The sequence below is a fragment of the Sphingorhabdus wooponensis genome, from assembly GCF_003933235.1.
Classification (GTDB): Bacteria; Pseudomonadota; Alphaproteobacteria; order Sphingomonadales; family Sphingomonadaceae; genus Sphingorhabdus_B; species Sphingorhabdus_B wooponensis.
Genome location: NZ_RWJI01000001.1, coordinates 702,101 through 758,933 on the forward strand (window position 1 = coordinate 702,101; position 56,833 = coordinate 758,933).

Here is a 56,833-nt window from a genome sequence, read left to right on the forward strand (position 1 = left end):
GGCCACATGGACCGCCTTTTTTATAATCTGTTTGAGAAGATTAACGCGAATAGAATTCGACGACCAGATTTGGTTCCATCTTCACAGGATAAGGTACTTCATCAAGCGTCGGTACGCGTGCGAAGGTTACCTTGTCATTGCCATCAACGGCAACATATTCAGGAATGTCACGCTCGGCGAGGCCTTGAGCTTCGATAACCAGAGCCATTTCCTTAGCTTTCGGTCCAAGGCTGATGACGTCACCAACGGCAACCTGACGGCTGGCGATATTGCACTTCACGCCGTTAACGCGAATGTGGCCATGGCTAACAATCTGACGTGCAGCAAAAATGGTTGGTGCGAACTTGGCGCGATACACAACCATGTCCAAACGACGCTCCAACAGACCGATAAGGTTCTGCGACGTATCGCCCTTCATGTTGCTCGCTTCTTGATAGGCGCGCTTGAACTGCTTTTCAGTCACGTCGCCATAATAGCCCTTAAGCTTCTGCTTTGCGCGCAGCTGAATGCCGTAATCGGACAGCTTACCTTTGCGGCGCTGACCATGTTGGCCTGGACCATATTCGCGTTTATTTACAGGGGATTTTGGGCGACCCCAGATGTTTTCACCCATCCGGCGGTCAAGTTTATACTTCGAGCTTTTGCGCATCGACATATTCAGTCTCCAATTGCTAACAACATTGTTTCCGGTACCGCGCGATACATCTGGGATGTACCGGACACCTGCTTCACCGGAATGCAGGGTCGATTGCGAAGCGGCGCCTATGGCCGTTGATAGGCCTTATGTCAACATCTGGCTCGACTTTACGGGTGCGGAAACGTAAAGGCGCGGCCATGAACAGCATCCCAAGCCCAGTCGAACCCGCCAATTGCAATGATATGACCGAAGTGCGCGCGGGCGTTGATGCGGTGGATACGCAATTGGTGGAGCTATTGGCCGTTCGCTTCGCTTATATGGATGCCGCCGCACGGATTAAATCAGAACGCAGCTCCGTTCGCGACGAAGCGCGCAAGCAGCAGGTGCTCAAAAACGTGCATGATTCGGCAACTGGCTTGGGCATTCCCGTTGAAGTGGTTGCGGATTTGTGGGAGCGTTTGGTTGAAGCTTCTATCGCTTACGAACTCGATAAATGGGATGCCAATCGCGCCTGATTGCTTTACCAAGGGCAGCGCTAAGGACCTCACATTTAATCTTCGGGTGGTCGCCGTCTATTCAATGTTGTCAGCACACCACGTAATGTCCTGACTTCAAGCGCATTCCATGCTGGCTTGGTCAGTAAATTGCGTAATGTGCGGCGCGTGACGGGCGCGCGATCGACGGGCGTGAAATAATTCAGCGGCTCCAGCATGCCATCCAATTGCGCAATCAGGCCGTCCAGTTCGAACTGCGTGGCGGGTGGTTCCAAATCTGTTTTGGGTGGGCTCGCCAATGTTTGCGTCTTCGACCATTCATATGCGCATAGGATGACCGCCTGCGCCAAGTTCAGCGAACCAAATTCAGGATTTATCGGCACCGTGATAATTGCGCGGGCAACATTGACTTCGTCGCTTTCAAGGCCGGAACGTTCGGCTCCGAATAAGATCGCGCTTCGTCCTGTATTGCCGAATATCTCCCCAGCGGCCACTTCGGGCGTTATTACCGGCTTGGTAACGCCACGCTTGCGCACCGTTGTCGCATAGACATGGGCAATGTCCGCGGTTGCCTCCGCAAGCGTTGGAAAAACTTGGGCGTTCACCAACACAATGTCCGCCCCCGATGCTGCGGGACCTGCATTGGGGTTGGGCCATCCATCGCGCGGCGCGACTAAACGCATTTCGGTTAGGCCAAAATTGAGCATGGCACGCGCGGCCTTACCAATATTTTCGCCCAATTGCGGACGGCACAAAATGATGATGGGCGACGCGCTCATTTCAGCGCCGCTTCGACCACACTTCCGGCGAAATCTTCAAAATCCTTGGCTTCGCTAAAGTCCTTATACACTGACGCGAAGCGGATATAGGCAACGCTATCCAGCGCTTTCAGGCCATCCATGACGAATTCGCCAATACGTTTGGTTTCGATTTCGCTTTCACCAAGGGTTTCAAGCTGCCGCTGGATTGCGGACGCGAGCTTTTCGATATGCGTATTGTCAACTGGCCGCTTTCGGCACGCGACGGATAGCGAGCGCTCTAACTTTTCCCTATCGAACGGTTCACGCTTGCCCTCACTTTTGATCACCACCAACTCACGCAGTTGAATGCGCTCAAAGGTTGTGAAGCGCCCACCGCAACCCTCGCACTGCCGCCGACGTCGGATCGCGCTATTGTCTTCAGTCGGACGGCTGTCTTTTACCTGGCTATCTTCATGTCCGCAAAATGGGCAGCGCAATTATTTTTCCTGATTCTTTTTCTTGTTCACATGCCGATAAGCGACAATGCCTGCACCAATCAATGCGCCGGTTGCAAGCCCGATTGGGGCGATAATGCCAGCTGCTGCGCCAATCGCGGCACCGCCAGCAACTTTCTTCACGGTATCTTGATCAGCGAGATGCTTGCCGGTGTGAAAAGCATCCTTGGTCGCGCCCCACAACTCGCCTGCTGCCTCACCCATGTAATGCCGTGCCTGATTGGGTATGCTTTCTGCGGCCCGTTGTTCCGGTGTTTTCGCACCGCAATTGGGGCAGAACTTCGCGCCATCCCCATATGCCGCATTACATTCGTTACAAAATCCCATGGTCATTTCCCTTCTGTGTATTAGATGGGTAAGTCACCTATATAATTCAAGATGGGTAAATTGGGAAGCGGCTGCACAATTCGCGCACCCGAACGCGAACTTCGGCCTCGACAGCAGCGTCACCATGCTCACCCTTTTGACGCAAGCCTTCCAGCACGTCAGAGATCATGTGACCAATCTCCTGGAATTCGGTAACGCCAAAGCCGCGTGTCGTTCCGGCTGGCGAGCCTACCCGAATGCCGCTGGTTTTCATCGGCGGCAGGGGATCATTCGGAATGCCGTTTTTATTGCAGGTGATTGACGCGCGCTCCAACGCTTCGTCAGCATCACGCCCGGTAATGCCGAGCGGGGTCAGATCGACCAAGGCCAAATGGGTATCCGTACCGCCGGAAACCAAATTAGCGCCGCGTTCATGCAATGTTGCGGCCAGAGCCTTCGCATTGGTAATCGTCGCTGCAGCATAAGTTTTGAAATCCGGGCGCAGCGCCTCACCAAAAGCGACAGCCTTAGCAGCGATGACGTGCATCAATGGACCGCCCTGGAGCCCTGGGAAGACCGCCGAGTTGATCTTCTTGGCGATGGCTTCATCATTCGTCATGATCATGCCGCCACGAGGTCCACGCAGCGTTTTATGCGTGGTGTTGGTTACAACATGGGCATGCTCAAGCGGGTTAGGATGAACGCCGCCAGCAACCAAGCCCGCAAAGTGGGCCATATCCACATGAAAGATTGCGCCGACTTCGTCGGCAATAGCGCGGAAGCGCGCAAAATCGATGATGCGTGGATAAGCCGAGCCACCAGCGATGATGATTTTCGGGCGATGTTCTTTGGCAAGACGCTCGACTTCGTCGAAATCAATAAGATGTGTTTCCGGGTTCACGCCGAACTGCACAGCGTTGAACCATTTGCCTGACATGGCTGCCTTTGCGCCGTGTGTTAGGTGGCCGCCTGCATCCAGGCTCATACCCAATATCGTCTCGCCCGGCTTTACAAGTGCCAGCATGACAGCACCATTTGCCTGCGCACCGGAATGCGGCTGGACGTTTGCAAAGCCAGCATTGAAAAGCTTTTTGGCGCGTTCGATAGCTAATGTTTCAACTTCGTCTGAGGGCGCGCAACCCTGATAATAACGCTTGCCGGGATAGCCCTCGGCATATTTGTTAGTGAAAACCGACCCTTGCGCCTCAAGCACAGCTTTTGACACAATGTTTTCCGAGGCAATGAGCTCAATCTGGTTTTGCTCGCGATCCAGTTCATGGGTAAGACCGGTAAAAACTTCGGCATCCGTTTCGGCCAAGCCGCGTGTGAAAAAACCGTCGGGCTGGACATCGGAAAGATCGTGTGCGGGACGCGTGCTCATGCTGGTTCCTTGGTCGTGAGTAAGGTGGATAATTTGTCAACGCGGCGTTGGTGGCGGTCGCCACCAAATTCGGTTGAGAGAAATGCATCAATACAGGCTTTCGCCATTTCGATACCAATCAGGCGCGCGCCCATAGCAATGACATTTGCGTCATTATGCTCGCGGGACAGGCGGGCCGAAAGTGGTTCAGACACAAGCGCGGCGCGCGCCGCTGGGTTGCGGTTCACGGCGATGGAAATACCAATGCCTGATCCGCATAAGGCCACGCCGCGTTCTGCCGAACCATCGGCAATGGCGTGTGCAAGCTTGTATCCATAATCCGGATAGTCAACGGAGGCTTCGTCATATGGGCCAAGGTCGGCGACATCATGCCCAGCAGAGCGCAGATATTCAGCTAGCGCTGATTTCAGCGCGAGGGCAGCATGATCTGAGGCGATGGCAATACGCATGGCACATCCTGTAACAGCTTGAGTCGACCTATGTCCCCCCTATGGGAGCACGCCGCAAAAGGCCATGCCGAATTTCCGCGATTGCGTAGCTTATCCACCGCCTTTATGAGTGTAGCGATGCTGAATGCCATATTGTCCGTTGCTATGCTGTCTGCTTTTCTATTGCTCTATGGGGCAGGGAAGCGTTGGCGGCGCGACGGCGCTAGCCAACAAATGTGGCTGATGGTTGCCGCGGCCTTGGTAATATTCGCCAATGTGGCGATTTGGGTGGTGCCCGATGAAAAGGGGCAGTCACTGGTAACGGGCGCGGCGGATATGCCCTGAAACCATGGCAAAATTACCGAATTGGAACCTTTTCATCGACCGCTTAATGGCTATCAAAATCACTTAATTGGACAGTTCGGATCCAAGCGGAAATCGAGATAGCCGTTCACTGACGCCATCAGCAATTCCATTTCATTTTCGAAGAAATGGTTCGCACGCGGAATTTCATCATGATTGATGGTGATGTGCCGCTGCGTCCGCAATTTATCGACAAGCTTTTGTACCGCGTTCGGGGTCACAACCTCATCATTCACGCCTTGAATGATGATGCCCGATGATGGGCAGGGGGCTAGAAAGCTGAAATCATACATGTTGGCTGGCGGGGCAACGGAAATAAAACCCCGGATTTCCGGACGGCGCATCAAAAGCTGCATTCCAATCCATGCGCCAAAGCTGAAACCTGCGATCCATGTTGTCGAAGCTTCGGGGTGAAAGCTTTGGACCCAATCTAGCGCGGAGGCTGCGTCAGACAATTCGCCGATGCCATTGTCAAATTCGCCTTCGCTTCGGCCAACACCGCGAAAGTTGAAGCGTAAAACCCCAAAACCGCGCGCTACGAAGGTTTTGTAAAGCTGTTGCGTGATACGGTCGTTCATTGTTCCGCCCGCTTGCGGGTGCGGATGCAAAATCATTGCAATGGGCGCTCTTGGACGTGGCGGCGGTGAAAAACGAGCTTCGAGGCGACCTTCTGGACCGGGAATAGCAATGGCGGGCATATAAAATTTCGATTCTAAGAATGTGTGCCGAGCTTTACCCGACGGTTCGGGCTTTGCAGGAATGTGAAGCGCTATATAGAAGCAGTGACGATTTTCGCAACTGTCATGGAAAATATGCCCGACCAAAGCCGCATCTATCTTGATCATGCCGCCACGACGCCCATCATTCCGGCGGCGCGCGCGGTTATGGCTGAAGCTATGGTGCATTGGGCTAATCCATCCTCACCGCATCAAGAAGGCAGAGCTGCTCGCTTTGCGCTTGAGGAGGCGCGTCAGCGGATTGCAGCCGCGCTGAATTGGGATGGTGAAGTCATCCTGACGAGCGGCGCCAGCGAAGCAATTGCGTTGGGGCTTCGCGGTACGGCGGCGGTGTCTAGTGCGGTGGAGCATGATGCGGTGTTGGCGGTGGCTGGGCCGTACCGTTTGCCGGTAGGAGCAGGTGGACAAGTCGATATCGGTGCAATCACTGGTGAAGCACGATTTGCTGTTCAATCTGTGAATAATGAAACCGGCATTATCCAACCCATGGCTGAAATTGCGGCCGCTGTGCGCAATGTTGGCGGCATATTCTTCGCTGATTGTTCGCAAAGCGCTGGAAAACTGCCGCTTCCCGATGCTGATATGATTGCGGTCTCGGCGCATAAATTAGGTGGGCCGCCGGGCATGGGGGCATTGCTCGTGCGCAATCTTGGATTGTTGTTCCCCACGGGTGGTCAAGAGCAAGGCTATCGACGCGGGACGGAGAATTTGCCTGCAGCGATCGGATTCGCAACGGCACTTGAGGCGGGTTTTGCATGGATGGAAGATGCGGTCCGCCTGCGCAAAATATTGGAAGCTGCCGTAGTCGAATGTGGCGGCATTGTCGTTGCTTCGGAGAGCAACCGACTTGCGACCATCGGCAGTTACCGCATGCCAGGCGTTGCCGCGTCGAGCCAGCTTATCAACTTTGACATGGCGGGAATTGCGGTTTCTGCTGGCAGTGCCTGCTCATCCGGGACGCTGAAAACCAGCCATGTGTTGGGGGCGATGGGATGGGATGATAAATCCGCGTCCGAAGTCATCCGCGTTAGCTTTGGCGCTGCCACGAATGACGCAGACATCACGCGCTTCATAGATGTCTGGCGCAGCATCTCCGTCCGCGCAAAAGCCGCATGATTTACTTAGACTATCAAGCCACAACGCCGCTCGCCCCCGAAGCCTTCACGGCCATGGAGCCTTGGCTTAAGAGCGGTTTTGCAAACCCGCACAGCGCCCATGCCGCGGGCAGGGCAGCGGCAGCGGCGGTGGAGGTCGCCCGGGATCAGGTGGCGGCTTTGTTGCCACCGGGCGGACGCGTTATCTTTACCTCCGGCGCGACAGAAGCGATTAATCTGGCGATTTTAGGATGTGGTCTGTCCGTAAGCGCCGCTGCGACCGAGCATGCTGCGGTGTTGGATTGTGTGCAGTATTTGGGCGGCGATGTGTTGCCGGTCGGAACCGATGGCCTCGTTGATCACGTGAAGACACATGCGGCATTGCAGGCCATCATGCTCGTGAACAACGAGATTGGAACCATTCAACCTATTGCCGACCTTGCCGCCGCTGCCCACGCACAAAATAAGCTGTTTCTGTGCGACGCCGTGCAAGCTTTTGGCCGTATGCCTATTCCTGATGGCCCCGATATGATTGCGGTTTCTGCACATAAGATTCATGGGCCCAAGGGCATCGGCGCTTTGTGGGTGCGTGATGGTGTGTCACTGGCCCCACACATGTTGGGCGGGGGACAAGAACAAGGCATGCGTTCCGGCACGCTTTCCACCGCTTTATGCGCGGGCTTTGGCGCGGCGGCGAAACTGGCGGCAGAGCGGATGGAGGCGGACGCCGCGCATGTTGCCATGCTTTGGAATCGCGCAAGGGCAGCCTTTGCCGATTGGACTATCAATGGCGCAACGACCGAGCGCTATAAGGGCAATCTTAACATCCGCCGAGATGGTATTGATGCTGGTCGGCTGATTTCCGAATGCCGGAACATTGCCTTTTCGGCTGGAAGCGCTTGTGCAAGTGGCTCAGGGCGTCCAAGCCATGTGCTGCGCGCCATTGGCTTGACCGATGCACAAGCAAAATCTTCCATTCGTTTGGGTTTTGGCCGCTATACGACTGTTGAAGAGATTGATATTGCGGCAAAGGCCATCAATCAGGCAGCAGAGGCAATGTTATGATCACAGTCACGTTCATCAATGCCGAGGGCGATTCGCAAGTGGTCCATGGGAGCAACGGCCAGAGCCTGCTCGATCTCGCGCAAGCCGCTGGACAGCCGCTTGAGGGAACGTGCGAAGGCCAGATGGCTTGTTCCACTTGCCATGTAATCATCGACAAGGGTTGGTTTGATAAGCTTCCATCCGCAGTTGAGGATGAAGAAGATATGCTCGACCTTGCAACGGGGGCACGCCGCACGAGCCGCTTGTCCTGTCAAATTACTTTGACGCCTGACCTCGACGGGTTGGTCGTCCATGTTCCGGCCGAAAGCCGAAATATGCAGGGTCTGTAACCACCTCTACTTCCCATTCACGAAAAAGCGCCTATATAAGTTTCTGCCGAGTTCGCTCGGCTATGGTGATAAATTGCGATGTGCAATAGGTGCAGCGGACCCGGGGGCGGTACCCGGCAGCTCCACCAAAATCTCTGGTTTTCAGAGGTCTTGGAGGGGCTGAACTAGGATCGACGTGCGTTGAAAAGCATTGTTTTTGCCCGGCATGAATAAGCCGTGAAATGGTTCATAACCAATAGGTGCAAACGATAACGAAGCACTTGCTCTCGCAGCGTAATTTTGGGCCTCACGGTCTGAACTTACACTAAAAGAACGCGGCCGAACCGGCCGGGCAACAGAAAGGTTACAGCGGCTCGGGGGGTGCCGGGCAACAGAAACCCCTCACTTTTAGCCTATGTGGTCAAAATCGAGGTGCGGTGGTAAAAATCGCCGCCGTCAGGCAAGCGCAACAAGATCTGTGGCTTCCAACAGCTTTAAACGTGCCAGCCGGACCTTATCGAGCAAATCGGTGTCGCCCAGCTGGTCTGGCAAAATGGTTTCGGGCCAATGCGCGGCAACAACTTCGGCGATTATGTCCAGCTTATGGGCGTCAGCGATAAAGCGCTGATCAACGGTTGTAGGGTCGGCAACAACGCGCAAGCGCAGGCAGGCAGGACCACCGCCATTTGCCATGGATTGGCGCACGTTCACGGGCACTAGCCTGCGGATGGGGCCATTGCCTTCGAGCATCTCCGTTAGCCAGCTCCACACCCGCGCATTTTCTTGTGCTTCGTCCGGCAAAATAAGCGCCATGCCGCCGTTGGGCAGCGTAACCAATTGCGCATTGAACAGATAGCTTTGAATGGCGTCGGCTAGGCTCACGCGGTCGGCTGGAACGATGATAATCTCTGCCTCAGGCATCAACCGCTTAATGTCGGCATAGGTCTGCTCGGGGTACTCAAATGCGTGTTCATGCGTGAAAAGCAGGCGTTCATTTGCCACGGCGACGACATCATTATGAAACGCACCAGCAGCGATGGCGATCTCGGATTGCTGCACAAACAAAACCTTGTCCGGGTCAAGGCGGTGCGCGCGCGCGATGGCCTTTGACGCCTCGATATGCTGCCGCGCGGGGAAGGGGCCGCCGGTCTTGCCATAGACAAATATTTCGATACCCGCTGCGTCATGTGACGCGCATAAACGCATGAAATTGGCTGCACCCTCGTCGCCAAATGGCGCTGGCACGGGATCATGCACCACAAAATGCCGTTCGTTAGCAAAAGCCAACCGCAACTGCGCCGCTGTCCCAACCCACTCATGGCTTCTATGTGCCATACTAAGCAAATTTGCTGCCGATAGATGGCATTTGCCATCTGCCGTGTCCGGTGCAGGCGAAACGGTAGCCGCGTTTGCTGCCCACATGGCTGAAGCCGAAAAAGCAGCTGCCCGGATATGCGGCTGTGCCGATTGCATATCTGTTGCTAGCCCGTTGAGCCAGTTCTGGTTTGGCCGATTAAGCGGCATGAAAAAACCTTGGACCAGACCAAGCCCAATGTTGGCGCGCATCTTCTCAATGCCCTGCAAAGCAGCCGCGCGCGGGTAAGATGGCGCGCCAGCATTGTTTGACGATGCCAAATTGCCAAGACTGAGCCCCGCATAATTATGGCTTGGTCCTATAATTCCGTCAAAATTGATTTCGACTAAGGACATTAAGACCGCTCCACATACGTCACCTGATCGCCGACTGAAATATTCAGAGCCTGCGCGGATTCCGTATCCATGATGACGTCATCGCCGCGATCATCAATCCAGCCATAAGCAGCCTTGAATGTGTGTAAGCGGCCAATCGTAAACAATTTCTTCTGGTGGATATTTTGTTCGCCAGCTGAAGGGCTTATCTCGGTTATCGTCACATCCTTTGCTTCGCGGATGCTTCGGATTTGGTCCGTGCGGGCGGTCATTGTGGGGCCGCCGTCAAAAATATCTATGTAATTTTCCCATGCGAAACCCTCATTCTCCAGCATACGCATAGCCGCTCGGCCAGAAGGGTGCGGCACGCCAATAACGGTCTTTGCGCTTTCCTGCAGCATGGCGATATACACTGGGTGTTTGGGCATAAGGTCGGCGATGAATTGGTTGCCGAATTTTGCGTTGAATTCATCTGCTTCCTGAAAGCTCATCCCGAAAAAGCGTCCGGCTACACCATCCCAGAATGGAGATCCGCCGGCTTCGTCGATAACCCCGCGCAATTCGGCAATGGTTCTATCTGCGAACCGTTGGCGGTGATTACGAATGAACAGATATCGGCTGCGCGCGATTAACATCCCAAGCCCGCCTGCGCGTTCGCCGGGGTGGAGGAATAAACCGCCGACTTCCGTTGCGCCTTCAAGATCAGTCGAGAGGTTAAGAATATCGGCACGGAAGGTGCGTTCCAGTTCAACACTATGCTGTGTCAACGCGCCAATACGATAGCTGTAAAATGGCCATCTTTGTCCGACTTTGCCGAAAATTTGGCAGGTGCCACGGACTTCGCCAGTGACGCTGTTCTGCAACACGAACACATACAGGTCGTCAGCGACATCATCCCCAACGCGATCAAATCCCGCGGCAGAGCGTTCTAGCTTTGCTGACAGCGCTTTTTTGTCCGGCGGCAAGTTGGTGAAACCACCGCCAGTACGTTTCGCCATTTCGTAAATTGGTTGCAAATCGCCCATATTTGCCGGGCGGATAAGGAAAGTCATAAGGTCCCTTTTTCTGATAAACGCATAATCGTCAGTGCGGACAATTGCGCGCGCTCGGTTAGACTTTCGACGATGAGAAATTCATCTTTGCTGTGAATGTTACCACCACGAACGCCCATCGTGTCTACCACCGGGACACCGCACGCTGCGATGTTATTACCATCACACACCCCGCCGCTGGAGCGCCAGCTAATGGATAGGCCAAGAGCGGTTCCACATTGCTTTACCAGGCCAAATAGCTTGGCAGCTCCACCGTCAATCGGCTTGGGTGGGCGTCCAAAACTGCCATGCAGATGGGCGCGCACTTCATGTTCACGTTCGATGTCGGCGATGATCCTGCGCAAATCTGCCTCGGTTTGTGTGACAATCTCCGGCGTGCGTGGCCGAAAGTTCACGCGCAAGATGGCGTGATCAGGCACCACATTATTCGGGCCGCCGCCCTCGATTTTGGCAGGGTTAACCGATAGCCCTTCACGCGAAAGCCTTTTGAGCCTAAGCGCGAGGTCCGCTGCCGCCAACACCGCATTGCGGCCATCATCTGGGTTGCGCCCGGCATGTGCGGACAATCCAGAAAAAATGATTGAAAAATTGCCACTCCCGCCACGTGCACCTGCCAGAGTGCCGTCGGGCAAAGCCGGTTCGTAGGTCAACGCGGCCAACTTGTTCTGCGCAAGCGCGGTTATGAGCTTCGCTGATGAAGGTGAGCCAACCTCCTCATCGCTGTTAATGAGGACTTGATATCCCATGCGCGCGACATTCGCCGAGCTTTCCACTGCGCTTAACGCGGCAAGCATGACGGCTATGCCGCCCTTCATGTCGGCAACACCAGGGCCATTGAGGACGCCGTCATCCAACCAGCGCAGCTTTTGAAATTCATGGTCCGCCGGAAAAACCGTGTCCATATGACCTGTAAACAGTAATTGCGTGGGGGCATCAGGGCGCACAGTGACTAAAAGATGTCGCCCATGCGCAACAGTTTTGATGGATCCGTCGGCCAGCACGCGGTCGACCGGCTCGGGATTAACTAAGGTAACTTCGCCAGGAAGAGCGGAAAACGCATCGGCCAGCATTTTGGCGGTCAACGCTAAGCCATCGAGATTGCCGGAGCCGCTGTTCACTGCTGACCAGCTTTGCACCTGCTCAAGCATGGACTGCTGTTGAATTGTTTCAAGAACCTGTCGTTCGCTGTCGGTTAGCGTATCCATGACATTGTCTTAGCTTTGGTCGCTTAAAAGGGCTACCCCTAGCGTAGAGGGTTATCCAACTTCCCGTGCGAGCGCGCACCATTCCGCTATGCTTATGGTTTCAGGACGGCGATCTTCGGCAATGCCGGTTTTTTGGAGTGCCTCCAAAGCGCCAGGAACGCTTTTCAGGCTTTGCCGTAACATTTTGCGCCTTTGTCCGAAGGCCGCGCCGGTTAGATTTTCCAATACGGACATTTTTACTCCGCTTGCTGCATCCTTGGGCGTTATGTGCACTACTGCGGACATGACCTTTGGCGGTGGGGTAAAAGCGGAGCGATGGACCGGCATCGCAATCGACGCGTTTGAACGCCACTGCGCCAAAATCGCTAGGCGGCCATAGGCGCCCGTTCCTGGGGAGGACACTATCCTGTCAGCAACCTCACGCTGGAACATGAGTGTCAGGCTTTTCCAAGTCGGCGGCCATGCATTGCCACCAAGCCAGCCAACGGCCAGCGCCGTGCCCACATTGTAAGGCAGGTTGGATACGATGTGAAATGGCGCGCCGATTTCAGTAAAGGGATCGATCTTGAGTGCATCGCCTTCAATCACCCGCAACTGGCCGGGAAAGGCCTCCGATAACTCAGCGAGCGCAGGTAAGCAGCGATGGTCCCGCTCTACCGCAACAACATGTGCGCCAGCGCGCAACAATGCCCGTGTGAGGCCACCGGGGCCTGGACCTACCTCATAGACATGTTCACCCGCTAATGAGCCCGGAATAGCAGCGATACGATCAAGCAGTTTCTCGTCAAAAAGGAAGTTTTGACCAAGAGCTTTGCTGGCAGAGAGGCCATGGCGGGCAATCACATCTCTAAGTGGGGGTAGAGAAACCGTCATTAACTACCGTCAGCGGCGGCCAGGCGGTGTAATGCCGCGGACTCCGCCATTTTGATTGCTGCAATCATGGAATATGGCAACGCCTTGTTTTGGCCAGCTATACCGAACGCCGTGCCATGATCTGGTGATGTCCTGACAACAGGTAAACCCAATGTTATGTTGACAGCATCATGAAAATAAAGCGTTTTCAATGGAATGAGTGCTTGGTCATGATAGGCGCATAAGGCGGCATCATATTGTGCGCGCGCTTCAGCATGAAACATTGTGTCGGCGGGTAAGGGGCCAATGACGTTGATACCTTCGGCCCTGATCTGCGCGATAGCTGGTTCAAATAATTCCAGCTCTTCACGGCCCATATTGCCTGCTTCCCCGGCATGAGGGTTAAAGCCAGCAACTGCGAGCCTTGGATTTTCTATACCAAAATTGCGCTGCAATCCTTTTGCCGTGGCGCGCAGACGTTGACGTATCAACCGAGCGTCCAACGTTGTCGCTACATCGGCCAGCGGAATATGCGTCGTCATTGGTACCACGCGCAGGTCGGGCCCTGCGAGCATCATGACCGCATTATTTTTTGCTACACCGCAGCGTTCTGCAATAAATTCGGTTTGACCTGGGTGCGTAAACCCAACGGCATAAAGCTGGGATTTAGAAACGGGGCCCGTGACCAAAGCGGCGGCACTCCCAGCCCGGGCAAAGCCAATAGCCATTTCCAACGCCTGATACGCACAATGCGCGCCATCAAGATCGGGACGGCCCGGAACAACCGATAGGCAGTTATGCAACTGAATGACTGGCAAGGCGCTATCAAAATGTTTGAGCGTATCGGCGGGATCTTCGATACGAACAACCGGGCCGGACCAGTGCGGCGCGAAACTTCCAATGTCGCCAATGGCAAAGAAGGGCGCCAAGCCAGATGTGTGGCGGGCCTCCCATGCTTTCCCGATAATCTCCGGCCCGATACCAGCCGGATCACCGACCGAAACGGCCAGCGGCAGTTCCAGTCGGCCTAATGGCATCAGTTATATTCGATAACAGCGTCGCGGCGCAAATCGCGCAGATAGATACGGGCGCGCTTGTTCACGCGCTCTTCTTCTAATCGTGACATGATTTCGTCAAAACTCTCAGACGCTGCCTCTTGCGGTGCGTCGCGACCACACAGGACAAATACGCGAACGCCATCTTCCAAAGATCCATAAGGTGGTGTTGATTGGCCGACCTGCAAATCGAGCATAACCTGTTGTAATGGAGCAGGTAATTCGCGAATTTTGATGCCGTCTCTGTTCACCACATCAGCACCAAGTTTGCGTGCCATCTCGTCTGCGGCACCGCAGCCGGAGATTTGTTGCGTCTCCTCGCTGAATCTCTTCACTAAAGGTGTTACTTGCGCTTCAGTTGTGCCCTTAGGGAAAGTGATGGCAATTTGCTTCAAGCTTAACACGGAGTCTCTTGGATCCGAGGTCGCAACTTGGCGTTTATCGATCAATAAAAGAATAGATATGCCACCAGGAGACGCCACGGCTTGAATCTCGTTACTGTTCATACCAGCTGCTGCCGTGGCCAAGGACGTGGGCAATTGCGCGAGTGACAACCAACCGAGATCCCCGCCGACGGACGCAGTGGACGCTTCAGAAAATTGACGGGCGTAAGCTACAAAGTTACCGCCTTGGCGCAATTGTTCGATTATTTTTCGTGCGTTCTCCTGCACGGACGGCAGAGTTTCAGGCGTCGCTGCCAGATAAATTTCGCCCAACCGATATTCAGTCGTACCCTTGGTTGCCTTAATGCGTTCAATAATGGCATTAACCTCGTCATCACTGACGTTCGCAGATGGGCGTACATTACGCGAAAGCAGGCGGCTCCAAGACAGTTCGCCTTTAATTTGACGCTTGAGTGTTGCGACCGATGCACCAATTGATACCAGATATTTTTCGACCTCGTTTGCCGGGCGGTTGAAGTTTTGCTGGGCAACTCGGTCGAAATACTGGTTTACTTCGGCATCGGTGACTTCAATTTCATTGGCCGCAGCTTCTTGAATCTGCAGCGTTTCATCAATCAAATTGGTTAAGATTTGTGCGCGAAAGCGGGCGACTTCTTCAGGCGGCAACTTATTGTCATTTGCTGCGACGATGAGTGCAAGGCGATGATCAATGTCCGTGCCGGTGATGATTTCACCATTTACCTGCGCAGTGGCACGTCGGACATTAGGGTCGTTTTTGCCAAATAATTGCTGTCCTTCGGGAATGTCCAAATTGGATTCAGGAGCAACATTATCAGAGGCCGTTTGCGCAATTAGCGGTGTCAGTGCGGTGGCGGAAACGAGCACGGCTGCTAAGGAGAGGCGCGAGAATAACTTCATTGATGTTAATCCAATACAGTATCGTTTTTCGAACGGCCGGATAGCCACTGCCTGCTGAACAACAGATGAGCGGCCAGAAGCCCGTCAGAGCATTTCTTAAGGAAGCCTTACACACCCAGATTGCGAAATGCCAGACGGAACAGGAAGCTGTTGCCGCGCTGGGAGTCTCCTACGGGCTGATAGTCCCGTCGCCATGTTAGGCTTAATGATAAACAATCGTCATCATAAGAGACGCCAAGCCTATGCCGAATTGGATCAAAGCCATCTGAAAATATGGTTGGATCTTCGTTGGTATCAGTAAGGTCAAGAATGGTTGAACCAAAAACCGACCAAAAGCGGGCGACACGGACACGTCCTGCGAGACGAAGCTCTTCGCGGTCATTCAAATCTTCTAGCGTTGGACCAATGTTGCGGTTCAACTTCAAATAGCCTGCCTGCAGATAGGTTCCGCGCGAACCAATTGTGGCGTCGATCTCGTTTCGGCGAATTGCTAAATTGTCTTTATCCAGCCTGAAACGATGCGTTAGCTTGACGATATTTTTAAAGCGAAATTCCGAACGGCCAACAATATCTGACGCCTCGTCCGAGAGTCCAGTTCCGTCTGGGAAGATCGAAGCTTGGTTGGACAGGCGATAGCTTTGTCCCAAATTGACATCGGCCGTAAAATTGTTTTTTCGCAAAGCCCAGTCAAAGCCATATGTCACGCGATAATCGTCTTCGAACCGGTCATATCCAGGAAAGCGATTGAGCGCGAAAATATTGCTATCCTCAAGATCAACAGCTCGTGAATCTTCGTTTGGAATCTCTAAATTGCTAATGGCCGGTGCTGCAACCACCTGAACGCGTGGCGTAAAAATCTGCGTGCCGCCAAAGGCCTGTCCTACGAACGGCCATTTTATGTCTGCCGCCGTTGCAAAAATGCTGCGCGTTTGCCAGCCGGTTTCACCCCGGTAAATTGCTGTGAGCGTACTTGCATTCTCGTCACTGTGGTAGACATCGCCACGCGCAAGCATGGTAAAAGTCACTTCTTGACCCAGGCCATTAATTGCCCGCAAGTCCCATTTGGCAGAGGCAAAGGCCCGTTGCGTGTCTTGTCCCTCGGTTCGGGCAATAGCTAGGCTGTTGGCCTGAAGCTGCACGGTTCCTCCAACTAACGGTGCATTCATGCGCAAGCGATAGTCTATTTCTGGTAACGCGATGGGCGCAAGTCCTTGCGGATCGCCTGTACGCAATGTCTGCACAGCCCAGCCTGCTAATGAAAAATAGCTTCTGTCGCCGATGCGCTCCGCCGAGACTGTGGAGCGTAGCCTATCGTCGCGGCTTATATCATAGCGCCGAAGGAATGTTCGGTCGGATGCATAGCGACCCGATGCCGAAAATGACCAATAGGGGTCGAATTGAAAACGGCTAACGCCTTCCAAATATCCGCGAAACACATTTGATCCAACTGCGTTTGCAACTCCACTCGTGCTAATGCGATCGCTATATGTGCCATATGCGGTCAGGTCGACCGCGCCATATTTATCCAATGATCGAAAATTCACGCGACCCAAAGGTGCTGCATCGGAAAATGCAGTAACTGAGCCGTTTAAATCTCGGTTTGGGGTGATGCGCCAATAATAAGATTGTTCTAGCTCAATGCCATTGTTGCGCGAAAATCCGATACTGGGAACCAGAAATCCGCTGCCAGCCTTTGTACCTACGGGATGCGATAAAAATGGCAGTGGAACAACGGGTAGCCCAAAGAGCTCGATACGAGCACCCTCGTAATCAACACGCTTCTTGGTTGGGTCATAGACAACTTTAACAGCCTTTACTTCCCAAGTAGGGTTTTTGGGGCACCCATCAGCGGTTTCGACCTTGCATGCGGTGTAGGCAGCGTAGTTCAGCGAGTAGACACCATCTTTGCGTGCACCGCGATTGGCAGCCAATCGACTTTCGTCGGCCAGTACCACGAGCATGTTGTTAATGATGCCGTCTTTAAGGGTATCGGTAAGTTCAACTTTGTCGCCATAAGCGACGTCGCCATCCGGTCCGATCGAACGGATATTGCCTTCGGCCAAAACTTGGCCAGTTGAGCGGTTCCAGACTATGGTGTCTGCGCGTACCGAATAGCCTTCGCGATTAGCTATCACGTTCCCTTTGGCTGTTACGGTTTCGGTTTTTGAATCATATTCCACGACCGCGGCAGAAAATCCTATCTGGTCGCTGGTTTGTGGCTGCGTGGAAGAAGGTGCCTCGCTTTGGGCCATTGCCATAGTCGACACAGAACCGCATCCGAGCAATATCGGCATAAGCAGAGCACGAAGAAGGGCGGGCCGAGGGGCAGGAATATTCATAAAACGGATATGCCCTTTATCGCCGCTATTGCCGTGGGTCCACCCATGATGCCACGCATAGCATTATTTGCGTTTAGGCGCGGGCATTTTAACACCATGTTTTGCTTTAATCGGAAAGGAAAATAGGCCTATAGAAATGTCAAACATGACCCCCAGCGGAAAGGCTGTTTATTTCCATGCATATCAATTTTACCGTTGCGCGCCCTCAAGATGCCGACGTGCTCGCATTTATTGTCACCAAAAGTAGCTTTGCCGATTTCCAATTTCCGTTGGAAAAAGCGGATATCATTCACGCGACTGCAAAGCTGGCGCGGTTTGAGGGGGTTGCTGGCCAAAACTTCCTGTTGATCAACGAACAAGATGGCAAGATGGTGCGCATCATGCTGCTTGGTGTGGCGGAAGGTGACGCGGCTGATTACCAGAAAGCTGGCGGCGACATTATCGCGAAGGTGCAAACATCTGGAGCAAAGCACATCGCCGTTCATGGAGCTAATTTGACCGCGCAGCACGCCGCAGAAGTTGCTTATGGCGCAACGCTACGTAACTGGCGGATGGACAAATATCGCACCAAATTGCCGGAAACATCAAAGCCTAGTGTGAACTCGTTCACTGTTGCTGCTGCGCCAGCAGAGGCCAGCGCACATTGGGCGAGTTACCAAGCAGTGGCCGAAGGCGTAGCTTTGACCAAGGAATTGGTGACTGAACCCGCAAACATCATCTACCCAGAGAGCTTCGTTACGCGTTGCCAGCATTTGAAAGAGCTCGGCGTCGAAATCACAGTGCTGGATGATAAGGATATGGCCGCGCTTGGTATGGGCGCGCTGTTGGGCGTGGCACAAGGTTCCCGCCGGCCAGCGCGCTTGTTGGTGATGAAATGGGACGGCACGGGCGGCACTCAGGAACGGCCCGTCGCATTGGTCGGCAAGGGTGTGACTTTCGATACGGGGGGCATCTCGATTAAGCCAGCTGCAGGCATGGAAGACATGAAATGGGATATGGGCGGCGCTGGCGCGGTGGCTGGTGCAATGAAGGCACTGGCGGGGCGCAAGGCCAAGGCCTATGTCGTCGGCGTCTGCGGCCTTGTGGAAAATATGCCCGATGGCAATGCGCAACGTCCTGGTGATATCGTAACGTCCATGTCGGGCCAAACGATTGAGGTGCTGAACACCGACGCAGAAGGGCGCCTTGTTCTGTGCGATGCGCTACATTGGGTACAGGAGAAGTATAACCCTGAATATGTTGTCGATTTGGCGACGTTGACGGGCGCGATAATTGTGTCGCTTGGCAGTGAATATGCAGGGCTATTCTCGAACAGTGATGAACTTGCCGATAAGCTCACGGCGGCGGGTAAGGCATCCGGAGACCCGTTGTGGCGCTTCCCCTTGTCGAAGGCGTATGACAAGATGATCGACAGTCCGATTGCGGACATGAAGAATATCGGCGGAAAAGGCGCAGGTTCCATTACCGCCGCGCAATTCTTGGGCCGTTTTATCAAGGACGGCGTGAAATGGGCGCATCTTGATATTGCGGGCACTGTGTGGGCCGAAAAGCCAGGTCCCGTCTGGGACAAGGGTGCAACCGGATTTGGTGTGCGTTTGCTTGATCGCTTTGTCGCCGACAATTTCGAAGGCTGATGTAGCCGCATCATGCAGGTCGATTTCTATCAACTCACCCGCGATCCTGCTGAAAAAATACTGCCCGTCATTGCCCAGCGTATATTGGATGATGACGGGCGGTTATTGATTGTCAGTGACGACAGTGCGCAATTGGACGCCATATCTTCCGCGCTTTGGACGGCAAAGGCGGAAAGCTTTCTTGCGCATGCCAAGGCAGGTGAGGGGGAGGATGCACTGCAACCCATTTTGCTGTCAAATAATGCCGAAGCCTCCAATAAAGCGCGCTTTGTAGCCATTGCCGATGGAAATTGGCGTCCGATTGAAAAAGAGTTCGATCGCATTTTTTATCTCTTTCCGCCCAGCCACACCGACAATGCGCGCGCTGCATGGCGAAGCTTAAGCGATGAGGTGGAGCGGCGTTACTGGAAACAGGACGGCGGTAAATGGGTGCAAGGCCCATAAAGCTTGCACAAAAGGCCAAGCGAGGTTAGACGCGCGCCAAATTCACCCCTGTATATTTGGAGCATCTCATGGCGGTTACACGCACATTTTCGATCATAAAGCCTGACGCAACACGTCGCAACCTGACGGGTGCCGTGACCAAGATGCTTGAAGAAGCTGGCCTGCGCGTTGTGGCTTCAAAGCGTATTCATATGTCGCGTGCACAAGCCGAAGGCTTTTACGCTGTACACAAAGAGCGTCCCTTTTTTGGCGAACTCGTAGAATTCATGATCAGCGGACCAGTGGTTGTTCAAGTGCTTGAAGGCGAAAACGCCATGCAGCGCAACCGCGACATCATGGGCGCAACCAACCCTGAAAATGCAGAACCAGGCACCATCCGCAAGGAATTGGCCGAAAGCATCGAAGCCAACACTGTGCATGGTTCGGACAGCGATGAAAATGCCGCGATTGAAATCGCGTATTTCTTTAAGCCTGAAGAGATTGTTGGGTAAATTAACTTAAACATCGAATGCCCGAAATTCCTTACTTAACGAGGGGTTTTGGGCATCGATTTATGGGCTATTCTTACATAGCTAGTGCCTATTCTAAGTGACGCAACAGCGTATTTTGGGCAAACAATTCGCTAAAATTCGTGCGCCGCATCCATTAGCTTCGTCAATTTCTTCGGTGCCACCGCGCGCCAGCTTTTGGCGATCCAGTCGCCAATATGATCCCAATCGGTGTCGCCCAAATCTAGTCTGATGCCAACCCAACCATCACCGAAATAAGCAGGGCGATAGTAACGCTCTGCATCGCTGTCGATCAGCATCGCCTGCTCCTCAACGCCGCTGATTTTGACCAATAACGCGGTTTTGCCGTCTTTGTGATGGTCAACAGACACATAAGCGAATTTCTTGCCGCCGACGATGCCGAAGCAGGGCATGCCATGCGAAAGAGCTTCGTCGGCTTCAGGCTGGGTGAGGGCGAGCGAGCGGACTTGTGCGGTCAAAAATTCCGGGTTGGTATCGCGCACAACAAATTCGGCCAGCGTCTTGGGGTATAATTGATACTCCGCCATTTTAACGCGGTCGGCAAGGGTATCTGCGGTATCGCCGGGCAAAATCGTCACTTCGATTTGCCCCAGCACGGGGCCATCGTCCAGTTCCGCCGTGACCAAATGGACGCTGCTTCCCGCGACCGGGTCTTTGGCTTCAATCGCTCTTTGATGGGTATGTAGCCCTTTATATTTAGGCAATAAAGATGGGTGAATATTGAGCATCCGTCCATCCCATTTGGCGACGAATTCCTTGGACAATATTCGCATATATCCTGCCAATGCGACATATGTCGCGCCGGATTTTACGATTGCATCATGCATGATTGCGTCATGGGCAACACGGTCAAGGCCGATATGAGATTTTGTGAAAGTAGGGATGCCTTCTGCTGCCGCGATTTTTAGGCCTTCAGCGTCTGGGTTGTTGCTAGCAACCAGAATGATTTCATAGGGGCAGCTTGGTAGTTTAGACGCGAATAAAAGGGCCGCCATATTGGTGCCCGCGCCGGAGATGAGGACGGCGACTTTGGCTTTCATATGCCATCCCTTTGTAAGGGGCGGCAGAGAGATAAGGGCATTTTAGCCCACATAAGTTGCAGTCCAATCAGATTGCGCGCTCCATGTTTCGACCGAGCCAGTGACGGTGCAGCCTTTGTCTCCCGCTGCAATGTGGCCGATATTAAACACCGTCTCACCAGCGGCCTCTAGAGCGGCCTTCACCTCGGCTACATCCGCCTGCGCAACCACAACAGCCATGCCTACGCCGCAATTAAACGTGCGCGCCATTTCCTCTGGCTCAATATTTCCCTGTGCCTGCAAGAATGCCATCAGACGCGGCTGCGCCCAAGCGTCTGCGTTGACATGCGCATGAAGCCCGGCGGGCAAAATGCGAGGGATATTTTCAAGCAAGCCGCCGCCAGTAATATGCGCCATGGCGTGGATTTTTCCGGTGCGCACCAAGGGTAGCAGGGATTTTACGTAAATCCGCGTGGGCGCCATCAATGCCTCGATCAAGATGACATTTTGGTCGAAAAGAGCAGGGCGATCGAGTTTCCAGCCTTTGTCAGCCGCAAGCCTGCGTACCAAGGAAAAGCCGTTTGAATGCACACCAGAAGACGCGAGACCCAATATGGCATCGCCCGCCACAACCTTATCGGCGGTCAGGACTTGGTCACGTTCGACCGCGCCGACACAAAAACCAGCGAGGTCATAATCACCATCGGAATACATTCCAGGCATTTCCGCAGTTTCGCCGCCGATCAGCGCGCAGCCAGCCAGTTTGCAGCCCTCTGCGATGCTCGCGACGACCGATGTCGCAACCGCATTGTCCAGCTTCCCAGTCGCATAATAATCAAGGAAGAACAGCGGTTCAGCGCCTTGCACGATGAGGTCGTTGGCGCACATTGCAACTAGGTCAATGCCCACGCCTTCATGCCGTCCCGATTCTATCGCGAGCTTCAGCTTCGTTCCCACACCATCATTTGCGGCCACCAGCAAAGGGTCATTGAACCCTGCTGCTTTCAAATCAAAGAACCCGCCAAATCCACCTAGATCCGCGTCGGCACCTGCACGACGCGTAGCTTTAGCCAACGGCGCAATAGCGCGCACTAAGGCATTGCCGGTTTCAATGGAAACACCCGCCTTGGCATAGGTGTAGGATTCTGCGCTTTGATCTTTTGGGTCCATTTGACGCCGTTAGCGAGAACAAGCTTGGAATTCCACGCCTATGTCGCTTAAAGGTGCCCAGATGACAAATTTGCGCAAGAATTGGTTCCGTATTACCGCAATAGGCTTGGCATTGTCGCTGGTCGGTGGCGGGATTGTTGGTGCGCAGATTGAAGGGCCAAAGCGCGGTATTGCGCCGATAGCGAGCGCTGGTGACTTTGAAGTTACTGGCGTTTCGGTCAACGTTGTGGGTGACAACGCCTTTGACGCACGGAAAAAGGGCTGGGAGCAGGCGCAACGGATCGCATGGGCCGCGTTGTGGCGCAAAACCCATAATAATGTCGGAGCTAGCCTGTCCGATTCGACATTGGACGGCATCACTGCCGCTATAGTGGTCGAACAGGAACAAATTGGCCCACGCCGTTATGTTGCAAAGCTGGGTGTCCTGTTTGATCGTGCGCGCGCAGGGCAGTTACTCGGCGTCAGCGGCGTTTCGCGGCGTTCTGCACCATTGATGTTATTGCCTATTACGTATTCGGCAGGTGCGCCCACGGTGTTTGAACAGCGCACATCATGGCAACGAAGCTGGGCCAAATTTCGCACTGCAGACAGCACCATCGATTATGTCCGCCCAAGCGGGGCAGGTGGCGAGTCGTTATTGCTAAATGCTGGTCAACCGGAACGCCGCAGCCGCATTTGGTGGCGCACGATTCTTGACCAATTTGGTGCCGCAGACGTCATTATTCCCATTGCACGGATCGAACGGCAATGGCCAGGTGGTCCAGTCATTGGGCGTTTTTCCGCGCGTTATGGGCCAGATAACAAGTTTCTGGGTGCATTTACCCTGCGTACTACAAATAGTGCCGGCATTCCGGCGATGATGGATCAGGCCGTATTGCGGATGGATCAATTGTTCCAATCCGCCTTAGCTTCAGGGCGTCTGCGGGCGGATGCTTCGCTGGTTCTTGAACCTGAAGTGGTTGAAGAGGAGGATCTGGAAAGCGCTGGCGAAGACGCAGCGGCTGAGGATCAAACGGGCACCGATTTGCAAAAATCCGCCGCGCCATCACTTGACGACGTTGTTAGATCCATTGTGCCAGAAGGGCAGGCCACTTCCGCGCCTCAGCCCCGTCCATAATCATATTTGGCAGGTCGATGCGTCAAATTGCTTTACCCTTGGACGAGTTGCGCGGTGGAGCATCGTCCAGCCTCATCATTACAGAATCGAACGCAGCGGCCTTTGCCGGACTTTCCAGTGCAGCAGGCTGGGCAAAGCGCTGCGCCATTCTGACGGGGCCGGCGCGCTCCGGGAAAACGCTGATGGCACGCTATTTCTCGGGACAGAATGGCACTGTCATTGATGAAGCTGAGGCCAGTTCCGACGAAACACTTTTCAACGCGTGGAACCGCGCGCAAGAGAGCGGCGTGCCGTTATTGCTCATTTCGCGTTGGCAACCTGCGGAATGGAATATCGCACTGCCCGATCTGCAGTCGCGATTAGGCGCCGCAATGTTGCTGGAAATTGCGCCACCGGATGACGAAATGATTGAGCAATTGCTGCAAAAGCAACTCGCCGACCGGGGGGCAGCGATAAGCATCGATGCCTTAAGCTATGTGAAGCGGCGCATCGAACGCAGCTATGTCGCCATTGAAAGATTTGCGCGATCCGCAAACGCCATGGCGCTGTCGGAAAATGCGCCCGTAAATTTGGCCTTAGTAAAAAAAGTTCTCGAAGGCTGATCTAAACTGCGGTGTCCCGCACCATGTCTTCTTCATGTGTCCGGGTCATTTTGAGTTTTCCATTGACCACGGCAAAGGCCAGTCGCCCCTCGACAAGGTCCAGAGCATCGCGTCCGAATTGTTCAAAACGCCACCCCGTTAATACTTCAAGATCTTCGCGCTCACCTGCCGCCAAGCGCTCAAGCTCTTCAGTCCGCACAATTAAGCGCGGGGCCACGTTGATCTCGCGTGACCGGATTTTGAGCAATAGCTTCAGCAGATCCGCGACGAGTGAACCATCCTTGCCACCGCCAGGCGACGATCGTGCACGGTCGGGCAAATCATCACGCGCCATAGGCTGGCTCGCCTCAATCACTCCGATTAGGCGCGCACCGATGTCATTGTCGCGCCATGCGGGCGAAAGGCCGCGCACTTTTGGCAAATCCGCCTGACTTTTGGGTGGATGCGCGGCGATATCAGCCAGCGTCTCGTCCTTCATTATGCGCCCGCGTGGGATATTCTTCCGCTGCGCCTCTTTCTCGCGCCATGCGGCCATTGCCTGAAGCCGGCCAAGCACGTCAGGTTTGCGCGATTGTACCTTAATCCGTGCCCAAGCGTTTTCGGGGTCATTGCGATAATTGGCTGCGTCGGAAATGCGTTCCATTTCGTCATTCAACCAAGCGCCGCGGCCAGTGCTCTTGAGCTTTTCCAACATCATCGGAAAGATAACCGACAAATGGGTCACATCGGCAATGGCATAATCAATCTGGCGTTTATCCAGAGGGCGCCGCGACCAATCGGTAAAGCGCGCGCCCTTGTCCAACTGTATACCCATCCACAGGTCGACAAGGTTCGAGTAACCAACTTGTTCACCCTGACCGAGTGCCATGGCGGCAATCTGCGTGTCGAACATCGGATGGGGGGTTTTACCGGTTAGGTTGAAGAATATCTCGATATCCTGCCCACCCGCATGGAAAACTTTCAACACATCCTCATTTTCGCACAGCAACTCAAGCATGGGCGTGAGGTCAAGGCCTTCGGCTTTAGGGTCAATTGCGGCGGCCTCATTGCTATCTGCCAATTGAACCAAACATAAATCGGGATAATATGTATTTTCCCGCATAAATTCGGTGTCGACCGCTATAAAAGGCGATTGTGCAAGGCGTGCGCACAATTCGGCGAGGCGTTTGCTGTCGGTGATAAGTGGATGAATCTGCATTGGGTATCGCCGTAGCACCCATTCACGACTTGACAAAGTGCCGCTGCACTGTTGACAGGCCCGCTTTCCACAGATTTTTTGAATTGAGTAAACAATGCACGCTTATCGTACGCACAAATGCGCTGAACTCCGTGATACCCATGTGGGCGAAACCGTCCGCCTGTCGGGTTGGGTCCATCGTAAGCGTGATCATGGCGGCGTGCTGTTCGTCGATTTGCGCGACCATTATGGTATGACGCAGATTGTTGCCGATACGGACAGCCCTGCTTTACCGATACTGGAGGCGTTGCGGCTTGAAAGTGTCATCACGATTGATGGCGAAGTGAAGGCCCGCAGCGCAAGTACGGTCAATGCGAACTTGCCGACTGGTCAGATTGAGGTTTTTGCGCGCAGCGTCACAGTGTTGAGCAAGTCTGAAGAGCTGCCATTGCCCGTTGCAGGCGAACAAGAATATCCTGAGGAAACACGGCTGAAATACCGCTTTCTCGATTTACGTCGTGAAACGCTCCACGCAAATATCGTCAAGCGTACACAAATTATTCGCGAAACGCGCCGCAGGATGGAAGATATCGGTTTTACCGAATATTCAACGCCCATACTGACAGCCTCCAGCCCAGAAGGCGCGCGCGATTTTCTCGTGCCAAGCCGTATCCACGCCGGCAAATTTTTTGCGCTACCGCAAGCGCCACAGCAGTATAAGCAATTGTTGATGGTCGCTGGTTTCGACCGCTATTTCCAAATTGCACCATGCTTTCGCGATGAAGACCCGCGCGCCGACCGTCTGCCCGGCGAATTTTACCAGCTTGATCTGGAAATGAGCTTCGTCACGCAGGAAGAGATTTGGGACACGATGGAGCCAGTGATGGCTGGCGTGTTTGAAGCCTTCGCCGATGGCAAAAAAGTAACCCCAGCAGGGCAGTTCCCACGCATTCCGCATTCCAAGGCGATGCTGGATTACGGCACTGACAAGCCGGATTTGCGTAACCCGTTGATCATCCACGACGTTACGGATCATTTCAAAACATCGGGCTTTGGTCTTTTTGAGCGCATAGTTGAAGGCGGCGGTGTTGTTCGCGCCATTCCTGCACCGAACACTGCCGACAAGAGCCGTAAATTCTTCGACGACATGAACGAATGGGCACGCAGCGAAGGCCACGCAGGCCTAGGTTATGTAACCCGTAAGGGTGGTGAATTTGGTGGCCCAATCGCCAAGAACCATGGTGAAGACGGCATGCGCGCTCTTTATGAGGCAATCGGGCTTGGACCTGATGATGGTTGCTTCTTCGCCGCAGGCAAGGAAGAGCAAGCAGCCAAATTAGCTGGCGCCGCGCGGACGCGGACGGGCGAGCAGCTTGACCTGATTGAAAAAGACGCTTTCCGTTTTTGCTGGATCATCGATTTCCCATTTTACGAATGGAGCGAGGAAGACAAAAAGGTCGACTTTGCCCATAACCCCTTCTCAATGCCCCAGGGCGGGCTGGAGGCGCTGGAAACGCAGGACCCGCTCACCATCAAGGCGTATCAATATGACATGGTCTGTAACGGCTATGAGCTTGCCTCAGGCTCAATTCGGAACCAGCACCCAGATTTGATGGTCAAGGCGTTTGAACTTACGGGTTTGACGCAGGCGGACGTTGAAGAGCGCTTTGGCGGCATGTATCGCGCGTTCCAGTTCGGTGCGCCACCGCACGGCGGCATGGCTGCAGGGGTAGACCGGATGGTCATGCTTTTGTGTGGCGTTCAAAATTTGCGCGAAATCACATTGTTCCCGATGAACCAACGAGCAGAAGATCTTTTGATGGGGGCGCCGTCGCCTGCGATGGCAAAGCAATTGCGGGAATTGAACATTCGCGTAGTGGAGCAGCCGCCCAAAGCCTGATTTCAGACATAAATAGAATATTAAGAGCTGTTCTTTTTGGGAGCAGTTCTGCGCTTTTGCTTGTTTGTGCGCGCAATAGGTGCTGGAAAGCGGGCATGCCTATTGACCTGTCCCAGTTTGAAGTCGGCAAAGCTTATGATGGTCCATATGAAAAGGACTTGAAGAGTCTTCAGGATAGCTTGTCCGAGCTTCAGGCACTGCACATTTTGCACGAAGCGCGCACATTGATTATTTTCGAGGGCTGGGATGCTGCTGGGAAGGGCGGTGCCATTAAGCGCATGACTTCTTCGCTGGACCCGCGATTTTATCATGTCTTCCCGATTTCTGCGCCGACCTCCGAGGAGAAAGATAAACATTTCCTGTGGCGTTTCTGGAGCAAATTGCCGGGCAAACTGGAAATCAGCATTTGGGACAGAAGCCACTACGGCCGCGTTTTAGTCGAGCGTGTCGAGAGATTTTGCACCGAAGCTGAATGGCGACGCGGTTATGACGAAATTAACGAATTTGAATCGCGGCAAAGCGAAATCGGTACGAAGATTATCAAGATATTCCTGCATGTGTCCGCCGAAACACAAGACAAGGTTCTGATAGAACGGCTCGATGATCCAGCCAAAAGGTGGAAAGTCACGGCAGAAGATTTTCGAAATCGCGCAAAGCGGAACGAATATCTTGATGCGCTAAATGAGATGTTTGAGCATACGGACACGCGGTTGGCACCTTGGACCGTTATTGACGGCAATAATCAAAAAGCGGCGCGAATTGCGGTCCTTTCGCATGTGATTGCAGAATTCAAGAAGAGCGTTCCGCAGGAATTTCCGGAGGCAAATCCAGCGATTGTGGCTTTGGCCCAGCGGACGATTGGCTATTCCCCCAAGGGATAGTCTATACTTATTATTTCCCATTCTTTGGGCCCTGTAGGCAAGTTCACAGTCTTGACATCCCCCACACGCGCCCCGCGTAAGGCGCGGGAAAGTGGTGCATTCCAACCAATTCGACCATTGCTGGCATCTGCTTCGTCATCTCCGACGATTGTGATTGTGCGGTGTACGTCGTCCACATCTGCAATCGTAACGCACGCGCCAAAAAATATGCGACTTCGGTCCCCTTGCTGTGACGGGTCGAGTATTTGCGCGGCCTTCATCTTCTTCGATAACTGACCCAGTTCCCGATCAATCGCGCGGAGCTTTTGTCTTCCGTAAATATAATCGCCATTTTCGCTTCGGTCGCCATTACCGGCGGCCCAGTGGACAATTTCGACAACTGCGGGGCGGTCTACAGCGAATAGTTGTTCATAGCGTTCGCGTAAGGCCGCAAATCCGGCGGGGGTGATTGGGTTAGTGCGCTCGGCCATCCATCTTCCTTAGCCGTTCGGGTTGAGGAGAGTCGAGAGACCTGAAAGGACCTACGCAACCCCGCGGTAGCTAAGGACGGTTGAAGACTATCCTGGCGTTGACTTGCCCAAATAGGTGCTGAGCGGTGTTGCCGACCTGACCCGTGCCTTGTCGGGGTGGAGATGGTCATACATCACCGCATTTTCCAGCACGCGATAAACATAATCGCGGGTTTCGCTGAGTGGGATTTTCTCAATCCAATCCATGATATCTATGCTGCCTGTGCGAGGGTCGCCAAAGGCGCGGAGCCATTTGTTCACATTGCCCGGGCCGCCATTATATGCGGCGATGGCCAAAGGGTAACTTCCGTCATAATAATCGAGCATGCGCTCAATATAGGTGGCACCCAAGGCGATGTTATAATCGGTATCAACGGTTAGCGCATCAGGGCGATAAGCCATGGCGATTTTGCCTGATGTCTCCCGCGCGGTTCCGGGCATCAATTGCATCAGGCCGCGCGCCCCGGCGTGGCTGACGGCGGCGCGGTCAAACTGGCTTTCTTGACGCATAATCGCATGGGCAAGTGTCCAGGTTTGGCTATGCGCCGCAGGAATATTGACGGTGGGGTAGCTGTTTCCCAGTAAGTCAGGGATACCATCTGTGCGTGCTGCGCGACCCGCCATGACGGCCAGATCTGGGCGACCAAGCTTTTGCGATAGACCAATCGCAGCTACATATTCTTCACGATCATCCGCGTGGCGGGCAATGGCCCTGAAAAAGTTGCTTTGATCACGCCAGCTTCCATATTTTGCGGCCAGCGCGGCTGCCAAATGGATAGCCGGCACGTTACCGTTCGTCAGTACTGGCGGGGTTGCTGCTACGCGCGGCACTTGCGGTAAAGGACGACGCAACTGCTCCAAGGCCAACTGGCCAAAAAAGCTTTCATAAAAGGCAGCTGCTTGTTCAAAATAACGCACCGCGCTTGACTGGTCCCCAGTCTTTGCTGCAGCCTTGCCGGCCCAATACAGGCCCCTTGATCGGGTTTGCGCCGTTCTTGCAGCAGTCGCATAGCGTTCAAACATGGTGACGGCATCACGAGGGCGTCCCAAATGGTCCATAGCTATTGATCCCGCCAGCCAAGTCAGGCTTGTATAGCGGTCACGTGTAGCAAGATCTTGGTCCGACATGACGAGGCCGTTGGGGACGGCGTCGTCTACACGTGAGGCGATACGATAGGCTACGTCATATTGGCCATCATTTTCGGCAGCGCGTGCGTGCGTCAGCAGCAATTGATACCAATCCTTGAGGACAGGCGCTGGAGCAACAAGATTCCCTCGGTTCGCAAGCAATTCCCGCACAGCCAAGCCATTGCCCGCAGTTCGCATCGCATCCGCCCGCGCCGCTAAAAGGCTAGCTTCGCTGTTTGCTAACACCCCTGCTTCTTGAACCTTAACATCTGCGTCGGGTGCTTTTACCCGCATTGCAAGCGTAGCTAAAAAGGCTGGTCGACGCTGCGGCGAGGTGAGAGAGATCCAGCGCTCGGCACTGCGTGTCGACCCAGACCACAGCAAGCGGTCGACTCGCGCGTCATGGTCTGCGGCGTTCAGTGTGCCACGGGCAATACGGAAAACCCGGGCTTCATCTTCATCATTCAGCGGGCCGCCGCGCCATGCTACACGTGCCTGTGCTTCCGCGCGGGCCTTGTCGCCAACCGTATCTAAGGCCAGCGCAAATTTTGCACGACCTTCATTGGTGACTGGCGGCAATCGGTCAAAAAAAGCGACGACTTGGTTGGGGGAGTAAGACACAGGATTAATCGCCTGTTCCGCCTTTTTGCGCATGTCTTCGGCATTTGGCCAATCGGGGTAAAGCATCAAAAAGGAGGCATAATCATTAAAGCTAAAGTTACCTGGGGCACTCAACATTTTCCAACGTTGCAGCGCGGCAGGAATTTTGCCTTCGCTTGGGTCGTAAATAACCGGTGGTGATAGTGGTTGTCCGGATGACGCGGACACTTGTCCGGCACCTGTGCCACTTTGCCATATGATCGCGTCTTGTTTCGGCGTGGATGCCGACGCAATAAATGGAATAATGAGTATGGATGCGGAAATGAGATGCTTTACCATGCTGGACATATTATGGACGCGAACCTTATTAATCTCTGAACAAGCGACTATGTTAGCCTTAGCGTTCAATTTGGACCAAAATGAAAGTCATATGATATGTTTTCCGGATCAATACCGGCTCTAGTGACTCCTTTTTGCGACGGAGCGTTTAACGAAAAGCACTTTCGTGCGTTAATCGATTGGCAAATTGAGCAAGGCTCCAGCGCGCTTGTGCCTGCTGGTACGACTGGTGAGGCGTCCACGCTGTCTAATGCGGAGCATCATCGCGTTATCGAGGTATGCATCGAGCAAGCCGCCGGTCGCGTGCCTGTTATCGCGGGTTGCGGTTCAAACGACACAAACAATGCTATCTTGCACCTTAATTTTTCCAAGAAAAGCGGCGCGGCGGCTGGGCTTGTGGTTGCCCCTTATTACAACCGTCCAAATCAAGAGGGCATTTACGCCCATTTCGAACATATGACGAAAAAGAATGATTTGCCGATATTGCTCTACAATGTGCCCGCGCGCACAGTGACCGATATCAAGCCGGAAACCGTCGCCCGTCTGGCAAAGCTACCAACTGTAATCGGCATCAAGGACGCTAGTGGCGATATGCCACGTGTCACCGATCACCGTTTGGCCTGTGGTCCAGATTTCTGTTTGTTGTCCGGCGTTGATGAACAGTCGTTAGCGTTTAACGCAGCGGGTGGAAAAGGCTGTATTTCGGTCACTGCGAACGTCGCTCCGAAGTTGTGTGCGGAGTTTCAGGCGGCTTGCGCCTCCGGTGATTATGATTTGGCGCGTGAGCTGAATGACAAGCTCTATCCGCTCCATTTGGCGTTGTTTTCTGACGCGTCGCCCGGTCCAATCAAATATGCGTTGTCGCGTGTCATCAAAGGCTTTCCAACGGAGTTGCGTTTGCCGATGACGCCCCCGAGTGATGTGAGTTGCCGTCAAGTTGATGCCGCTTTGGAGAATGCAGGTCTTATCTAATGACTCGTCCAAAGCCAGAAGCATTTAACAAAGTCAAAACGGTCGCCGAAAACCGACGGGCGCGGTATGATTTTCATATTGATGACAAATATGAAGCTGGCATCGTCTTGACGGGTACAGAGGTAAAGTCACTTCGTTTTGGCGAAGGATCAATTGCCGAGAGCTATGCCGAAGTTCGTGACGATCAAATTTGGTTGATTAATGCCAATATTCCTGAATTCAGCCACGGCAACCGTTTCAATCACGAACCAAAGCGCCCGCGCAAATTGCTGCTTAATGAACGTGAAATAAATAAGCTGCATGGTGCAGTGATGCGGCAGGGCATGACGCTTGTTCCGCTGTCGATTTATTTCAATGGCAGGGGCAGGGCTAAAGTGGAACTGGCATTGGCAAAGGGCAAAAAAGCGCCGGATAAGCGTGCTACGGAAAAAGAGCGCGATTGGAAGAGGGAACAAGGACGAATCATGCGGGATCGTGGATGAGCAAATTCAACGTCTGGTTACATAAGCAAGCGCCGACGCGCGATAGCTTTGAACGCAGCCGTTTTCTGCGTCCTTTTGCACAACGCGTCTTTCACCCGGCACTGTGGCGATTTACGCGCCGTTCGGTGCCGCGCGGCGTTGCGCTTGGCTTGCTAGTGGGTATTTTCTTGCTCATCCCTGGCGTACAGATTGCCGGTGTTGCGCTTTTGGCGCTGCCTTTCCGCGCCAATATTCCAATTGGCGCGGCAATGACGTTTCTCAGTATGCCCGCGACCACGCCGTTTATCTTGTTCGGGTCAATTTATGTTGGTGAATCGGTTTTACGGCTCAACAATGGTTCTGGGCGTTTTTATGAACTCATTGAAACGGCTGCGCCTTTATCTGCATGGGGCGACTATGTCTGGAACGAGGCGCCGCTCGCACTTGTTCAAGGGATAGCCGGACTTGCGATTATTTCAATCGGTGCAGCTGTTGTTGGATACTTCGCTGCCGCATGGTTCTGGCGGTGGCGCATAAGTGCCAAATGGCGCCGTCGGTCGAAATCACTTTCGTCGGATAGGTAAATTTCAGACGATTTGACGCATAACCTGCACGGATGCTGCTCATCTTGACAAATTATAGGATGCGTTCCAGCCCAAGGGCATGGTAAACAGTGACGTAAGACTAAGCATTACGATTTTATTAGCTAAGGGGTCGCTTTGAGCAAGATGTCGCCGCCGACCTATCCTCAGATACTTGGCAGATATGTCGAGGCGGTTTCGCGGCGGGATGTTCCAAAGCTCTCCGCCTTTGCACTGGTGATTATAATATCTCTCGCAATTATATGGTTTTCGACAGAAAATATTATTCTGCTCGGCTTTTGTGCTGGTGCAATTGGTGTTTCGATTGGGTTGATACATTATTTTTACGTGGGCCCTGTTATCGAAAGCCCCCCTGCGTTTTCAGTCCCCGACTGGTCGATAACCCATGCGGCGCTTCAGATGAACCATGCTGCTATTGCGATAAGCGACGAGACTGGGAGCTTAGTTTGCGCTAACGACCATTTCACGAACGCTTTTCCGGGATTGAAAGCACCACTAGATCTGGGCTTTGATCACGCTAATCATGCATTATTGGATGCTGTTACTCGTACGGCATGGCGCGACGGAAGCGCGAATATCGCAGCGATCGTAATTCAGGGCCGAAGCTATAGCATACAGGTTGATCGAGCCGGTTTGTCCGACGCATATCTGTTATGGCAATTGGAGGAAATTGAAGAAAGCGACATTGAAAGCGCCGCAATTGCAATGATCACGGGGCATATCGGCCGCGTGTTGTCTAATAATGGGGTTATGGCTGTCGCCGTGAACGCCGACGGCCGAGTGTGTGCCGCCAATGCCACTTTTGCATTACGCGCGTCGGGCACGGATCGGGATACTATCCTTGGTCGGCTGTTTTCCGATTTTGTGCAAATGGATGAGCAAGGCAGTGTATATTTTGAGCGTGAGGGGCTGGGCGGTTTACCAATCCGGTTGCTGCAGGTGCCTTTGGACGCAGAAAATGCCAAGAGCACTTTCCTTATCTTGGCCGTCGATGAAGAAGGCACGAGAGTTGATCGTGGTTTGGCGCTGACGCATGTGGAGCAATTGCTGTCGACGCTTCCACTTGGACTGGCGCTGGTTGATCGCAATGGACGGTTTTTGTTTGCTAATAAGGCCTTCGCGCGTGTTCTAGACGTTGAGCTACATAAGCTATCACCTTATCCTGCTGACCTTGTTATCAGCGAGGATAAAGGAGCGGTACTCGACAGCATTCGCAGATATGGAAGCGGGTCAATGACCTCTGGCGATCTCGCGATCCGTTTGAAAGAACGGCCAGACGAGGTCATCGCTTTGTCAATTGCAGGCGTGCGCGGACTAGGTGATGCTGCGGTGCTGCTGGGACTGAAGGATGATAGCGAAGAGATCGCCCTAAAACGGCAAGTCGCGCAGCAGACGAAGATGGAATCCATTGGTCAGCTTGCAGGTGGCGTAGCGCACGACTTTAACAATATCCTGACTGCGATCATTGGTTATTGTGACCTAATGCTGATGCGACATAAGCCCGGCGATAGCGATTATGACGATATCCAGCAGATCAAGAATAACTCTAACCGTGCAGCCAGCCTTACACGTCAGTTACTCGCCTTTTCGCGGCAACAGACCTTACGCCCGCAAGTCTTACAACTCGCGAATGTCGTCGCCGATGTCTCCAGCCTGTTGAAGCGGCTTTTAGGTGAAACGGTTCTGCTTGAGGTGCATCATGGACACGGGATTGGTGCTGTGCGGGCTGACCCAGGGCAGCTTGAACAAGTCATTATCAATTTGGGTCTTAATGCGCGTGACGCCATGCCCAAAGGGGGTGTCGTGCACATCCGAACGGCAGCCGTCAGCCAACGCGAAGTTACCGCAATGGGCAGAGATTTTTTGCCAATTGATGATTATGTGCAGCTATCTGTCGAAGACAATGGCGTTGGGATACCAAAAGAAAATTTGTCAAAAATATTCGAACCATTCTTTACGACCAAAGAATTAGGCAAAGGTACTGGGCTTGGTCTGTCGACTGTCTACGGCATCGTCAAACAATCGGGCGGGTTTATTTTTGCAGATTCCCAACCGGAAAAAGGCACGCGGTTTGACATTTTCTTGCCTGTCCACCGAGGCGATACGCCTGTGGCGGATATTGGTAAACGCGAACTGTACAAGCAAAGAGAATTTTGGGGCAGCGGAAGGATTTTAATTGTCGAAGACGAGGATATGGTGCGCGCGGTAACCGAGCAGGCACTATTGCGGCAAGGTTATGAGGTTGAGACCGCAAATGATGGGGCGCAAGCACTCGAGATGTTCGCGACCGGAAAGCGCTACGATCTCGTTGTCTCCGATGTTGTAATGCCTAATTTGGATGGCCCATCAATGGCGCGGCGGTTGCGCGAAACTTATGGTGAAATCCGGTTGCTGTTCATATCCGGCTATGCCGAGGAACAATTGCGCGAAACGATCAGTCTCGACAATGTCGCTTTTCTAGCTAAGCCGTTTTCCGTTCGGCAGATTGCTGAAGCTGTTCACGATGCGATTGCGAAGGTGGATTAGGTTAGATACTGAAATACAATATATAAATTTTTTTGTTCTACTCTTGTTCTTTTGGAACAGAAGGCGTACATAATAGCTGTTCCGATGAAGTCGTTCGGAATAGGCATGACGCTAAAGGAGTGGAAAAATGGCAGCAAGTCTCAAGATAATTGATGGGAATCAGGCAAACGGTATGAAAAATTCGGAACGTGAAAAAGCTCTAGAAGCAGCTTTGGCGCAGATTGACCGCGCATTTGGCAAGGGCTCGGCGATGAAGCTCGGCAGTCGTGAGGCGATTAGCATCGACGCAGTGTCGACCGGCTCGCTTGGGTTGGACATTGCACTTGGCATTGGTGGATTGCCTAAGGGGCGCGTGATTGAAATTTATGGTCCTGAAAGTTCGGGTAAAACGACATTAACGCTGCACGTAATTGCAGAGGCGCAAAAGGCAGGCGGAACAGCGGCATTCATTGACGCAGAGCATGCGCTTGACCCCGGCTATGCGAAGAAGCTTGGTGTAGACGTCGATAATTTGATCGTATCACAGCCAGATACGGGTGAGCAGGCGCTTGAGATCGCTGACACTTTGGTACGTTCAAACGCCGTGGACATCATCGTGATCGACTCGGTGGCGGCACTTGTTCCGCGCGCAGAAATTGAGGGTGAAATGGGCGACAGCCATGTCGGCCTGCAAGCCCGTTTGATGAGCCAAGCGCTGCGCAAGATTACGGGTTCGATCAGCCGTTCAAATTGCATGGTCATCTTCATCAACCAAATTCGTATGAAGATTGGGGTGATGTATGGTTCGCCAGAAACCACCACAGGCGGCAACGCGTTGAAATTCTATGCATCGGTGCGTTTGGACATCCGCCGCACAGGCCAGATCAAAGCCGGTGAAGATATTGTCGGTAACACGACCCGCGTGAAGGTGGTGAAGAACAAGGTCGCGCCGCCATTCAAACAGGTCGAATTTGACATCATGTATGGCGAAGGCATTTCCAAAACGGGTGAATTGCTTGATTTGGGCGTGAAGGCCGGATTGGTCGAAAAATCGGGTAGCTGGTTTAGCTATGATTCGATTCGCATCGGCCAAGGTCGTGAGAATTCGAAAAGCTATCTGACAGAAAATCCTGAAGTTGCGGCGCGTTTGGAAGCCGCCATTCGCGGCAAGACAGAAGAGGTCGCTGAGGTCCTGATGACGGGACCAGATGCAGACGACGACATTTAAAATTTTTACGAACAAGCGCGGTCTTGCCTGAGGTCGCAGCTTTGGCCCGCCCTGGTCCACCCCGGGGCGGGCCATTTGTTTGAAAATGGTGGCGACGGTCTGAAGTCCGTATGTTCCGTGGCCCGCGATATCCGCGCTAAGTTCTTGACAGGCAAGATGGCTGGGTCACAACGGTTGGCATGAAGCCTGACATACATCTCATCGGATTACCCACAGATCAGAACAGTTCGTTCGCGCGCGGGGCCGCATCTGCACCATCGGCCATCCGCGCGGCATTGTGGAGCGACCGGGGCAATCTGTCCGCGCAGTCCGGCCTTGAAATCGGCACAGACGTTAAGCTTAAGGATCTCGGCGATTTGCCCCTATCGGACGTTGACTGTGCAGCCGATGATGCCTTGATCATGCAGGCGGCTACCGACAGCACGAATATAGATGCTATCCCTCTATTCCTCGGTGGGGATCATGCGGTGACCTATCCCATCGTTGCGGCGCTGGCAGCGCGGCATGGACCGCTGAACATTCTGCATTTTGATGCGCATCCTGATCTCTATGCTGATTTTGAAGGTAATCCGCGCAGCCATGCATCGCCCTTTGCGCGCATATTGGAAGAGGGGCATGCAAAGCGTATCATACAGGTCGGCATTCGCACATTAAATAAGCACTGCCGCGACCAAGCTGAACTTTATAGTGTTGAAATTCTACCGATACTCAATTTCGAAGTCGGTATGGTGCCAATCCTAGATGGCCCATTATATATCAGCGTTGACCTTGACGGCATCGATCCGTCCGAAGCACCTGGGGTGGCCCATCCCGAACCCGGCGGTTTAACTGTGCGCGAAGTCCAGTCCATTATCGCCAAGCAGCGCGCCCACATTGTTGGTGCGGATATAGTCGAACTGAATCCTGCCCGCGACGTGAACGACATCACTGCGATAGTCGCGGCCAAGCTCGTGCGGGAAATTGCCGCGCAAATGCATCAAAATTACGACCATCCATAAGGACACCGCCATGACCATCATCGTACACCATCTCAACCATTCGCGTTCGCAACGGATCTTGTGGCTGCTCGAAGAACTCAACCTATCATATGAAATCTGCCATCATGCTCGTGATGCTGTGACTAATCTGGCGCCAGAAGCGCTTTTAAAAATGCACCCTTTGGGCAAGTCGCCTTTGATTGAAGATGATGGGAAAATGATTTTCGAATCCGGCGCCATCGTTGAATATCTGTGCGAACGGCACAATGGCGCGCATCTCGTTCCTGCAAGGGGCACTGACGCGCATATCCGCTATCTTGAGTTCATGCATTTTGCCGAAGGCTCGGCGATGACACCAATTTTGTTGAACCTGTACACTGCGCGGTTGGGCGATGCAGCAGCACCTTTGCATCCGCGTATCAATCAGCAGCTTGAAAGCCATTTTGCGTTCATGGAAGACCAATTGAAAGCTACAGGTTGGTTTGTGGGCGATAGCTTGACTGGGGCAGACATTATGATGAGCTTTCCAGCCGAAGCCGCAGTTAAAATGGGGCGGGCAGCAAATCTGCCAAACCTCACCGCTTTCGTTGAAAAAATCCATGCCCGACAGGCATATCAGGCCGCTCTACAAAAGGGCGGGCCTTATGCCTATGCGTGATAGCGGGGGCAAACTACAATCCGGCTTGCAGCGCGGCGAGTCGTTCCCTAAGTCGCAGTCATTATGACTTCGACCAATGACATTCGCCGCGGCTTCCTCGATTATTTCGGTGGCGCCAATCATGACATAGTGCAGTCTGCACCGCTCGTGCCTTATAACGACCCGACTTTGATGTTCGTCAATGCCGGGATGGTGCCGTTCAAGAACGTGTTCACGGGCCTTGAAAGCCGCGAAACGCCGCGCGCAGCCTCAAGCCAGAAATGTGTGCGGGCAGGGGGCAAGCATAACGACCTCGATAATGTGGGGTATACGGCACGGCACCACACGTTTTTTGAAATGCTCGGTAACTTCTCGTTCGGCGATTATTTCAAAGAGCAAGCAATTACCCATGCATGGACATTGTTGACCAAGGAATGGGGCCTTGACCCCGCGCGGTTGACGACAACCGTCTATCATACTGACGATGAAGCGTTCGACCTTTGGCGCAAGATTGCTGGTCTGCCCGAAGAACGCATCATTCGGATTTCAACCAACGATAACTTTTGGTCGATGGGTGACACGGGGCCATGCGGACCATGCAGCGAAATATTTTACGACCATGGTGAGCATATCTTCGGTGGTCCTCCCGGAAGCCCTGATGAAGATGGCGACCGTTTTGTTGAAATCTGGAACCTTGTGTTCATGCAGTTTGAACGGCAGGACGACGGGACCGATGTGCCATTGCCAAAGCCGTCTATTGACACGGGCATGGGACTGGAGCGGATCGCTGCCGTCATGCAGGGCGTCACGGACAATTACGACACCGATACGTTCAAGGCATTAATCAATGCGTCTGAGGAACTGACGGGTACAAAGGCGGTTGGCGATCAGAAGGCCAGTCATCGCGTCATCGCGGACCATCTACGCTCTACAAGCTTCCTGCTCGCCGATGGTGTGATGCCGTCAAATGAAGGCCGTGGATATGTTCTGCGGCGTATTATGCGTCGTGCCATGCGCCATGCACATATTCTTGGTGCGAAAGAGCCGTTGATGCACCGCTTGGTCGGAAGCCTTGCCGCTGAAATGGGCGCGGCTTATCCTGAGCTATTGCGCGCGCAGCCGATGATTGAGGCGACGTTAAAGCAAGAGGAAACCCAGTTCCGTCGTACGCTTGATAAGGGCATTAAGCTGCTCGACGAAGCTACGGCAGGTATGGCGCCGGGCGATATTTTGGCCGGCGACACGGCGTTCAAGCTGTATGACACTTATGGTTTTCCTTATGATTTGACCGAAGATGCGTTGCGCGCGCAGGGCTTTGGTATTGATCAGGCGGGCTTTGAAACCGCCATGAACACGCAAAAAGCGATGGCGCGGGCCGCATGGAAGGGCTCAGGCGCGAAGGCATCGGATGATGTGTGGTTTGACATTGCCGAACGTGTCGGCAGCACCGAATTTACAGGCTATGCCGCCAATGAGGGTGAGGGGCAGGTGGTCGCACTCGTGAAGGATGGCGCAGAAGTGCAATCTGCCGTTGCGAATGACACAGTTACAGTCATTACCAACCAAACGCCATTTTACGGCGAGAGCGGCGGCCAAATGGGTGACGCTGGCTTTATTTCCAGCGGCAACATGCGCGGCGAAGTGACCGACACGGCAAAGCCCTTGGGTCGTTTGCATGCGCATCAAGTCACCATTAATACAGGTGAGATTAAAGTCGGCGATTTCGTTACACTGAAAATCGACACCCAGCGTCGTAATTCATTGCGTGCGAACCACAGCGCCACACACTTGCTGCATGCGTCATTACGGCATCGTTTGGGCGAGCATGTGACGCAAAAGGGCAGCATGGTCGCGCCCGATCGCTTGCGTTTCGATTTTTCGCATAACCAAGCTGTGTCGCCGCAAGAGATTGCTTTGATCGAGGCTGACGTAAACGCACAAATTCGTGGCAATGACGCGGTGACCACGCGCCTAATGACACCCGATGACGCCGTCGCCGCTGGCGCTTTGGCATTGTTTGGTGAGAAATATGGTGAAGAAGTCCGTGTTCTTACAATGGGTAAGACTGACGATACGCATTATTCGTTGGAGCTGTGCGGCGGCACTCATGTCAACGCATTGGGCGACATCGCTTTGTTCACCATCATCTCCGAAGGCGCAGTCGCAAGCGGCATTCGCCGTATCGAGGCGCTGACGGGCGAAGCAGCGCGCTTATGGCTTGCTGGTCGTGAGAATCAGTTGAAGAATGTCGCCGCACTTTTGAAGACAGCGCCGGACGAAGTGGGTGTGCGTATCGAAACGCTCATGAACGAACGCAAGCGGTTGGAAAAAGAGCTGTCCGAAGCAAAAACAGCGCTCGCGTTGTCCGGTGGTAGCGGTCCTAAGGTAGAGGCTGAGCAAATTGGCGATGTGACCTTCATGGGACAGGTCATCGCAGGCATTGAGCCAAAAATGCTGCGCGGCCTTGCCGATGACCAGATGAAGGCCATTGGTACAGGTATTGTCGCTATCATTGCTGCAAATGAAAACAGCAATACGGTTGTGGTGGCTGTATCGTCTGCCTTGCATGATACAATGACCGCGCCTGACCTGGTGCGTGCGGCAACGGAAGCCATGGGCGCGCAAGGCGGCGGTGGACGCCCCGACATGGCGCAAGGTGGTGGTCCTGCTGGCGCTGAGTTGGCACAGGCCGCGTTGGATGCGATAAAGGCAAAAATCGCTGGTTAAGAGGTAAGTTTGAGCTTGGGGGCCTCATCAAGGCCCCCTGCTTCTTTTATTTGCCGCCGGAATTCATCCCGCTTTTCGTGGATAGATGCAATTACAGGGCCCATAGCAACGCCCAGATCAACGAGCACTGCTTCCGATAGCTGGAGCGAGCTTTCCAGCGTTTCCGGTACGGCGTCGGTAACACCTGCCTGATAGAGTTTCGCGGCATGATCTGAATCGCGTGCACGCGCGACAATCGTGATATCGGGCAACCATTGACGTACCCGCTTAACGATATGTTCCGCTAAAACAGGTTGGTCCATTGTCAAAATCAACGCTTTGGCATGGCCCAAGTTCAATTTATCCAACGTTTCGGGCCGTGAGATGTCGCCGTAGATAACCTTGTAACCCGCCCGCCGCGCGGCGGTTACCGCGTCGACATTGGAATCCACGGCAACATAAGGCTGACCATGCATGGTCAGCATGTCGGCCACTAAGTTTCCGACCCGGCCAAAGCCGATCACAACCGTTCGTGGTTCTTCCGCCGGGTCTATCTCATACACCTCGTCATCGCTTTCGCGCAGTTCCAGACGGCGGGACATATCATGACCGATACGTGCCAATATCGGGGTTATCGTGAGGCCGATTGCGGTTGCCACTTGCCAGAAGTTAACAGTTGCGTCGTCGATGATCTGCGCTGCGCCCGCGACGCCTAAGACGATTAATGTGGTTTCGGACGGGCTACCCATCAGGACGCCGGTTTCAGTCGCTGTTCCCGTTCGTGCCCCGTTCAACTTCAACAAACTTGCTGTGACAGCGGCTTTAACAAGCACCACAGCCGCCACTGCACCAACCAAAGTGGCCCAATTGGACGCTACAAACCGCAAATCGACCTGCATACCGATGCTGATGAGAAAAACACCGAGCGCCAGCCCTTTGAAGGGTGCAGTCATAACATCTACTTCGTTATGATAGTCGGTCTCAGCGATTAAGAGACCAGCAATCATCGCACCCACGATGGGCGAAAGGCCGACAGCGCCTGTTGCCAGACTTGCGACGATGACAACGAGTAAGCTGACCGATACAAATAGCTCAGGGCTTTTTGTGCGCGCGGCTTGTCCGAACAAACGGGGTAAGAAGAAGCGGCCGAGCACAAGCATCGCGACGATGACAAGGCCACCCTGCCACAAGACGGTAAGAAGGCCCGACCATGAATCTGCGCCAGCCTGTGGTGCCAAGGCACCCAAAACGAATATAATGGGTACAATAGCCAAATCTTCGAACAGCAACATGGCCAGTGCGGACTTACCAACAGCGGAATGCGTGCCTGATATTGGAAGCACCAAGGCCGTCGACGACAGTGCTAGTGCAACCCCAATGCCGATGGCGGCGGTCGCGCCATATCCGAACGCATATAAACCAGCCGCGATTATAAGGCCCGCGCCAAATAACTGCGCTGCGCCGACGCCGAACACCAAACGCCGCATTTTCCATAATCTGCGGAAAGACAGCTCAAGACCAATGGAAAACAGCAATAAAATAATGCCATATTCGCCTATGGGATGAATAGCTTCTGGATTGGTGATGGTGACCCATTCGAGCATTGGGTACATGGGCACCAAGGATCCAAGGCCCATTGGGCCAACCATTATTCCGACTAATATAAAACCAATGATGGGCGTGATGCGAAGCCGAGCAAACGCAGGAATGACGATGCCCGCCGCACCCAATATGACGAGCAGATCGCTAATGCCTTCGGTTTGTAGTTCACCTGCCATGATGGCTATTTACGCACAGGCGGCATGATAAAGAAAGGGCAGGGCAATAAAAAAGCGCGGGAGTTGCCTCCCGCGCTCGCACATTTTTACATGTGCTGGCGTTACATCCAGCTTCCCATTTTGATTTCGAGATTGGCACGAACCTGCTCAAAAAACTGTTCTGTGGTCATCCATGCCTGATCTGGGCCGATGAGGATCGCGAGATCCTTTGTCATATGGCCATCTTCGACGGTTTGAATGCAGACTTCTTCCAACGTTTCGGCAAAGCGCGTAACTTCAGGCGTTTCATCGAACTTACCGCGGAATTTGAGGCCGCCTGTCCATGCGAAAATCGACGCAATCGGGTTTGTTGAGGTTGCCTTGCCTTGCTGATGCTGGCGATAATGGCGGGTAACCGTGCCATGCGCGGCCTCGGCTTCAACGGTCTTGCCATCTGGGGTCATCAGAATGGAGGTCATCAGGCCAAGCGAGCCGAAGCCCTGTGCAACCTGATCAGACTGCACGTCGCCATCATAATTCTTACAAGCCCAGATGAACTTGCCCGACCATTTCAGCGCCGAAGCGACCATATCGTCGATCAAACGGTGCTCGTACACAATGCCCAGTTCCTTGAACTTTGCTGCGAATTCGGTTTCGTACACTTCTTGAAACAGATCTTTGAAACGACCGTCATAATATTTGAGGATGGTGTTCTTGGTAGACAGATATACGGGCCATTCGCGGGTCACGCCATAGTTCAACGACGCACGGGCAAAGTCGCGGATGGAATCGTCGAGATTGTACATCGCGAGCGCCACGCCTGGCGAAGGGTAACGGAAAACTTCTTCGTCAATTTTCTGGCCATCATCGCCGTCCCATACGAGACGTAGCGTTCCGGGGCCGGGAACCAGGAAATCAGTCGCGCGATACTGGTCGCCAAAGGCATGACGACCAATCACGATTGGGTCGGTCCAGCCAGGGATCAAGCGTGGTACGTTTTCGATGACGATTGGCTCGCGGAAAACTACGCCGCCCAAAATGTTGCGGATGGTGCCATTGGGCGACTTCCACATTTTTTGCAGACCGAATTCTTCAACGCGCGCTTCATCAGGCGTAATCGTGGCGCACTTTACGCCAACGCCGAATTCGCGGATGGCATTGGCGGAATCGACCGTGACCTTATCATTGGTCTTGTCCCGATATTCCATGCCCAGATCATAATATTTCAGATCGATATCAAGATATGGCAAAATGAGTCGCTCACGTATCCATTCCCAGATAATCCGTGTCATTTCGTCGCCATCAAGCTCGACAACTGGGTTTTTGACCTTAATTTTTGTCATGGTAGAAAACACTTTCTATCTGGGGAGATTTGCGATTTGAGCGGTGCCATAGCAAAGTCTGCCATATGTTCAACTGCATCCCAATTATTGTCTGAAAATGGCTGAAATTGTATCTTAGGTTGTAAGATGGCGGCGCATCCCCTAGCTAAGGTCTATGAGCAGACAAGAATTGACAAACCGGGGCGCTGGAGTTGCGAAATGGTCGTTTCCGCCCGTCCATCCTGAGGGCCGCAAGTTCGGACTTATCGCCGCGGGGATAACCCTGTTTTTCGCCTTTATGGCATGGGAAACGCTAGCTTGGCCAATGGCAGCAGTTACCGTTTGGACACTGGCCTTTTTTCGCGATCCTGCGCGCACAACGCCAATCGACGAGCGGTTTATTGTTGCGCCAGCCGATGGGCTTGTCACGTTAATTGAACAAGTCCTTCCGCCAATAGAATTGCGCGGATCCGATGGTTTAGGTGACCAGCCCATGACCCGCGTATCGATTTTCATGAGCGTGTTTGATGTGCACATCAACCGGACGCCCATTCGCGGGACTATTAAGCGCGTGGTCTATATCGCGGGTAAATTCCTCAATGCTGACCTTGATAAGGCCAGCGAAGAAAATGAACGCCAACATTTCCTCGTGGAACGCAGCGATGGCGTGCGCATCGGCTTTACGCAAATCGCTGGCTTGGTCGCCCGCCGCATCGTAGCTTTTGTGAAAGAAGGCGACAGCGTTGCCAATGGGCAGCGGGTTGGCTTGATCCGTTTTGGTAGCCGGGTTGATGTGTATTTGCCGCATGGAACGGCGTCACGCGTCATCAAGGGGCAGCGTTGCGTTGCCGGAGAGACTGTTCTCGCCGAACTTGGTGTTGACCAGGATCTAATCGCCGTCGCACATTGATGGACGCGCAACCCTCCCGACCAGGAATTTCCTTGCGCGCACTCGCGCCGAACGCGGTCACTGCGCTTGCGTTGTGTACGGGATTGTCCGGCGCGTGGTTTGCTATGCAAGGGCGTTGGGAAAATGCCGTTGCCGCAATCGTGATTGCTGGCGTGCTCGACGCCATGGATGGCCGGATCGCGCGGATGCTGAAGGGAGAAAGCCGTTTCGGTGCGGAGCTGGATTCGCTTTCTGATGTGATTGCTTTCGGGGCCACGCCTGCATTAATCATATATATGTGGGTTATGCAGGATATGCCGCGGTTTGGCTGGACCATATCTGTATTCTTTGTGCTCTGTGCAGCATTGCGTTTGGCAAGGTTCAACGCACAGATTGATACCGAAAACCAACCGCATAAGTCCGCTGGTTTCAACACGGGCGTTCCATCGCCACCGGGCGCGGCGTTGGCTTTGTTGCCCATGATGATCTGGTTTGAAACTGGCGCAGATTGGGTGCGTGACTATCGCTTTCTTGCGCCATGGCTCTTGCTGTGCGCTCTGTTGATGATTTCCAACGTCGCAACCTATAGCTGGTCTTCGATCAAGGTGCGACGCAGCCTACGGTTCATGGCACTGGCGGTCTTGGGCCTGTTTACTGCAACCTTGGTCGCCGCGCCGTGGGTTGCACTCATCGGTGTAGGCGTCATTTACGTCGCCCTGCTGCCATTGAGCATTATGAGCTACGCCCGCGTTAAGAATGCGCGACGGAACTTCGCCGAAGCCACTTGACCGCCGCCCCTTAGTGGCTATGTTCTAGTTACGTTCTATTGTGGGAGGTATCCGTTGGAGCCGTTGGTCGTCATTCTTGTGGTGGTTTTTGCCTTATTAGGCGGGCTGTTGCTTGGCTGGTTCGCTGGTAGTCGCGCTGGCAAAGCAGGGCAGGAAACGACCACGCAGTTACGGGCAATGCTGGATCAGGTGGTGCACGAACGGGATAGTGCAAAGGATCGATTGGCGCGGCTAGAAACGAGCTTGGAGGAACGGGAACGGAGCTTTGAAGAGCAGATCGCGGCGCTTGGTGATGCCAAGGAAAATCTGTCCGCACAATTTGGTGAGATTGGGCAGAAATTATTGGGTGAGGCGCAGGCGGCATTCCTGCAACGCGCCGATGAACGCTTCCATCAGGCTGGCGAGAAGAATGAGGAAAGGCTGAAGCAATTGCTTGGCCCCGTGGGCGAGAAGCTGAAGGCGTATGAAGAGCAAGTCGGCAAGATCGAGAAGGATCGGACCGAGGCTTATGGCGATCTGAAGGGCCTTATCGGCGAAATGCGGCTTGGTCAGGAACGTGTCTCGAGCGTAGCTTCTGGGCTGATGAACTCCTTACGCAATGCGCCTAAGGCGCGTGGGCGTTGGGGTGAGCAACAGTTGAAGAATGTGCTCGAAAGCTGCGGTCTGTCTGAACATGTCGATTTTGATCTCGAAACCAGCATAGATGCTGGCGATGGTTTACGGTTGCGGCCCGACGCGGTCATCCATGTCCCCGGCGGCAGGACGCTGGTGATCGACGCGAAAGTATCCTTGAATGACTATCAGGACGCATTTGATTCGGTGGACGATGATGTGCGTGCCGTTGCCATGGCGCGCCATACGCAATCGATGAAAAACCATATCGATGGCTTGTCGCGCAAGGCCTATTGGGATCAATTTTCCGATGCGCCTGATTATGTCATTATGTTTGTTCCCGGTGAACATTTCCTTGCGGCTGCGCTGGAACATGAACCGCAATTGTGGGACTTTGCCTTTGATAAAAAGGTGCTGTTGGCGACACCAACAAACCTAGTCGCAATCGCGCGCACTGTCGCGAGCGTCTGGCGGCAAGAGGGGCTGGCGCGTGAAGCCAAGCAAATAGGTGCGCTTGGTAAGGAAATGTATGACCGCATTGCAGTTGCCGCACAGCATTTGAAATCGGTTGGCAGTGGGCTGTCCTCGGCGGTGAATAACTACAATAAATTCGTCGGTAGCTTCGAACGCAATGTCATTTCGACAGGACGGAAATTCGCCGATCTAAACATCGAAACCGGCAAACGAGAATTGGAAGAGGTGCCTTTGGTTGAGGCTTTGCCGCGCTATGGCGAAGGGGAAACGTCGCCATCGATTGAGGATCAGCGTGACGTCGACATCTAATACCGCGCCGCGTTAGGCATGCCGAAACTGGTTCAGAACTTCATAGGCCATAACCGCGGTCGCGACAGCCGCGTTTAAGCTGTCCGCTTTGCCACGCATGGGCATTTTGACGCGCAGGTCGCATTCGGCTTCATAATCGTCCGGTAATCCCTGCGCCTCATTACCCGTCAGGATGAAGCATGGTGCGCTGTAGCGGGCCGCTTGATAGTCGGTGTCAGTTTGCAAACTAGTGCCGACCAATTGGCCTTCGCCAGCCCGCAACCAAGCCGTGAATTCTTCCCACCGGCATTGCACGACCTTTTGCGTGAATATGGCCCCCATGCTGGCGCGTACGGACTCAACCGAAAATGGGTCGGTACAATCATCAATCAGGATCAGCCCGCCAGCGCCCACCGCATCGCCGGTGCGCAACATCGTGCCAAGATTGCCGGGATCACGCATAGACTGCGCCACAAGCCAGATCGGGGCGGTGCTACGGTCAATGTCTACCAAAGCGGTTCCATGGTCCCGATAGACGCCAACCACCGCTTGGGCGTTGTCCTTGCCCGACAGTTTCGCCATAATATCGGCGCTGGTTTCTATAACATCGCCATTATTAGCTAGAACTTCAGCCTCTAAAGTCACTTCAAGATCGTGTACGGGGCGATCTTTAACGCGAAACAGCATTTCAGGAAGAAATCCCGCCTCGCGCGCTTCGGTCATAATGCGCAGCCCTTCGGCAAGGAATAGCCCGGCACGTTTGCGGAACTTTTTTTCACGAAGCCCCCGTATTTCCTTTAATAGCGGATTAGAAAATCCGGTAATTTCACGGCGCATCAATCTTCGCCAAAACCGTCGACAACTAACCCGACCAGCTTTTCAATGGCGAGTTCGGCCTGTTCACCTTCGACATGAATGATGATTTCGCTACCCTTGGCTGCGCCCAGCATCATTAAACCCATGATGGATGTGCCAGTGACCGATTGACCATCCTTCTCCACCTCAACGCTGATCCCTTCGGGTAAGCGGGATACGAAGGTCACAAATTTGGCGCTGGCACGGGCGTGGAGGCCCTTTATATTAACGATTGTGACGGTGCGGCTAATCCGTGTCATCGGGAAGCTTCAAGCACTTCAGAAGCGACGCTGATATATTTGCGTCCCGCTTCGCGCGCGGCGGCCACTGCCTCTTTTACGTCTAAGTTTTTGCGCGCACTATCCAGACGGATAAGCATGGGCAGATTTACACCTGCGATCACTTCAACACGTCCACTATCCAGCAAGGAAATGGAGAGGTTTGAGGGCGTGCCGCCGAACAGATCAGACAGGATGATGACGCCTTTGCCGGTATCGACCTTTTTAATCGCAGCCGCAATTTCATTGCGCCGCGCTTCCATATCATCATGCGGGCCGATACATATGGTCGCGACGTCCTTTTGCGGCCCCACAACATGTTCAAGCGCGATAAGAAACTCGTTCGCCAGTTTCCCATGGGTGACTAAAATCAAACCGATCATGTGATGTTGCTGCCTTGTCGCGACGTTAATCTTTCTGCGCCGTTAGCAGGCTCTTCCAGCGCGTCAATTGGTCTTGATGTTAGATCGCGATGCGCCACCGTTAAAGCAAAGCCATCTTCACGCAACCATTTGCCGAAAGTTTCGGTTACATGCACCGACCGATGCCGCCCCCCCGTACACCCAAAGGCGATATTGATATAAGCCTTCCCCTGCGCGTCATAGAGCGGCAGCAAGAATCCCAGCAGGTCGCGGATTTTCTGTAGGGCTTCATCATATTTCGGATCGGCAGCAACATAATCGGCAACTGCCGAATCCAACCCCGTCATAGGCCGCAAATCGATATCCCAATGTGGATTCCGCAAAAAACGCAAGTCGAACACCAGGTCGGCATTGTGCGGCACGCCGCGCGAAAAACCAAAACTTGAAACCGTTATATTGGCGTGTGGAGAGGTATCGCTGCTGAACCGTTCGCGGATGACGACTTGCAAATCATGCGCCGACAGCTTGCTGGTATCAATCACGGCCTCCGCCCATTGGCGAAATGGCATCATCATTGACCGGTCCATGGCGATGCCATCCATCGCAGGCCGGTCTTGGGCCATGGGATGACGACGACGTGTTTCCGCGTAGCGACGTTCAATCTCGGCGCCCGCGCAATCCAAAAACAGTGTCATTATTTCAAGGTCGGGTTGCGCCTGGAGTTTCCTTATTTGCCGGATCAGCATCTCGGCATCAAAACCGCGCGTTCTGCTGTCAAAGCCAAGCGCCAACGGAATATTGGGCCCACTTTCACCGCCCGACGCAGGAATTTTAAGTAACTGGCCTGCCAGTTTGATCGGAAAATTGTCGACCGTTTCCCAGCCGAGGTCTTCCAGTGTTTTCAGCGCGGTTGTCTTCCCAGCTCCGGACACACCGGTAATCAAGAGGATTTTCTGGGATTCGGACGCTGAGCTCTGGGTCACTTCATTATGCTTTCACTGGACGCGGCGACCAAGTTTGCCACCGGGTGCAACCCAGCGTCAATGACGCACTGGAGCGCCCATTCGACCTTTAATGCACTGCTTGCCTGGAATGAGTCCAACTTGAACATCGGTACCGAAAAGCCCGCTATGTTTATGCGTTGATGCTCCGGCGGCATGCGGTCCACGTTCTGAGACAATTGCACTATGAGACGTAGCGGCGCGGAAGAGATGAAGTCAACCTGGCATATCCCGATGCCGCGCACTTCTATTTTTCCAGCGATATGCTGAACGCAAGACAATAGCGGCAAACCATTGTTGTTTTCAATTCGCAATGCATCATCGCAAATCAGCTTTGCACCGCGGTCAATTAACTGTAGCGTCAAGTCTGATTTTCCGCTGCCAGACGGCCCAAGCAAAAGCACCCCGTTCTCGCCAATGGCAACAGCGCTGCCATGTATTATGTTTTCCATTAGCGTGTTGCCGCAGCAGCACAGGGCAGGGCGATTTCGAAGCATGCGCCACCTTTGCCATCGACACGGTCACGCACAACAATGCGCCCATGATGTCCCTCGATAATTGTTCGCGCGATGGCGAGCCCGAGGCCGCTATGCTTGCCGAAATTCTCTGTCGCTGGCCGTTCGCTGTGGAAACGACGGAAAATGGCCTCCCGATCTTGCGGTGGTACACCTGGACCTTCATCGCTGATCCGTATGATGACGTCCTCGTCGGCTAGTGTTGCGGATATTTCGACAACTGCCCCCGGCGGTGAGAAGGATACGGCATTATCAATTAAGTTGGTCAACATTCGTTCAAGGCGGACATCTTCCCCCATCACTGTCGCGATTTTTCGGCGGGGCCGCGCAAAGGCAATGTTAACGTCTTTGTCGCTGCCTCGGTCTTCGCGTGCCTGAAGCAATTGTTCAATCATATCGCCAAGGTCGATAGGTTCAAACTTCGCTTTGGCTAGCTGCGAATCCACACGGCTCGCATCTGAAATGTCGCTTATCAGGCGATCCATGCGCTGAACGTCGGCTTTTGCGACATCCATCAATTGTTTGCGCAATTTTGGGTCTTCAATCCGCTCTGCGCCATCAAGTGCCGATCGCAAAGAGGCTAGCGGATTTTTAATTTCATGGGCTACATCGGCGGCAAAGGCTTCGGTCGCGTCAATCCGTTGGCGCAGCGCAATGCTCATATCGGATAGCGCGCGGGCCAACATACCAATTTCATCGCGGCGCGAGGGCAGGCGCGGAACGGTAACTTCTTGTGCGCGACCAAGCCGAACTTTCACGGCAGCGCGGGCCAGATGGCGCAGCGGACGCACGATTGTGCGGGCGAGAAATATGGAAAGCAGAACGCCGATGCCAAGCGCAAAAAGGAAAAACATGCCGACGTTGAAGCGCTCTGCTCGCACGAACAAGCGTATATCGCGTTCGTTTGCGGTGGTCAGCACAGTAAGGCCTTGGTCGCGAGCCGTTGACGTTGCACTAATAATATGTGTGAGATCCGGTGCAAAGCGAACCATCGAAGCTGCTTTGGAAGGCGTTGCCACCCGAATTTCTGGCCATGCGGACGCGACATCTTCTGCAGGTTCAGCAAAGCGTTCCAACTTGGCCGCGCCCACAAGGAAATCAAATAGGACGTCTATCCAGCGTGCGGCAATTTTGGGCCAAGGTTCGCTTTCGGGGTCGCGAAAAACATAAGTGGGTTCACGGCCTGCAAAGCTATCTAAAATTTTCGCACCATCTTGGTCGTAAACGCGAATTCGCGACTGGTTCAATTGGCCGAATTTGGCTATATAATCGTCCCGCTTTTCCGTGGCGATAAGTGGCAGGCTGGACACCAAGAAGCTCGCCTGAACTCGGGCTGCGTTTTCGCGCTCCGCAATTAACCGGACGCGATAGCTATCGAGGAAGAACAGACCTGCGCCCAGCAGAGCAAGCACGAAGAGGTTCACGGCAAGTATACGGGCGGTCAGTGATAACCCCCGGCTCCATCCCAGCTGCAGATCAGCGGGTTCAGCTGTCTGCGAAGCGATATCCGGCTCCATAAAGCGTATCAATAGCGGTGAATTCAGGGTCAATTTCACGGAATTTGCGCCGGAGCCTTTTGATATGGCTGTCAATGGTGCGGTCATCCACATACACATCGTCCTGATAAGCCGCGTCCATTAATTGGTCGCGCGTGCGTACGACGCCCGGTCGATTGGCCAACGCCTCAAGGATCATGAACTCCGTCACCGTAAGCGTAAGCGGCTTGCCATCCCATTTGACATGATGCCGTGCCGGATCCATTTCCAGCTTGCCGCGCACCATGGGTTCTGGTTCGGGTTCCGTCTCACCATTGCCCGCGACCTTGTCATAGGTTGCGCGTCTCAAAATTGCTTTTACGCGCGCAATCAGCAGGCGTTGCGAAAAAGGTTTGGTTATATAGTCATCCGCCCCCATGGCGAGACCAAGAGCCTCGTCCAGTTCCTCATCTTTGGATGTGAGGAAGATAACAGGCATATCGCTTTTTTCACGCAGCCGCCGCAGCAGCTCCAACCCGTCCATACGCGGCATTTTAATGTCAAAAATACCGAGGTCTGCGGGATTTTCGAACAATGCCTTTAATGCGGTTTCACCATCCGAATAAATACGGGTCACATATCCTTCCGCCTGCATCGCAATCGATACAGAGGTCAGGATGTTCCGGTCGTCATCAACCAAGGCGATATTGGCGCTCATATACCAACTATAGGGTGGCGATGTCGGGCGTTCAATCTATTGCTCACTTTATGCAAAGTCTTTCGTGGATAACCTTTATCCTGTAATTTGATGTTACTCCTATTTGACCTTCTATGATGCATCGTATACCGGCTGCGACATTATTGTGCATACGTATGCACTAGATTCGCAACTTTTGCCGGAGCATCTAATGTCAACACCGTTGAATATCTCACTTTCGCAACAAGGTTTTGGCACAGATGCGACATTGTTTTGCAATCTCGGTACAGCGCCATTGGTGGAAGCTGCACTTGCCAATAAAGAAGGCATATTGGCCAAGGATGGCCCGCTTGTTGTCAAAACCGGCGCGCACACTGGTCGCTCGGCGAAGGATAAGTATATTGTTCGTGATGCCGAAACCGAAAACAGCATTTGGTGGGGAAAGACCAACGTCGCTATGGATCCTGCGCATTTCGCAGCGCTGAAGGAAGATTTCATTGCGGCGCTTGGTGGGAAAGACAAATTATACGTTGCGGATCTGTTTGGCGGGTCGCAGCCTGAGAATCGCGTCAATGTGCGCGTCATCAACGAACTTGCGTGGCACAATCTGTTCATTCGTACCTTGCTGGTGCGCCCTTCGCCTAAGGAATTGGCAAGCTTCGTACCCGAATACACTATCATCGACCTGCCAAGCTTCCGTGCCGACCCCGCACGCCATGGCTGCCGCAGCGAAACGGTAATTGCGGTCAACTTCACCGAAAAATTGATCCTCATTGGGGGCACGGCTTATGCGGGCGAAATGAAGAAGTCCGTTTTTGGCATCCTCAATTATCTGCTGCCGGTAAAGGGCGTGATGCCGATGCATTGCTCCGCCAATATTGGTGTAGATGGTCATACGGCTGTGTTTTTTGGTCTGTCAGGCACGGGTAAAACCACCTTGTCGGCTGACGCTAGCCGCACATTGATTGGCGATGATGAGCATGGCTGGTCCGACACCGCCGTTTTCAACTTTGAAGGTGGTTGCTACGCCAAGATGATCCGCCTGTCGCCCGAGGCTGAACCTGAAATTTTTGCCACCACCAAGCGTTTCGGTACAGTGCTCGAAAATGTTGTCATTGACCCAGAAACCAGGGAGTTGGATTTCGACGACAATAGCCTCGCCGAAAACAGCCGCGGTTCGTACCCCATCGAATTTATACCGAACACGTCAGAAAAAAATATGGGTCCCGTGCCCAAGACTATTATCTTCCTAACCGCTGATGCCTATGGCGTACTGCCTCCCATTGCGCGGTTGACGCCTGATCAGGCGATGTATCACTTCCTTTCGGGCTATACCGCACGTGTTGCCGGGACTGAAATTGGCGTGACCGAACCGGAGGCGACATTCTCCACCTGCTTTGGCGCGCCCTTCATGCCGCGTCACCCAAGCGTATATGGCAATTTGCTTAAAGAACGTATTGCCAAGGGCAATGTCCAATGCTGGTTGGTCAACACGGGCTGGACCGGTGGCAAGGCAACTATGCCGGGTATCAGCCGCATGCCGATTAAGGCTACACGCGCGCTATTGAACGCGGCGCTAGATGGCAGCTTGAACAATGCCGAATTCCGCAACGACCCGAACTTCGGCTTTGAATTTCCGGTTGCAGTGCCAGGCGTTGACAGCGGTATCCTGGACCCACGTGCGGCATGGGCCGACAGTGCGGAATATGATGTGACCGCACAAAAACTGGCACAACAATTCATTGATAATTTCGCGCAATTTGCCGATCATGTTGATGAAGGTGTAAGGCAGTCGGCACCTAAAGTTCCTTAATTTGTCCGGATCAGCCGGACCAGTTGGAAGTCCGGATGATGTCCCATTATGAAGTGCGCTTATTTTACGATGATGCGTCGATAGTCGCCATTGGCGAGGGGCTACTGGCCGCCACTCTTCCGCGTAATGCATGGACGCATGAGGCGCATTTGGCGGCGTGCTGCTGGCTACTGCGTGATCGGCCGGACGTTGCTATCGAACGCGAACTGCCGGCGATTATTTCGGCGTACAACATTGCGAGCGGCGGTGTGAATGATGATAGCCAAGGTTATCACGAGACGATTACGCAGGTTTATATTGCGGGAGTGAAGGCGCATCTTCGCGAGGAGAGGGGCGATATGCCGCTCTATGCAGTGGTGAATAGATTGTTGCTGTCAAATCGGGGAAGCCGGGACTTGCCGCTTCGTTTTTATTCAAAAGAGCAGTTATTTTCGGTGGCAGCTCGGCGGACCTTTGTTGCCCCCGACCGAGCTGGCCTCAATGAAATTTAGACTTCAGGTCTGTTGCGAAAAGAAGCGTACCAGAACACTTGACGGCCATTTTTCACATGACTGGCCTCACCCAAAACCTCAGAAACGCTGAGTTTGGTTGGCCGTTACCCCTGCAATTTTTTGCCCGTAAAGACCGTGAGGACGGACAAAATAACGAACATTGCGACTTGATAGGCAAGGGTGATGGGCAGGAAATAATCCGCTACGCCAATAATCAATGCGGCAAAGCCAACCCACAATAAGTAGCGACCCCGCGCAACCAGTTCTGCCAATATTAGAAAAAGCCCAAGCGAAAGCCAGAACCAATGCGTTGATATTGTGTCGAGCCATTCTGCCATTTTTTCACCCTATAGTGTTACGTTCGGGACCGCAAATAATACCGAAGGCTTAAGGTGCTTCACTTGAACCCATCCCAATGTGACTATGATCCTAACATAGCCCCTGATCGAGATCTGCGACGTTGCCAAAACGGAAGATTTACCTGCGGCGAACTAAGGCGATACGTCGCGATTTAAGTGTCGCATGAATGCAATGATGGATGTAGAGAGCAAGGCACACGACAGAGCGTTCCCGACATACGATGGGTGACGCCGAGTCTTAAGTCTGGAGCGATCCCTCATGCGTCTTGTCCATTCGCCAATTTTCTTCGCTTTGGTTGCCTTGGCGGCCACCCCGTCTTTTTCAAAAGCGGTGACAGAAGCGGATTTGCGTAGCCATGTCGAGATATTGGCTAGCGATGCATTTGAAGGCCGCAAGCCTGGCACTGAGGGCGAAGCAAAGACGGTAAAATATATTGCCGAAGCATGGGCCAAGGCGGGGTTGAAGCCTGCGGCGGCCGACGGGGGCTGGTTTGACCCGGTGCCCCTTATTCAACGCGGGCAGGGCAGTGCGACTTATGCTTTCACGGCAAAGGGCCGCACCTTACAGATCGTGTCGGATGACATTGTGCTGATCGGTCAGAAGGCGGCTTATGCGCGCAGCAATCTGCCATTGATATTCACAGGCGCAGGCGTGACCACAAAGGGGCAGGTGGCTGCGGACGTCAAGGGTAAGGCGGCTGTCGTGCTATTTGGTGCAGACAATGTGCCCGACAATATGAAATCACCCCGCGCGCGTCGCGAAGCCTTGATTGCGGCGGGTGCAGAAGCGGTCATTTTCGTGGGGGATTGCCAGGGCAATTGGCCAACATTGCGCCGTCAGCTTTTATCGCGCCCAATCATGCTTGAGACCCGAGAAAAACGCGCGCCATTGGAAGGCGCGATCAGCACCGAATTCATGGTCGGTTTGGTTACAGCGGCCGGGCAGGATTGGGATAAGTTACGCGCGAACGCCAAGCAGGCGGATTATGCAGGCGAAGCACTTGGCATTGATGCAGATTTTGACGTCAAAACCGACCTGTATCGTTTCAACAGCTCAAACGTCATCGGTAAGATTGCTGGGCGTAAAAAGAACAGCGGCGCTATATTGTTCATGGGGCATTGGGACCATTTGGGCATCTGTGCGCCTGAAAGTGCGCCGGACCGTATCTGCAATGGCGCCGTCGATAACGCCAGCGGCATTGCGGTGATGAATGAAGTTGCGGAAGCCTTGGCGAAGAAAAAGCATGACCGCGATATTTATTTTCTGGCGACGACAGCAGAGGAAAGCGGTCTTTTGGGGGCCTACGCCTTTGCCGATAAACCTGTGCTACCGTTGGACCAGATCATTATTTCGTTAAATATCGACACCATTGCGATTGCGCCACGCGGGTCGAAGGTTGCGATTATTGGGCGGGGCACAACGCCGTTGGATGCCGTGGTGGAAACCGTTGCAAAGAAGATGGGCCGTGCAATTGAAAGCTCAACCGACGCAAATGCTTTCCTTCAACGGCAGGACGGCTGGGCATTGGCGCAAAAAGGTGTCCCTGCGTTGATGGTGGGCGGTTCATTTGCCGATCTAAACCTAATGCAGAAATTTTTGGGTAGCGATTATCATGGGCCCAATGATGAGTTGACCGACAGCACGGAATTGGGCGGCGCGGCCGAAGATGCCGACCTGCACATCGCGCTTGGGCGCTACTTTGCCGACGCGCGAAAATATAAATCGAAGAAGGCTGGCGAATAAAAGGGTTACTGTTTACATGGGCCGCCACGAATCAAAGCTTAAAGCGGTGGCCCTATGAAAGAAATTCCCCTCGGTCTGACATTTGACGACGTGCTGTTACAGCCCGCTGCGTCCGACATTTTGCCCAGCCAAGCGGACACGCGCACGCGGCTGACAAAAAGCATATCGTTGAATATCCCTGTTTTATCGTCGGCGATGGACACCGTAACTGAAGCGCGCATGGCCATTGTCATGGCGCAGCTTGGCGGCATTGGTGTTTTGCACCGCAATCTCAGTATCGAAGAGCAATGCGCCGCAGTGCGTCAGGTGAAGCGTTTTGAAAGCGGCATGGTTGTCAACCCGATCACCATCGCACCCGAAGCCACTTTGGCTGAAGCGCAGGCGTTGATGACC

56 protein-coding genes and 1 other RNA gene (1 of these 57 only partly in view) are annotated in these 56,833 nt (G+C 53.6%); 28 read left to right on the plus strand and 29 right to left on the minus strand.

The window, feature by feature from the left end:
• Positions 1–40: 40 nt before the first annotated feature.
• Complete coding sequence (gene rpsD / locus D7D48_RS03585; protein WP_125229985.1) at positions 41–655, minus strand: 30S ribosomal protein S4; 615 nt, start codon at positions 653–655, stop codon at positions 41–43.
• Positions 656–834: 179 nt separating this feature from the next.
• Here rpsD and D7D48_RS03590 point away from each other — a divergent pair, with 179 nt between their 5' ends.
• A complete protein-coding gene (locus D7D48_RS03590; RefSeq protein WP_125230866.1) occupies positions 835–1,152 on the plus strand; it encodes a chorismate mutase in 318 nt (105 codons plus the stop codon).
• 35 nt (positions 1,153–1,187) lie between these two features.
• On the opposite strand, the gene D7D48_RS03595 is transcribed toward D7D48_RS03590, so the two are convergent.
• The 5 genes from D7D48_RS03595 to rpiB are packed head-to-tail and all read right to left on the minus strand — an operon-like array spanning position 1,188 to position 4,522.
• Positions 1,188–1,910 (minus strand): RNA methyltransferase, encoded by a 723-nt coding sequence (locus D7D48_RS03595; protein ID WP_125229986.1) that lies wholly within the window; start codon positions 1,908–1,910, stop codon positions 1,188–1,190.
• On the minus strand, positions 1,907–2,368 hold the full coding sequence (gene nrdR / locus D7D48_RS03600) for a transcriptional regulator NrdR (RefSeq protein ID WP_125229987.1): 462 nt from the start codon (positions 2,366–2,368) through the stop codon (positions 1,907–1,909). Before nrdR ends, D7D48_RS03595 begins: the two co-directional genes overlap by 4 nt.
• A complete protein-coding gene (locus D7D48_RS03605) occupies positions 2,369–2,713 on the minus strand; it encodes a zinc-ribbon domain-containing protein (protein ID WP_125229988.1) in 345 nt (114 codons plus the stop codon). It abuts the gene before it with no gap.
• 46 nt (positions 2,714–2,759) lie between these two features.
• Positions 2,760–4,073 carry a serine hydroxymethyltransferase gene (gene glyA, locus D7D48_RS03610; RefSeq protein WP_125229989.1) on the minus strand — a complete coding sequence of 438 codons (1,314 nt, stop codon included), beginning with the start codon at positions 4,071–4,073 and terminating at the stop codon, positions 2,760–2,762.
• Positions 4,070–4,522: a ribose 5-phosphate isomerase B gene (gene rpiB / locus D7D48_RS03615; protein WP_125229990.1), complete on the minus strand. Its 453-nt coding sequence runs from the start codon at positions 4,520–4,522 to the stop codon at positions 4,070–4,072. The genes glyA and rpiB overlap by 4 nt, the downstream gene beginning before the upstream one ends.
• Before the next feature lie 30 nt (positions 4,523–4,552).
• Here rpiB and D7D48_RS03620 point away from each other — a divergent pair, with 30 nt between their 5' ends.
• On the plus strand, positions 4,553–4,846 hold the full coding sequence (locus D7D48_RS03620) for a hypothetical protein (protein ID WP_245964323.1): 294 nt from the start codon (positions 4,553–4,555) through the stop codon (positions 4,844–4,846).
• Positions 4,847–4,905: 59 nt separating this feature from the next.
• Here the strand turns inward: D7D48_RS03620 and D7D48_RS03625 are convergent, their stop codons facing one another.
• Positions 4,906–5,562: an alpha/beta hydrolase gene (locus D7D48_RS03625; RefSeq protein WP_125229991.1), complete on the minus strand. Its 657-nt coding sequence runs from the start codon at positions 5,560–5,562 to the stop codon at positions 4,906–4,908.
• Between the two features lie 114 nt (positions 5,563–5,676).
• Between D7D48_RS03625 and D7D48_RS03630 the strand changes: the two genes are divergently transcribed.
• From D7D48_RS03630 to ssrA, 4 genes are all read left to right on the plus strand, one after another.
• Entirely contained in the window at positions 5,677–6,717 is a 1,041-nt protein-coding gene (locus D7D48_RS03630; RefSeq protein ID WP_125230868.1) for a cysteine desulfurase family protein, read from the plus strand.
• Complete coding sequence (locus D7D48_RS03635; RefSeq protein WP_125229992.1) at positions 6,714–7,760, plus strand: cysteine desulfurase family protein; 1,047 nt, start codon at positions 6,714–6,716, stop codon at positions 7,758–7,760. The genes D7D48_RS03630 and D7D48_RS03635 overlap by 4 nt, the downstream gene beginning before the upstream one ends.
• On the plus strand, positions 7,757–8,089 hold the full coding sequence (locus tag D7D48_RS03640; RefSeq protein ID WP_125229993.1) for a 2Fe-2S iron-sulfur cluster-binding protein: 333 nt from the start codon (positions 7,757–7,759) through the stop codon (positions 8,087–8,089). Before D7D48_RS03635 ends, D7D48_RS03640 begins: the two co-directional genes overlap by 4 nt.
• A 6-nt stretch (positions 8,090–8,095) precedes the next feature.
• Positions 8,096–8,439, plus strand: a transfer-messenger RNA (tmRNA) gene (gene ssrA, locus D7D48_RS03645).
• 85 nt (positions 8,440–8,524) lie between these two features.
• Here ssrA and D7D48_RS03650 read toward each other — a convergent pair.
• The 7 genes from D7D48_RS03650 to D7D48_RS03680 form a co-directional block, all read right to left on the minus strand.
• Positions 8,525–9,778, minus strand: coding sequence for an N-succinylarginine dihydrolase (locus D7D48_RS03650; protein WP_125229994.1), 1,254 nt, complete (start codon positions 9,776–9,778; stop codon positions 8,525–8,527).
• Complete coding sequence (locus D7D48_RS03655) at positions 9,778–10,809, minus strand: arginine N-succinyltransferase (RefSeq protein WP_125229995.1); 1,032 nt, start codon at positions 10,807–10,809, stop codon at positions 9,778–9,780. The genes D7D48_RS03650 and D7D48_RS03655 overlap by 1 nt, the downstream gene beginning before the upstream one ends.
• Entirely contained in the window at positions 10,806–12,014 is a 1,209-nt protein-coding gene (locus tag D7D48_RS03660) for a hydrolase (protein WP_125229996.1), read from the minus strand. Before D7D48_RS03660 ends, D7D48_RS03655 begins: the two co-directional genes overlap by 4 nt.
• A 51-nt stretch (positions 12,015–12,065) precedes the next feature.
• Positions 12,066–12,887: a 16S rRNA (adenine(1518)-N(6)/adenine(1519)-N(6))-dimethyltransferase RsmA gene (gene rsmA / locus D7D48_RS03665; protein WP_125229997.1), complete on the minus strand. Its 822-nt coding sequence runs from the start codon at positions 12,885–12,887 to the stop codon at positions 12,066–12,068.
• On the minus strand, positions 12,887–13,903 hold the full coding sequence (pdxA, locus tag D7D48_RS03670) for a 4-hydroxythreonine-4-phosphate dehydrogenase PdxA (protein ID WP_125229998.1): 1,017 nt from the start codon (positions 13,901–13,903) through the stop codon (positions 12,887–12,889). The genes rsmA and pdxA overlap by 1 nt, the downstream gene beginning before the upstream one ends.
• Positions 13,903–15,243, minus strand: coding sequence for a peptidylprolyl isomerase (locus tag D7D48_RS03675; RefSeq protein WP_125229999.1), 1,341 nt, complete (start codon positions 15,241–15,243; stop codon positions 13,903–13,905). The genes pdxA and D7D48_RS03675 overlap by 1 nt, the downstream gene beginning before the upstream one ends.
• Positions 15,244–15,350: 107 nt before the next feature.
• The gene (locus tag D7D48_RS03680) at positions 15,351–17,582 is read right to left on the minus strand and encodes an LPS-assembly protein LptD (protein ID WP_125230000.1); all 2,232 of its coding nucleotides are present in this window, start codon (positions 17,580–17,582) and stop codon (positions 15,351–15,353) included.
• Positions 17,583–17,758: 176 nt separating this feature from the next.
• On the opposite strand from D7D48_RS03680, the gene D7D48_RS03685 reads away from it, so the two are divergent.
• The 3 genes from D7D48_RS03685 (at position 17,759) to ndk (ending at position 20,151) form a co-directional block, all read left to right on the plus strand.
• On the plus strand, positions 17,759–19,216 hold the full coding sequence (locus tag D7D48_RS03685; RefSeq protein ID WP_125230001.1) for a leucyl aminopeptidase: 1,458 nt from the start codon (positions 17,759–17,761) through the stop codon (positions 19,214–19,216).
• 12 nt (positions 19,217–19,228) lie between these two features.
• Positions 19,229–19,660: a DNA polymerase III subunit chi gene (locus D7D48_RS03690; protein WP_125230002.1), complete on the plus strand. Its 432-nt coding sequence runs from the start codon at positions 19,229–19,231 to the stop codon at positions 19,658–19,660.
• Positions 19,661–19,728: 68 nt separating this feature from the next.
• The gene (gene ndk, locus D7D48_RS03695) at positions 19,729–20,151 is read left to right on the plus strand and encodes a nucleoside-diphosphate kinase (protein WP_125230003.1); all 423 of its coding nucleotides are present in this window, start codon (positions 19,729–19,731) and stop codon (positions 20,149–20,151) included.
• 131 nt (positions 20,152–20,282) lie between these two features.
• On the opposite strand, the gene purN is transcribed toward ndk, so the two are convergent.
• Both purN and purM read right to left on the minus strand, forming a co-directional pair.
• The gene (purN, locus tag D7D48_RS03700) at positions 20,283–21,230 is read right to left on the minus strand and encodes a phosphoribosylglycinamide formyltransferase (RefSeq protein WP_125230004.1); all 948 of its coding nucleotides are present in this window, start codon (positions 21,228–21,230) and stop codon (positions 20,283–20,285) included.
• A gap of 42 nt (positions 21,231–21,272) precedes the next feature.
• The gene (gene purM, locus D7D48_RS03705; RefSeq protein WP_125230005.1) at positions 21,273–22,379 is read right to left on the minus strand and encodes a phosphoribosylformylglycinamidine cyclo-ligase; all 1,107 of its coding nucleotides are present in this window, start codon (positions 22,377–22,379) and stop codon (positions 21,273–21,275) included.
• Between the two features lie 61 nt (positions 22,380–22,440).
• On the opposite strand from purM, the gene D7D48_RS03710 reads away from it, so the two are divergent.
• On the plus strand, positions 22,441–23,496 hold the full coding sequence (locus tag D7D48_RS03710; protein ID WP_125230006.1) for a heavy-metal-associated domain-containing protein: 1,056 nt from the start codon (positions 22,441–22,443) through the stop codon (positions 23,494–23,496).
• A 17-nt stretch (positions 23,497–23,513) separates the two neighbouring features.
• Entirely contained in the window at positions 23,514–24,098 is a 585-nt protein-coding gene (locus tag D7D48_RS03715; protein ID WP_125230007.1) for a P-loop NTPase family protein, read from the plus strand.
• A gap of 1 nt (position 24,099) precedes the next feature.
• Here D7D48_RS03715 and rnd read toward each other — a convergent pair whose 3' ends face one another.
• A complete protein-coding gene (gene rnd / locus D7D48_RS03720; protein WP_125230008.1) occupies positions 24,100–25,296 on the minus strand; it encodes a ribonuclease D in 1,197 nt (398 codons plus the stop codon).
• 94 nt (positions 25,297–25,390) lie between these two features.
• On the opposite strand from rnd, the gene aspS reads away from it, so the two are divergent.
• Both aspS and D7D48_RS03730 read left to right on the plus strand, forming a co-directional pair.
• Positions 25,391–27,175, plus strand: coding sequence for an aspartate--tRNA ligase (aspS, locus tag D7D48_RS03725; protein ID WP_125230009.1), 1,785 nt, complete (start codon positions 25,391–25,393; stop codon positions 27,173–27,175).
• 95 nt (positions 27,176–27,270) lie between these two features.
• Positions 27,271–28,056 (plus strand): polyphosphate kinase 2 family protein, encoded by a 786-nt coding sequence (locus D7D48_RS03730; RefSeq protein WP_125230010.1) that lies wholly within the window; start codon positions 27,271–27,273, stop codon positions 28,054–28,056.
• Here the strand turns inward: D7D48_RS03730 and D7D48_RS03735 are convergent.
• On the minus strand, positions 28,038–28,526 hold the full coding sequence (locus D7D48_RS03735; protein WP_125230011.1) for a GreA/GreB family elongation factor: 489 nt from the start codon (positions 28,524–28,526) through the stop codon (positions 28,038–28,040). The two genes, D7D48_RS03730 and D7D48_RS03735, sit on opposite strands and share 19 nt — an antisense overlap.
• Before the next feature lie 87 nt (positions 28,527–28,613).
• A complete protein-coding gene (locus D7D48_RS03740) occupies positions 28,614–30,641 on the minus strand; it encodes a lytic transglycosylase domain-containing protein (protein WP_125230012.1) in 2,028 nt (675 codons plus the stop codon).
• Positions 30,642–30,728: 87 nt separating this feature from the next.
• On the opposite strand from D7D48_RS03740, the gene dapA reads away from it, so the two are divergent.
• The 8 genes from dapA to alaS all read left to right on the plus strand — a co-directional run bounded on the left by dapA (position 30,729) and on the right by alaS (position 40,741).
• Positions 30,729–31,604, plus strand: coding sequence for a 4-hydroxy-tetrahydrodipicolinate synthase (gene dapA / locus D7D48_RS03745; RefSeq protein ID WP_125230013.1), 876 nt, complete (start codon positions 30,729–30,731; stop codon positions 31,602–31,604).
• The gene (gene smpB, locus D7D48_RS03750; RefSeq protein ID WP_125230014.1) at positions 31,604–32,086 is read left to right on the plus strand and encodes an SsrA-binding protein SmpB; all 483 of its coding nucleotides are present in this window, start codon (positions 31,604–31,606) and stop codon (positions 32,084–32,086) included. Before dapA ends, smpB begins: the two co-directional genes overlap by 1 nt.
• Positions 32,083–32,649, plus strand: a complete 567-nt coding sequence (locus tag D7D48_RS03755) for a DUF2062 domain-containing protein (RefSeq protein ID WP_125230015.1) — start codon at positions 32,083–32,085, stop codon at positions 32,647–32,649. The genes smpB and D7D48_RS03755 overlap by 4 nt, the downstream gene beginning before the upstream one ends.
• Before the next feature lie 417 nt (positions 32,650–33,066).
• Entirely contained in the window at positions 33,067–35,193 is a 2,127-nt protein-coding gene (locus tag D7D48_RS03760) for a hybrid sensor histidine kinase/response regulator (protein WP_245964324.1), read from the plus strand.
• Positions 35,194–35,320: 127 nt separating this feature from the next.
• Entirely contained in the window at positions 35,321–36,400 is a 1,080-nt protein-coding gene (gene recA, locus D7D48_RS03765) for a recombinase RecA (RefSeq protein ID WP_125230016.1), read from the plus strand.
• A 179-nt stretch (positions 36,401–36,579) separates the two neighbouring features.
• Positions 36,580–37,398 (plus strand): agmatinase family protein, encoded by an 819-nt coding sequence (locus D7D48_RS03770; protein ID WP_125230017.1) that lies wholly within the window; start codon positions 36,580–36,582, stop codon positions 37,396–37,398.
• 10 nt (positions 37,399–37,408) lie between these two features.
• Positions 37,409–38,035, plus strand: a complete 627-nt coding sequence (locus tag D7D48_RS03775; RefSeq protein ID WP_125230018.1) for a glutathione S-transferase family protein — start codon at positions 37,409–37,411, stop codon at positions 38,033–38,035.
• Between the two features lie 63 nt (positions 38,036–38,098).
• A complete protein-coding gene (gene alaS / locus D7D48_RS03780; protein WP_125230019.1) occupies positions 38,099–40,741 on the plus strand; it encodes an alanine--tRNA ligase in 2,643 nt (880 codons plus the stop codon).
• On the opposite strand, the gene D7D48_RS03785 is transcribed toward alaS, so the two are convergent.
• Both D7D48_RS03785 and D7D48_RS03790 read right to left on the minus strand, forming a co-directional pair.
• Positions 40,738–42,498 carry a cation:proton antiporter domain-containing protein gene (locus tag D7D48_RS03785; protein WP_125230020.1) on the minus strand — a complete coding sequence of 587 codons (1,761 nt, stop codon included), beginning with the start codon at positions 42,496–42,498 and terminating at the stop codon, positions 40,738–40,740. The genes alaS and D7D48_RS03785 overlap by 4 nt on opposite strands.
• 101 nt (positions 42,499–42,599) lie before the next feature.
• Positions 42,600–43,820, minus strand: coding sequence for an NADP-dependent isocitrate dehydrogenase (locus D7D48_RS03790; RefSeq protein WP_125230021.1), 1,221 nt, complete (start codon positions 43,818–43,820; stop codon positions 42,600–42,602).
• 154 nt (positions 43,821–43,974) lie between these two features.
• Here D7D48_RS03790 and D7D48_RS03795 point away from each other — a divergent pair, with 154 nt between their 5' ends.
• Genes D7D48_RS03795 through D7D48_RS03805 form a run of 3 tightly spaced genes read left to right on the plus strand, consistent with a single transcriptional unit; the run spans position 43,975 to position 46,871 of the window.
• Entirely contained in the window at positions 43,975–44,709 is a 735-nt protein-coding gene (locus tag D7D48_RS03795) for a phosphatidylserine decarboxylase (RefSeq protein WP_125230022.1), read from the plus strand.
• A 32-nt stretch (positions 44,710–44,741) separates the two neighbouring features.
• The gene (locus D7D48_RS03800) at positions 44,742–45,476 is read left to right on the plus strand and encodes a CDP-alcohol phosphatidyltransferase family protein (RefSeq protein ID WP_245964326.1); all 735 of its coding nucleotides are present in this window, start codon (positions 44,742–44,744) and stop codon (positions 45,474–45,476) included.
• 54 nt (positions 45,477–45,530) lie between these two features.
• Complete coding sequence (locus tag D7D48_RS03805) at positions 45,531–46,871, plus strand: DNA recombination protein RmuC (RefSeq protein ID WP_245964327.1); 1,341 nt, start codon at positions 45,531–45,533, stop codon at positions 46,869–46,871.
• Between the two features lie 12 nt (positions 46,872–46,883).
• On the opposite strand, the gene D7D48_RS03810 is transcribed toward D7D48_RS03805, so the two are convergent.
• The 7 genes from D7D48_RS03810 to D7D48_RS03840 are packed head-to-tail and all read right to left on the minus strand — an operon-like array spanning position 46,884 to position 52,054.
• Positions 46,884–47,687 carry a TrmH family RNA methyltransferase gene (locus tag D7D48_RS03810; RefSeq protein WP_125230024.1) on the minus strand — a complete coding sequence of 268 codons (804 nt, stop codon included), beginning with the start codon at positions 47,685–47,687 and terminating at the stop codon, positions 46,884–46,886.
• The gene (locus D7D48_RS03815) at positions 47,687–47,965 is read right to left on the minus strand and encodes an HPr family phosphocarrier protein (RefSeq protein WP_125230025.1); all 279 of its coding nucleotides are present in this window, start codon (positions 47,963–47,965) and stop codon (positions 47,687–47,689) included. Before D7D48_RS03815 ends, D7D48_RS03810 begins: the two co-directional genes overlap by 1 nt.
• Complete coding sequence (locus D7D48_RS03820; protein WP_125230026.1) at positions 47,962–48,366, minus strand: PTS sugar transporter subunit IIA; 405 nt, start codon at positions 48,364–48,366, stop codon at positions 47,962–47,964. Before D7D48_RS03820 ends, D7D48_RS03815 begins: the two co-directional genes overlap by 4 nt.
• Positions 48,363–49,328 (minus strand): RNase adapter RapZ, encoded by a 966-nt coding sequence (gene rapZ / locus D7D48_RS03825; RefSeq protein WP_125230027.1) that lies wholly within the window; start codon positions 49,326–49,328, stop codon positions 48,363–48,365. The genes D7D48_RS03820 and rapZ overlap by 4 nt, the downstream gene beginning before the upstream one ends.
• Positions 49,325–49,798, minus strand: a complete 474-nt coding sequence (locus tag D7D48_RS03830; protein WP_185739769.1) for an HPr kinase/phosphorylase — start codon at positions 49,796–49,798, stop codon at positions 49,325–49,327. Before D7D48_RS03830 ends, rapZ begins: the two co-directional genes overlap by 4 nt.
• Complete coding sequence (locus tag D7D48_RS03835; protein ID WP_125230029.1) at positions 49,798–51,378, minus strand: sensor histidine kinase; 1,581 nt, start codon at positions 51,376–51,378, stop codon at positions 49,798–49,800. Before D7D48_RS03835 ends, D7D48_RS03830 begins: the two co-directional genes overlap by 1 nt.
• Positions 51,347–52,054, minus strand: a complete 708-nt coding sequence (locus tag D7D48_RS03840) for a response regulator transcription factor (RefSeq protein ID WP_125230030.1) — start codon at positions 52,052–52,054, stop codon at positions 51,347–51,349. The genes D7D48_RS03835 and D7D48_RS03840 overlap by 32 nt, the downstream gene beginning before the upstream one ends.
• A gap of 190 nt (positions 52,055–52,244) precedes the next feature.
• On the opposite strand from D7D48_RS03840, the gene D7D48_RS03845 reads away from it, so the two are divergent.
• On the plus strand, positions 52,245–53,846 hold the full coding sequence (locus tag D7D48_RS03845; RefSeq protein WP_125230031.1) for a phosphoenolpyruvate carboxykinase: 1,602 nt from the start codon (positions 52,245–52,247) through the stop codon (positions 53,844–53,846).
• A gap of 35 nt (positions 53,847–53,881) precedes the next feature.
• On the plus strand, positions 53,882–54,337 hold the full coding sequence (locus D7D48_RS03850) for a hypothetical protein (protein ID WP_125230032.1): 456 nt from the start codon (positions 53,882–53,884) through the stop codon (positions 54,335–54,337).
• Between the two features lie 104 nt (positions 54,338–54,441).
• Here the strand turns inward: D7D48_RS03850 and D7D48_RS03855 are convergent, their stop codons facing one another.
• Entirely contained in the window at positions 54,442–54,675 is a 234-nt protein-coding gene (locus D7D48_RS03855; protein ID WP_125230033.1) for an NfeD family protein, read from the minus strand.
• A gap of 280 nt (positions 54,676–54,955) precedes the next feature.
• Here D7D48_RS03855 and D7D48_RS03860 point away from each other — a divergent pair, with 280 nt between their 5' ends.
• Entirely contained in the window at positions 54,956–56,440 is a 1,485-nt protein-coding gene (locus D7D48_RS03860) for a M28 family peptidase (protein WP_125230034.1), read from the plus strand.
• 54 nt (positions 56,441–56,494) lie between these two features.
• Positions 56,495–56,833, plus strand: partial view of an IMP dehydrogenase gene (guaB, locus tag D7D48_RS03865; RefSeq protein WP_125230035.1) — the beginning only. The gene runs 1,122 nt beyond the window's last position; 339 of the gene's 1,461 nt are visible here — the first part of the coding sequence; it begins with the start codon at positions 56,495–56,497; the stop codon falls past the right edge of the window.

Coding starts and splice junctions, on each gene's coding strand:
- rpiB (WP_125229990.1), bottom strand. CDS start 4,522: ATGCGTATTGCCATCGCCTCAGATCATGCTGCCCTCGCGCTGAAATCA.
- D7D48_RS03790 (WP_125230021.1), bottom strand. CDS start 43,820: ATGACAAAAATTAAGGTCAAAAACCCAGTTGTCGAGCTTGATGGCGAC.
- D7D48_RS03810 (WP_125230024.1), bottom strand. CDS start 47,687: ATGCGCCGTGAAATTACCGGATTTTCTAATCCGCTATTAAAGGAAATA.
- D7D48_RS03605 (WP_125229988.1), bottom strand. CDS start 2,713: ATGGGATTTTGTAACGAATGTAATGCGGCATATGGGGATGGCGCGAAG.
- D7D48_RS03650 (WP_125229994.1), bottom strand. CDS start 9,778: ATGTCCTTAGTCGAAATCAATTTTGACGGAATTATAGGACCAAGCCAT.
- smpB (WP_125230014.1), top strand. CDS start 31,604: ATGACTCGTCCAAAGCCAGAAGCATTTAACAAAGTCAAAACGGTCGCC.
- D7D48_RS03760 (WP_245964324.1), top strand. CDS start 33,067: ATGAACCATGCTGCTATTGCGATAAGCGACGAGACTGGGAGCTTAGTT.
- rnd (WP_125230008.1), bottom strand. CDS start 25,296: ATGCAGATTCATCCACTTATCACCGACAGCAAACGCCTCGCCGAATTG.
- D7D48_RS03815 (WP_125230025.1), bottom strand. CDS start 47,965: ATGACACGGATTAGCCGCACCGTCACAATCGTTAATATAAAGGGCCTC.
- D7D48_RS03710 (WP_125230006.1), top strand. CDS start 22,441: ATGACAAATTTGCGCAAGAATTGGTTCCGTATTACCGCAATAGGCTTG.
- D7D48_RS03860 (WP_125230034.1), top strand. CDS start 54,956: ATGCGTCTTGTCCATTCGCCAATTTTCTTCGCTTTGGTTGCCTTGGCG.
- D7D48_RS03590 (WP_125230866.1), top strand. CDS start 835: ATGAACAGCATCCCAAGCCCAGTCGAACCCGCCAATTGCAATGATATG.
- D7D48_RS03850 (WP_125230032.1), top strand. CDS start 53,882: ATGATGTCCCATTATGAAGTGCGCTTATTTTACGATGATGCGTCGATA.
- alaS (WP_125230019.1), top strand. CDS start 38,099: ATGACTTCGACCAATGACATTCGCCGCGGCTTCCTCGATTATTTCGGT.
- D7D48_RS03855 (WP_125230033.1), bottom strand. CDS start 54,675: ATGGCAGAATGGCTCGACACAATATCAACGCATTGGTTCTGGCTTTCG.
- ndk (WP_125230003.1), top strand. CDS start 19,729: ATGGCGGTTACACGCACATTTTCGATCATAAAGCCTGACGCAACACGT.
- D7D48_RS03640 (WP_125229993.1), top strand. CDS start 7,757: ATGATCACAGTCACGTTCATCAATGCCGAGGGCGATTCGCAAGTGGTC.
- D7D48_RS03820 (WP_125230026.1), bottom strand. CDS start 48,366: ATGATCGGTTTGATTTTAGTCACCCATGGGAAACTGGCGAACGAGTTT.
- D7D48_RS03735 (WP_125230011.1), bottom strand. CDS start 28,526: ATGGCCGAGCGCACTAACCCAATCACCCCCGCCGGATTTGCGGCCTTA.
- D7D48_RS03830 (WP_185739769.1), bottom strand. CDS start 49,798: ATGGAAAACATAATACATGGCAGCGCTGTTGCCATTGGCGAGAACGGG.
- D7D48_RS03840 (WP_125230030.1), bottom strand. CDS start 52,054: ATGAGCGCCAATATCGCCTTGGTTGATGACGACCGGAACATCCTGACC.
- D7D48_RS03755 (WP_125230015.1), top strand. CDS start 32,083: ATGAGCAAATTCAACGTCTGGTTACATAAGCAAGCGCCGACGCGCGAT.
- purM (WP_125230005.1), bottom strand. CDS start 22,379: ATGGACCCAAAAGATCAAAGCGCAGAATCCTACACCTATGCCAAGGCG.
- D7D48_RS03630 (WP_125230868.1), top strand. CDS start 5,677: ATGCCCGACCAAAGCCGCATCTATCTTGATCATGCCGCCACGACGCCC.
- D7D48_RS03770 (WP_125230017.1), top strand. CDS start 36,580: ATGAAGCCTGACATACATCTCATCGGATTACCCACAGATCAGAACAGT.
- pdxA (WP_125229998.1), bottom strand. CDS start 13,903: ATGCCATTAGGCCGACTGGAACTGCCGCTGGCCGTTTCGGTCGGTGAT.
- dapA (WP_125230013.1), top strand. CDS start 30,729: ATGTTTTCCGGATCAATACCGGCTCTAGTGACTCCTTTTTGCGACGGA.
- purN (WP_125230004.1), bottom strand. CDS start 21,230: ATGAAAGCCAAAGTCGCCGTCCTCATCTCCGGCGCGGGCACCAATATG.
- D7D48_RS03845 (WP_125230031.1), top strand. CDS start 52,245: ATGTCAACACCGTTGAATATCTCACTTTCGCAACAAGGTTTTGGCACA.
- D7D48_RS03675 (WP_125229999.1), bottom strand. CDS start 15,243: ATGAAGTTATTCTCGCGCCTCTCCTTAGCAGCCGTGCTCGTTTCCGCC.
- D7D48_RS03685 (WP_125230001.1), top strand. CDS start 17,759: ATGCATATCAATTTTACCGTTGCGCGCCCTCAAGATGCCGACGTGCTC.
- D7D48_RS03730 (WP_125230010.1), top strand. CDS start 27,271: ATGCCTATTGACCTGTCCCAGTTTGAAGTCGGCAAAGCTTATGATGGT.
- D7D48_RS03655 (WP_125229995.1), bottom strand. CDS start 10,809: ATGACTTTCCTTATCCGCCCGGCAAATATGGGCGATTTGCAACCAATT.
- D7D48_RS03740 (WP_125230012.1), bottom strand. CDS start 30,641: ATGTCCAGCATGGTAAAGCATCTCATTTCCGCATCCATACTCATTATT.
- aspS (WP_125230009.1), top strand. CDS start 25,391: ATGCACGCTTATCGTACGCACAAATGCGCTGAACTCCGTGATACCCAT.
- rpsD (WP_125229985.1), bottom strand. CDS start 655: ATGTCGATGCGCAAAAGCTCGAAGTATAAACTTGACCGCCGGATGGGT.
- D7D48_RS03795 (WP_125230022.1), top strand. CDS start 43,975: ATGAGCAGACAAGAATTGACAAACCGGGGCGCTGGAGTTGCGAAATGG.
- D7D48_RS03625 (WP_125229991.1), bottom strand. CDS start 5,562: ATGCCCGCCATTGCTATTCCCGGTCCAGAAGGTCGCCTCGAAGCTCGT.
- D7D48_RS03680 (WP_125230000.1), bottom strand. CDS start 17,582: ATGAATATTCCTGCCCCTCGGCCCGCCCTTCTTCGTGCTCTGCTTATG.
- D7D48_RS03690 (WP_125230002.1), top strand. CDS start 19,229: ATGCAGGTCGATTTCTATCAACTCACCCGCGATCCTGCTGAAAAAATA.
- D7D48_RS03620 (WP_245964323.1), top strand. CDS start 4,553: ATGTCCCCCCTATGGGAGCACGCCGCAAAAGGCCATGCCGAATTTCCG.
- D7D48_RS03715 (WP_125230007.1), top strand. CDS start 23,514: ATGCGTCAAATTGCTTTACCCTTGGACGAGTTGCGCGGTGGAGCATCG.
- recA (WP_125230016.1), top strand. CDS start 35,321: ATGGCAGCAAGTCTCAAGATAATTGATGGGAATCAGGCAAACGGTATG.
- D7D48_RS03835 (WP_125230029.1), bottom strand. CDS start 51,378: ATGGAGCCGGATATCGCTTCGCAGACAGCTGAACCCGCTGATCTGCAG.
- D7D48_RS03785 (WP_125230020.1), bottom strand. CDS start 42,498: ATGGCAGGTGAACTACAAACCGAAGGCATTAGCGATCTGCTCGTCATA.
- D7D48_RS03775 (WP_125230018.1), top strand. CDS start 37,409: ATGACCATCATCGTACACCATCTCAACCATTCGCGTTCGCAACGGATC.
- glyA (WP_125229989.1), bottom strand. CDS start 4,073: ATGAGCACGCGTCCCGCACACGATCTTTCCGATGTCCAGCCCGACGGT.
- D7D48_RS03660 (WP_125229996.1), bottom strand. CDS start 12,014: ATGGATACGCTAACCGACAGCGAACGACAGGTTCTTGAAACAATTCAA.
- rsmA (WP_125229997.1), bottom strand. CDS start 12,887: ATGACGGTTTCTCTACCCCCACTTAGAGATGTGATTGCCCGCCATGGC.
- D7D48_RS03595 (WP_125229986.1), bottom strand. CDS start 1,910: ATGAGCGCGTCGCCCATCATCATTTTGTGCCGTCCGCAATTGGGCGAA.
- D7D48_RS03635 (WP_125229992.1), top strand. CDS start 6,714: ATGATTTACTTAGACTATCAAGCCACAACGCCGCTCGCCCCCGAAGCC.